The organism is Streptomyces sp. HPF1205, from assembly GCF_020400825.1.
In the GTDB taxonomy this organism is placed as follows: Bacteria; Actinomycetota; Actinomycetes; order Streptomycetales; family Streptomycetaceae; genus Actinacidiphila.
Window position 1 is genome coordinate 1 of the sequence record NZ_JAINVH010000022.1, and the last position, 57,671, is coordinate 57,671.

Annotated in this window: 44 protein-coding genes and 4 pseudogenes (1 of these 48 running past the window's edge); 21 read left to right on the forward strand and 27 right to left on the reverse strand. The window is 71.6% G+C overall.

Going from position 1 to position 57,671, the window contains the following annotated elements; all coding sequences use genetic code 11:
* From K7G61_RS23470 to K7G61_RS23480, 3 genes and pseudogenes are all read left to right on the forward strand, one after another.
* Window positions 1–2,465 (forward strand): SDR family NAD(P)-dependent oxidoreductase (locus tag K7G61_RS23470; RefSeq protein ID WP_225848933.1); only part of this gene is annotated, 2,465 nt, incomplete at its 5' end.
* An 87-nt stretch (window positions 2,466–2,552) separates the two neighbouring features.
* Window positions 2,553–8,207, forward strand: a pseudogene (locus K7G61_RS23475) (type I polyketide synthase); the annotation flags it as partial.
* Window positions 8,204–9,727 carry an FAD-dependent monooxygenase gene (locus K7G61_RS23480; protein WP_225848935.1) on the forward strand — a complete coding sequence of 508 codons (1,524 nt, stop codon included), beginning with the start codon at window positions 8,204–8,206 and terminating at the stop codon, window positions 9,725–9,727. The pseudogene K7G61_RS23475 and the gene K7G61_RS23480, both read left to right, overlap by 4 nt.
* Before the next feature lie 126 nt (window positions 9,728–9,853).
* Here K7G61_RS23480 and K7G61_RS23485 read toward each other — a convergent pair whose 3' ends face one another.
* Window positions 9,854–10,696 carry an aldo/keto reductase gene (locus K7G61_RS23485; protein ID WP_225848936.1) on the reverse strand — a complete coding sequence of 281 codons (843 nt, stop codon included), beginning with the start codon at window positions 10,694–10,696 and terminating at the stop codon, window positions 9,854–9,856.
* A 176-nt stretch (window positions 10,697–10,872) separates the two neighbouring features.
* Between K7G61_RS23485 and K7G61_RS23490 the strand changes: the two genes are divergently transcribed.
* On the forward strand, window positions 10,873–11,613 hold the full coding sequence (locus tag K7G61_RS23490; RefSeq protein WP_225848937.1) for a TetR/AcrR family transcriptional regulator: 741 nt from the start codon (window positions 10,873–10,875) through the stop codon (window positions 11,611–11,613).
* A gap of 71 nt (window positions 11,614–11,684) precedes the next feature.
* Here K7G61_RS23490 and K7G61_RS23495 read toward each other — a convergent pair whose 3' ends face one another.
* Together K7G61_RS23495 and K7G61_RS23500 are read right to left on the reverse strand one after the other, a co-directional pair.
* Window positions 11,685–13,406, reverse strand: a complete 1,722-nt coding sequence (locus tag K7G61_RS23495; protein ID WP_225848938.1) for an acyl-CoA dehydrogenase family protein — start codon at window positions 13,404–13,406, stop codon at window positions 11,685–11,687.
* Window positions 13,403–14,695 carry a cytochrome P450 gene (locus tag K7G61_RS23500; RefSeq protein WP_225848939.1) on the reverse strand — a complete coding sequence of 431 codons (1,293 nt, stop codon included), beginning with the start codon at window positions 14,693–14,695 and terminating at the stop codon, window positions 13,403–13,405. The genes K7G61_RS23495 and K7G61_RS23500 overlap by 4 nt, the downstream gene beginning before the upstream one ends.
* A 255-nt stretch (window positions 14,696–14,950) precedes the next feature.
* Between K7G61_RS23500 and K7G61_RS23505 the strand changes: the two genes are divergently transcribed.
* Together K7G61_RS23505 and K7G61_RS23510 are read left to right on the forward strand one after the other, a co-directional pair.
* Entirely contained in the window at window positions 14,951–16,228 is a 1,278-nt protein-coding gene (locus K7G61_RS23505; protein WP_225848940.1) for a cytochrome P450, read from the forward strand.
* Window positions 16,229–16,576: 348 nt separating this feature from the next.
* Window positions 16,577–17,977, forward strand: a complete 1,401-nt coding sequence (locus K7G61_RS23510; protein ID WP_263984760.1) for an MFS transporter — start codon at window positions 16,577–16,579, stop codon at window positions 17,975–17,977.
* Between the two features lie 3 nt (window positions 17,978–17,980).
* On the opposite strand, the gene K7G61_RS23515 is transcribed toward K7G61_RS23510, so the two are convergent.
* The 3 genes from K7G61_RS23515 to K7G61_RS23530 form a co-directional block, all read right to left on the reverse strand.
* On the reverse strand, window positions 17,981–21,025 hold the full coding sequence (locus K7G61_RS23515) for a LuxR family transcriptional regulator (RefSeq protein ID WP_225848942.1): 3,045 nt from the start codon (window positions 21,023–21,025) through the stop codon (window positions 17,981–17,983).
* Window positions 21,026–22,182: 1,157 nt separating this feature from the next.
* Window positions 22,183–22,638, reverse strand: coding sequence for a VOC family protein (locus K7G61_RS23520; RefSeq protein ID WP_225848943.1), 456 nt, complete (start codon window positions 22,636–22,638; stop codon window positions 22,183–22,185).
* Between the two features lie 1,477 nt (window positions 22,639–24,115).
* A complete protein-coding gene (locus K7G61_RS23530; RefSeq protein WP_225848944.1) occupies window positions 24,116–25,186 on the reverse strand; it encodes a ferritin-like protein in 1,071 nt (356 codons plus the stop codon).
* A gap of 442 nt (window positions 25,187–25,628) precedes the next feature.
* On the opposite strand from K7G61_RS23530, the gene K7G61_RS23535 reads away from it, so the two are divergent.
* On the forward strand, window positions 25,629–26,030 hold the full coding sequence (locus K7G61_RS23535) for an OsmC family protein (protein ID WP_225848945.1): 402 nt from the start codon (window positions 25,629–25,631) through the stop codon (window positions 26,028–26,030).
* Window positions 26,031–26,200: 170 nt separating this feature from the next.
* On the opposite strand, the gene K7G61_RS23540 is transcribed toward K7G61_RS23535, so the two are convergent.
* On the reverse strand, window positions 26,201–26,539 hold the full coding sequence (locus K7G61_RS23540) for a hypothetical protein (RefSeq protein WP_225848946.1): 339 nt from the start codon (window positions 26,537–26,539) through the stop codon (window positions 26,201–26,203).
* A 113-nt stretch (window positions 26,540–26,652) separates the two neighbouring features.
* On the opposite strand from K7G61_RS23540, the pseudogene K7G61_RS37345 reads away from it, so the two are divergent.
* Window positions 26,653–26,807 (forward strand): annotated as a pseudogene (locus K7G61_RS37345) (RNA polymerase subunit sigma-24); the annotation flags it as partial.
* 30 nt (window positions 26,808–26,837) lie between these two features.
* Here K7G61_RS37345 and K7G61_RS23545 read toward each other — a convergent pair.
* Both K7G61_RS23545 and fdxA read right to left on the reverse strand, forming a co-directional pair.
* Complete coding sequence (locus tag K7G61_RS23545; protein ID WP_225848947.1) at window positions 26,838–27,578, reverse strand: SDR family NAD(P)-dependent oxidoreductase; 741 nt, start codon at window positions 27,576–27,578, stop codon at window positions 26,838–26,840.
* Window positions 27,579–27,806: 228 nt separating this feature from the next.
* Window positions 27,807–28,103 (reverse strand): annotated as a pseudogene (fdxA, locus tag K7G61_RS23550) (ferredoxin); the annotation flags it as partial.
* Window positions 28,104–28,192: 89 nt separating this feature from the next.
* Here fdxA and K7G61_RS37025 point away from each other — a divergent pair.
* The gene (locus K7G61_RS37025) at window positions 28,193–28,843 is read left to right on the forward strand and encodes an antibiotic biosynthesis monooxygenase family protein (RefSeq protein WP_225848949.1); all 651 of its coding nucleotides are present in this window, start codon (window positions 28,193–28,195) and stop codon (window positions 28,841–28,843) included.
* Between the two features lie 65 nt (window positions 28,844–28,908).
* A complete protein-coding gene (locus K7G61_RS23560; protein WP_225848950.1) occupies window positions 28,909–29,124 on the forward strand; it encodes a hypothetical protein in 216 nt (71 codons plus the stop codon).
* Window positions 29,125–29,246: 122 nt separating this feature from the next.
* Here the strand turns inward: K7G61_RS23560 and K7G61_RS23565 are convergent.
* Both K7G61_RS23565 and K7G61_RS23570 read right to left on the reverse strand, forming a co-directional pair.
* A pseudogene (locus K7G61_RS23565) lies at window positions 29,247–29,711 on the reverse strand (alpha/beta fold hydrolase); the annotation flags it as partial.
* A 144-nt stretch (window positions 29,712–29,855) separates the two neighbouring features.
* Window positions 29,856–31,334, reverse strand: coding sequence for a cytochrome bc complex cytochrome b subunit (locus K7G61_RS23570; protein ID WP_225849029.1), 1,479 nt, complete (start codon window positions 31,332–31,334; stop codon window positions 29,856–29,858).
* A 235-nt stretch (window positions 31,335–31,569) separates the two neighbouring features.
* Between K7G61_RS23570 and K7G61_RS23575 the strand changes: the two genes are divergently transcribed.
* Together K7G61_RS23575 and K7G61_RS23580 are read left to right on the forward strand one after the other, a co-directional pair.
* Window positions 31,570–31,734, forward strand: coding sequence for a hypothetical protein (locus tag K7G61_RS23575; protein WP_225848951.1), 165 nt, complete (start codon window positions 31,570–31,572; stop codon window positions 31,732–31,734).
* A gap of 76 nt (window positions 31,735–31,810) precedes the next feature.
* Window positions 31,811–32,308, forward strand: a complete 498-nt coding sequence (locus K7G61_RS23580) for a hypothetical protein (RefSeq protein WP_225848952.1) — start codon at window positions 31,811–31,813, stop codon at window positions 32,306–32,308.
* A gap of 66 nt (window positions 32,309–32,374) precedes the next feature.
* Here K7G61_RS23580 and K7G61_RS23585 read toward each other — a convergent pair whose 3' ends face one another.
* Both K7G61_RS23585 and K7G61_RS23590 read right to left on the reverse strand, forming a co-directional pair.
* Complete coding sequence (locus tag K7G61_RS23585; protein ID WP_225848953.1) at window positions 32,375–32,527, reverse strand: hypothetical protein; 153 nt, start codon at window positions 32,525–32,527, stop codon at window positions 32,375–32,377.
* Between the two features lie 52 nt (window positions 32,528–32,579).
* A complete protein-coding gene (locus K7G61_RS23590; protein WP_225848954.1) occupies window positions 32,580–33,368 on the reverse strand; it encodes a DUF427 domain-containing protein in 789 nt (262 codons plus the stop codon).
* Between K7G61_RS23590 and K7G61_RS23595 the strand changes: the two genes are divergently transcribed.
* Entirely contained in the window at window positions 33,367–33,579 is a 213-nt protein-coding gene (locus K7G61_RS23595; protein WP_225848955.1) for a hypothetical protein, read from the forward strand. The genes K7G61_RS23590 and K7G61_RS23595 overlap by 2 nt on opposite strands.
* 100 nt (window positions 33,580–33,679) lie before the next feature.
* On the opposite strand, the gene K7G61_RS23600 is transcribed toward K7G61_RS23595, so the two are convergent.
* From K7G61_RS23600 to K7G61_RS23610, 3 genes are all read right to left on the reverse strand, one after another.
* Window positions 33,680–34,147, reverse strand: coding sequence for a cupin domain-containing protein (locus K7G61_RS23600; protein ID WP_225848956.1), 468 nt, complete (start codon window positions 34,145–34,147; stop codon window positions 33,680–33,682).
* A 229-nt stretch (window positions 34,148–34,376) separates the two neighbouring features.
* Window positions 34,377–35,018, reverse strand: coding sequence for a DUF5134 domain-containing protein (locus tag K7G61_RS23605; protein WP_308190685.1), 642 nt, complete (start codon window positions 35,016–35,018; stop codon window positions 34,377–34,379).
* 417 nt (window positions 35,019–35,435) lie between these two features.
* Window positions 35,436–35,702 carry a WhiB family transcriptional regulator gene (locus K7G61_RS23610; protein ID WP_225848957.1) on the reverse strand — a complete coding sequence of 89 codons (267 nt, stop codon included), beginning with the start codon at window positions 35,700–35,702 and terminating at the stop codon, window positions 35,436–35,438.
* A 352-nt stretch (window positions 35,703–36,054) separates the two neighbouring features.
* Here K7G61_RS23610 and K7G61_RS23615 point away from each other — a divergent pair, with 352 nt between their 5' ends.
* Both K7G61_RS23615 and K7G61_RS23620 read left to right on the forward strand, forming a co-directional pair.
* Complete coding sequence (locus tag K7G61_RS23615; RefSeq protein WP_225849031.1) at window positions 36,055–36,645, forward strand: TetR/AcrR family transcriptional regulator; 591 nt, start codon at window positions 36,055–36,057, stop codon at window positions 36,643–36,645.
* 135 nt (window positions 36,646–36,780) lie between these two features.
* On the forward strand, window positions 36,781–37,539 hold the full coding sequence (locus K7G61_RS23620) for an SDR family NAD(P)-dependent oxidoreductase (RefSeq protein ID WP_225848958.1): 759 nt from the start codon (window positions 36,781–36,783) through the stop codon (window positions 37,537–37,539).
* A gap of 165 nt (window positions 37,540–37,704) precedes the next feature.
* On the opposite strand, the gene K7G61_RS23625 is transcribed toward K7G61_RS23620, so the two are convergent.
* Both K7G61_RS23625 and K7G61_RS23630 read right to left on the reverse strand, forming a co-directional pair.
* A complete protein-coding gene (locus tag K7G61_RS23625; protein WP_225848959.1) occupies window positions 37,705–39,240 on the reverse strand; it encodes a hypothetical protein in 1,536 nt (511 codons plus the stop codon).
* 244 nt (window positions 39,241–39,484) lie between these two features.
* Window positions 39,485–40,681 carry an epoxide hydrolase family protein gene (locus K7G61_RS23630; RefSeq protein ID WP_225848960.1) on the reverse strand — a complete coding sequence of 399 codons (1,197 nt, stop codon included), beginning with the start codon at window positions 40,679–40,681 and terminating at the stop codon, window positions 39,485–39,487.
* Between the two features lie 64 nt (window positions 40,682–40,745).
* Between K7G61_RS23630 and K7G61_RS23635 the strand changes: the two genes are divergently transcribed.
* Window positions 40,746–41,375 (forward strand): TetR/AcrR family transcriptional regulator, encoded by a 630-nt coding sequence (locus tag K7G61_RS23635; protein WP_225848961.1) that lies wholly within the window; start codon window positions 40,746–40,748, stop codon window positions 41,373–41,375.
* A gap of 119 nt (window positions 41,376–41,494) precedes the next feature.
* On the opposite strand, the gene K7G61_RS23640 is transcribed toward K7G61_RS23635, so the two are convergent.
* Entirely contained in the window at window positions 41,495–42,286 is a 792-nt protein-coding gene (locus K7G61_RS23640; RefSeq protein WP_225848962.1) for a helix-turn-helix domain-containing protein, read from the reverse strand.
* 183 nt (window positions 42,287–42,469) lie between these two features.
* Here K7G61_RS23640 and K7G61_RS23645 point away from each other — a divergent pair, with 183 nt between their 5' ends.
* Complete coding sequence (locus K7G61_RS23645) at window positions 42,470–42,910, forward strand: nuclear transport factor 2 family protein (protein ID WP_225848963.1); 441 nt, start codon at window positions 42,470–42,472, stop codon at window positions 42,908–42,910.
* Between the two features lie 194 nt (window positions 42,911–43,104).
* Here K7G61_RS23645 and K7G61_RS23650 read toward each other — a convergent pair whose 3' ends face one another.
* Window positions 43,105–43,821 carry an SDR family oxidoreductase gene (locus tag K7G61_RS23650; protein ID WP_225849032.1) on the reverse strand — a complete coding sequence of 239 codons (717 nt, stop codon included), beginning with the start codon at window positions 43,819–43,821 and terminating at the stop codon, window positions 43,105–43,107.
* A 560-nt stretch (window positions 43,822–44,381) separates the two neighbouring features.
* Here K7G61_RS23650 and K7G61_RS37350 point away from each other — a divergent pair.
* The 3 genes from K7G61_RS37350 (at window position 44,382) to K7G61_RS23675 (ending at window position 48,125) form a co-directional block, all read left to right on the forward strand.
* Complete coding sequence (locus K7G61_RS37350; RefSeq protein ID WP_374204213.1) at window positions 44,382–46,142, forward strand: glycosyl hydrolase; 1,761 nt, start codon at window positions 44,382–44,384, stop codon at window positions 46,140–46,142.
* A gap of 119 nt (window positions 46,143–46,261) precedes the next feature.
* Window positions 46,262–47,548: a cellulase family glycosylhydrolase gene (locus tag K7G61_RS23670; RefSeq protein WP_225848964.1), complete on the forward strand. Its 1,287-nt coding sequence runs from the start codon at window positions 46,262–46,264 to the stop codon at window positions 47,546–47,548.
* A gap of 262 nt (window positions 47,549–47,810) precedes the next feature.
* Window positions 47,811–48,125 (forward strand): DUF1232 domain-containing protein, encoded by a 315-nt coding sequence (locus tag K7G61_RS23675; protein ID WP_225848965.1) that lies wholly within the window; start codon window positions 47,811–47,813, stop codon window positions 48,123–48,125.
* Window positions 48,126–48,257: 132 nt separating this feature from the next.
* Here the strand turns inward: K7G61_RS23675 and K7G61_RS23680 are convergent, their stop codons facing one another.
* Window positions 48,258–48,956: a DUF4230 domain-containing protein gene (locus K7G61_RS23680; RefSeq protein ID WP_225848966.1), complete on the reverse strand. Its 699-nt coding sequence runs from the start codon at window positions 48,954–48,956 to the stop codon at window positions 48,258–48,260.
* A gap of 246 nt (window positions 48,957–49,202) precedes the next feature.
* On the opposite strand from K7G61_RS23680, the gene K7G61_RS23685 reads away from it, so the two are divergent.
* Window positions 49,203–50,495 (forward strand): YihY/virulence factor BrkB family protein, encoded by a 1,293-nt coding sequence (locus K7G61_RS23685; protein ID WP_225848967.1) that lies wholly within the window; start codon window positions 49,203–49,205, stop codon window positions 50,493–50,495.
* A 115-nt stretch (window positions 50,496–50,610) separates the two neighbouring features.
* Here K7G61_RS23685 and K7G61_RS23690 read toward each other — a convergent pair whose 3' ends face one another.
* From K7G61_RS23690 to K7G61_RS23715, 6 genes are all read right to left on the reverse strand, one after another.
* Complete coding sequence (locus tag K7G61_RS23690) at window positions 50,611–50,793, reverse strand: DUF4236 domain-containing protein (RefSeq protein WP_225848968.1); 183 nt, start codon at window positions 50,791–50,793, stop codon at window positions 50,611–50,613.
* Between the two features lie 277 nt (window positions 50,794–51,070).
* Window positions 51,071–53,083, reverse strand: a complete 2,013-nt coding sequence (locus K7G61_RS23695) for a beta-galactosidase (RefSeq protein ID WP_225848969.1) — start codon at window positions 53,081–53,083, stop codon at window positions 51,071–51,073.
* The gene (locus K7G61_RS23700) at window positions 53,080–53,934 is read right to left on the reverse strand and encodes a carbohydrate ABC transporter permease (RefSeq protein WP_225848970.1); all 855 of its coding nucleotides are present in this window, start codon (window positions 53,932–53,934) and stop codon (window positions 53,080–53,082) included. Before K7G61_RS23700 ends, K7G61_RS23695 begins: the two co-directional genes overlap by 4 nt.
* Entirely contained in the window at window positions 53,931–54,896 is a 966-nt protein-coding gene (locus K7G61_RS23705) for a carbohydrate ABC transporter permease (RefSeq protein ID WP_225848971.1), read from the reverse strand. The genes K7G61_RS23700 and K7G61_RS23705 overlap by 4 nt, the downstream gene beginning before the upstream one ends.
* A 73-nt stretch (window positions 54,897–54,969) precedes the next feature.
* Window positions 54,970–56,280, reverse strand: coding sequence for an ABC transporter substrate-binding protein (locus K7G61_RS23710; protein WP_225848972.1), 1,311 nt, complete (start codon window positions 56,278–56,280; stop codon window positions 54,970–54,972).
* Window positions 56,281–56,566: 286 nt separating this feature from the next.
* On the reverse strand, window positions 56,567–57,671 hold the 3' portion of the coding sequence (locus K7G61_RS23715) for an ROK family transcriptional regulator (protein WP_225848973.1). 56 nt of this gene lie beyond the right edge of the window; only the last 1,105 of its 1,161 coding nucleotides appear in the window; its start codon lies beyond the right edge, outside the window — the gene reads right to left on this strand; its stop codon occupies window positions 56,567–56,569.

Consider the following 57,671-nt stretch of genomic DNA (forward strand, 5'->3'; position numbering starts at 1 on the left):
CGCAGGACTGCCTCGCCGAGCTCTCCCCGGACACGGACCGGGCCGGGAGCGATTCCGGCGCCGTCGTTCCCCTGCTCCTCGCCACCCAGCGCCGCGACCGCCCCCAGGTGGCCACCCTCACCGCCGCCGTCGCCGAGGCCCATGTCCACGGGGCCGTACGTCCCGACTGGCCCGCGATCCTGGGCGGCGGAGCTGCGGTGGACCTGCCCACGTATCCCTTCCAGCGCCGGCACTTCTGGCTCGGCGGCCCCTCCGCGCCCGCCGGCACGGCGAGCGGGGACACCGCGTCCGACGAGGCCTTCTGGTCGGCGGTGGGAGACGGGGACGCGGCGCGGCTGGCGAGCCTGCTCGACGTGCCGCCGGACGGGCCGGTGGCGGAGCTGCTGCCCGCCCTGAGCACCTGGCGCGCGCAGAGCGCGCGGCGCGCGGTCGCGGACGGCCTGCGGTACCGGGCCGTTTGGTGGCCCGCCGAGCAGGCCGCGGACGCGGCGCCGGGCGGCACCTGGGTGGTCGTGGTGCCGGCCGCGCTCACCGCCGACACGCGCGTCGCCGCGTTGGAGGGCGCGCTGGCCGATCGAGGCGTCGATGTGGTGCGTACGGTGGTGGACCCGGCGGCGGCCGGGCGATCCGAGCTGGCGGAGCGGCTGACCGATGCCCTCGGCGGCTCGCCCGCCGCCGGCGTGCTGTCCCTGCTCGCCCTCGACACCGCGCCCCGCGCCGACCAGCCCGTCGTGCCGTACGCCACCACCGCCACCCTCGTCCTGCTGCAGGCGCTCGCCGACCTCGCGCCGACCGGCCCGGACGGTGCCCCGGCCCGGGTGTGGCTGCTCACGCAGGGCGCGGTGTCGACCGGCGGCGCCGATCGGCTGGACGCTCCCGAGCAGGCGCAGGTGTGGGCGCTGGGCCGTACCGCCGCGCTGGAGCACCCCCGGCTGTGGGGCGGCCTGATCGATCTGCCCGCGGACCTGACCGGGACGGCACTGCGTCGCGTGACGGCGGCCCTCGCGGGACCGGAGCAGGAGGACCAGCTCGCCGTCCGGCCGGCCGGCACCTTCGTACGGCGCCTGGTGCGTGCCGCGCCCGTCCGCCCCGGCAGCGGCCGCTGGACGCCGCACGGCACCGTCCTCATCACCGACGGCACCTGGGGCGCGGGCGCCCGCGTGGCGCGTCGGCTCGCCGCCGAAGGCGCGGTTCACCTGCTGCTCACCCACGAGCCGGGTCCCGCCCCCGCGGGGAGCGAGTCGGCTCTGGCGGAGCTGGCGGAGCTGAACGCGCACGTCACCGTGGCCCCGTGCGACCTGACGGATCGGGCAGCGGTGGCCGCGCTGCTCGCGAAGGTACCGGCCGAACGGCCGCTGACCGCCGTGTTCCACACCGCCGGCGAGCCGCGGACCGCTCCGCTCGCCGCTGCCGAGCCGGCCGCGTTCGCCGCCGACGTCGCCGCCAAGGCGGCCGGGGCCGTCCACCTCCACGACCTCGCGGGCGACGGCCTGGAGGCGTTCGTGCTGTTCTCCTCCGTCGCCGGACTGTGGGGCAGCGTCGGCCAGGGCGCCTACAGCGCGGCCGGCGCCCACCTCGACGCGCTGGCCGAACACCGGCGGGACCTGGGCCGTACGGCGACGGCCGTCGCCTGGGGCGTGTGGTCCGGCACGGCCGCCACCGCCGCCGAATCCGCCGACCCGTCCGCCGAACAGGCCCGGCGCGAACGGCTGCGCGACATCGGCCTCGCCGAGACCGATCCCGGCCTGGCACTGGACATACTGGCCGGTGTCCTCGGCCGGCCCGACGGCGAAGCCGCCTTCGCGGTCGCCGCGGTGGACTGGAGCAGGTTCGCCCCGGCCTTCACCGCCACCCGGCCCAGCCCCTTCCTGGGCGGCGTGCCCGAGGTGGAGGCCGCCCTGGCCGCGGCGGCGCGGGGGGCCGACGACGCAGAGGGCGACGGACCGTCCGCGACGCTCGCGCAGTCCCTGGCCGGGCTGACCGATGCCGAGCGGGAACGCCTGCTGACCGACCTGGTGCGCGGCGAGATCGCCGCCGTCCTCGGCCACAGCGGTCCGGAGGCCGTACCGGCCGGGCGGGCCCTGAAGGACCTCGGCCTGGACTCGCTCGCCGCCGTGTCGCTGCGCAACCGGCTGGGTGCCGCCACAGGGCTGCGGCTGTCCGCCACCGTCGTCTTCGACCACCCCAGCCCCGCCGCGCTCGCCGCCCATCTGCGGGCCTCGCTGGACCCCGCACCGGACGGCACCGCCCTGGACGAGGAGTTCGACCGGCTGCAGACCCTCCTGACGGGCCTCGCCGGCGACCCGGCTGCCCGCGAACAGGCCGGCGCACGGCTGCAGTCCCTGCTCGCCGGCCTCGGCGCACCCGCCCCCGGCACCGGGACCGCGAAGGTCGCCGCCCGGCTCGACGAGGCCAGCGACGAGGACATGTTCGCCTTCATCGACAGCGAACTCGGCACCCTGTGAGCCTTCCGGCCCGGCGGCGGCCCCGGCACGGCGGGACGGCCACGTGACCTCATGTACCCGACATCAGCGAGGAATGTCATGAACGCCACGTCCGACGAGCAGAAGCTGCGGGATTACCTCAAGCGGGTGACCGTGCAGTTCACCGAGTCCCGACGGCGCCTGAAGGAGACGGAGGACGCCCTGCGCGAACCGATCGCCATCGTGGGTATGGGCTGCCGCTTCCCCGGCGGCGTGCGCTCCCCCGAAGATCTGTGGCAGGTGGTCGCCTCCGGCACCGACGCCGTCTCCGGCTTCCCCACCGACCGGGGCTGGGACCTGGACGACCTGTACGACCCCGACCCCGACCGCGCCGGACACAGCGTCACCGTGCAGGGAGGTTTCCTTCACGAGGCCGCCGACTTCGACGCGGGGTTCTTCGGCATCTCCCCGCGTGAGGCGCTCGCCATGGACCCGCAGCAGCGGCTGTTCCTCGAAGTCTGCTGGGAGGCGATGGAACGGGCCGGCATCGACCCGGGCACGCTGCGCGGCAGCGCGACCGGCGTCTACGCCGGCTGCGTCACCGACGACTACCAGCTCCTGCTGCAGTCCGCGCCCGACGAGATCGAGCAGTACCGCATGACCGGCGCCGCCCGGAGCGTGCTGTCGGGGCGGGTGGCGTACTCCTTCGGTTTCGAGGGCCCGGCCGTCACCGTCGACACCGCCTGCTCCTCCTCCCTGGTCGCCATCGACCTGGCCGTCCAGGCACTGCGCCGCGGCGAATGCGCCCTGGCCCTGGCAGGCGGCGTCACCGTGCTGACGACGCCCACGGAATTCATCAACTTCAGCCGGCAGCGCGGCTTCTCGCCGGACGGCCGCTGCCGCTCCTTCGCCGCCTCCGCGGACGGGACGGGGTGGGCCGAAGGCGTCGGCATCCTCGCCCTCGAACGGCTCTCCGACGCCCGCGAACACAACCACCCCGTCCTCGGCCTCATCCGCGGCACCGCCGTCAACCAGGACGGCGCCTCCAACGGACTCACCGCACCCAACGGCCCCTCCCAGCAACGCGTCATCCAGCGCGCCCTGCACAACGCCGGGCTCACCCCCGCCGACATCGACGCCGTCGAAGCCCACGGCACCGGCACCCGCCTCGGCGACCCCATCGAAGCCCAGGCCCTCATCAACACCTACGGGCACGCACACACCCCCGCCCAGCCCCTCTGGCTCGGCTCCATCAAATCCAACATCGGCCACACCCTTGCAGCGGCAGGCGTGGCGGGCGTCATCAAGATGGTGATGGCCATGCGCCACGGCGTCCTGCCCCGCACCCTGCACGTCGACCGGCCGACACCCTTCGTCGACTGGGACGGCGGGCTGGTGGAACTCCTCACCGAGCAGCGTGACTGGCCCGACACCGGCCGTCCGCGCCGCTCCGCCGTCTCCGCGTTCGGCATGAGCGGCACCAACGCCCACGTCGTCCTCGAACAGGTGCCGGCCGACAGCCTCGCCGATACCGGAGCCCCGGCCGGCTCCGCCCCGCCGCCCGCCGTCCTGCCCCTGCTGCTCTCCGGCGGCGAGCCAGCCGCCTTGCGGGCCCAGGCGGGGCGGCTGGCCGCCCACCTCCAGTCCCGGCCCGAGGCGGAGCTGGCGGACGTCGCACACGCGCTGGCGACCACCCGCGCGGGGCTCGACCACCGGGCCGTGGTCCTGGCGGCCGACCGTGCCGGGGCCCTCGGATCGCTGACCGGGCTCGCGACGGGCGCCGGCGACCCCCGGGTGGTCACCGGAGCGGTCAGGGAACGCGGCCGGACGGTGTTCGTCTTTCCCGGTCAGGGCTCGCAGTGGCCCGGCATGGCGGTCGGACTCCTGGACGACGAGCCGGCGTTCGCCCGTGGCCTGCGGGCCGCCGCGGAAGCCGTAGGCACGTGGACCGGCTGGGACGTGGAGGACGTGCTGCGGGAACGCGACGGCGCCCCCTCGCTGGAACGCATCGAGGTCGTGCAGCCGGTGCTGTTCTCCGTGATGGTGGCACTCGCCGAACTGTGGCGGACCCACGGCGTGGAGCCCGACGCGGTCGTCGGCCACTCCCAGGGCGAGATCGCCGCGGCCTGCGTGTCCGGCGCCCTCACGCTGGAGGACGCCGCGCAGCTGGTGGTGCTGCGCTCGCAGCTCTTCGCCGACGAACTCGTGGGCCGCGGACAGGTCGCCTCCGTGGGCCTGTCCCCCGCCGAGGCCGAGGCGTGGCTGCGCCCGTTCGGCGGCACGCTGTCCGTCGCCGGATTCAACAGCCCGCATCTGATCACCGTGGCCGGGGAACCCGCCGCGCTGACCGAGCTGGTCGCCGCTCTGACCGCCGAGGGGATCCGCGCCCGTGTCGTGGCCTCCACCGTCGCCTCCCACAGCCCCCAGGTCGAACCGCTGCGCGGCCGCCTCGCCGAACTCCTCTCGTTCGTGGCGCCCCGGGCGGGCCGGGTGCCGCTGTACTCCACGGTGACCGGCCAGGTGCTGAACGGTTCCGAACTGACCGCCGACTACTGGTACGAGAACTGCCGCCGCCCGGTGACCTTCGAACCCGTCGTCCGTACTCTGCTCGCCGACGGCTTCGACGTCTTCGTGGAGGTCAGTGCCCACCCCGTGCTGACGCTCGGCGTCGAGGAGACCGCGGAAGACGTCGGTGCCGAGCCGGTCGTGACGGGCACGCTGCGCCGCAAGCAGGGCGGCCGGGAACGGTTCCTCGCGTCGATGGCCGAGCTCCATGTCCGGGGCCGGTCCGTGGACTGGCGGCCCGCGCTGCCCGAACGGGCCCGCCGGACGGATCTGCCCACGTACGCGTTCCAGCACCGCCGTTACTGGGTCGAGCCCGCGTCCGCCCGCTCCGCCACCGCGCCCGAGGCCGTCGAGGCCGCCTTCTGGCAGACCGTCGAGCGCGAGGACCTCGACTCGCTCGCGGCCACGCTGGCGGTCCCGCCCGACGCCCTCGCCGGCGTGCTGCCCGCGCTCGCCGCCTGGCGGCGCGGCAGCCGGCCCGGGGCGGCGCCGGACACATGGCGCTACAAGGCGCTCTGGCAGGGTGTCGGCGACCCGCCGCCCACACCTCTCACCGGCAACTGGCTGGTCATGGTGCCCGTGGGTTCCGCCGAAGCGTCCACGGACGCCGTCCTCGCCGCGCTGCGGCAGGCCGGTGCCCGCACCGTGACGGTCCCCGCCGAGCCCGGCGTGGACCGGGAGGTCCTGACGAGGCGGTTACGGGCGGCGGCGGGTGACGGGCCGGTGGCGGGCATCCTGTCGCTACTGGCGCTGGACACCGCGCCGGTCGAGGGCCATCAGGAGCTTCCCGCCGGACTCGCCATGACGCTGCTGCTGCTCCAGGCGGTGTCCGACGCCGGCCTGGACCGCGCGGTGTGGTCGGTGACCGGCGGCGCGGTCGGCGTCGGCGCCGCCGACCCGGTCACCGAGCCCGCACAGGCCCACGTCTGGGGACTGGGCGAGATCGCCGCGCTCGAAGTCCCCCACCTGTGGGCCGGGCTGGTCGACCTGCCGCCGGCCCCGAGCGGGCACGACCTGGCCCGCCTGGCCGCGATCCTGGCCGCGCCCGGCGACGAGGCCCGGTTCGCGGTCCGCGGATACGGCCTCTTCGCCCGGCGCCTCGTCCGTGCCCCGCGCCCGCCGCGCGCCGTGCCGGGCGGATGGACGCCGCACGGCACCGTCCTCATCACCGACGGCACCCACGGCCCCGGCGCCGTCCTGGCCCGCCGGCTCGCCGCCGCCGGGGCCCGCCACCTGCTGCTCACCCACGGCGCGGACCGCCCGGACGCCGCCGTGGGTGAGCTCGCCACCGAACTGCGCGCGCTCGGCGCCGAGGTGACGGCCGTGCCGTGCGATGTCGCCGACCGCGCCGCACTCGCCCGGCTCCTGGCCGGCGTGCCCGACGACGCGCCGCTCGGCGCGGTCTTCCACACCGCCGGCCCGCTCGCCGAAGAGGCACTGGGCACGCTCACCCCGGACCGCCTGGCCGCCGTACTGCGCACCAGGACGCTGGGCGCCCGCCACCTCGACGAACTCACCCGCCCGCACGACCTGTCGGCCTTCGTGCTCTTCTCGTCCGCCACCGCGTCCCTCGCCGCCGGACTGGGCCTGGCCGGGTACGCCGCCGCCAACGCCTACCTCGAAGCCCTGGCGGACCACCGCCGTGCCGCCGGCCTGCCCGCGACCGCCCTGGCCTGGGGGGTGTGGCGCGAACCGCCCGCCGGCTCCGGGCAGGCGCAGGAGGAGCGCTACGACCGGCTCGCCCGACGCGGCCTGCCGCCGCTGGACCCCGACCGCGCCCTCGCCGCCCTCCAGCAGGCCCTGGACGACGACACGCCCGCTCTCCTCGTCGCCGACGTCGACTGGCCCGCCTACCGGCGGGTGGTCGCCGCCGGCCGCCCCGACCCGCTGCTTTCCCGCATCCCCGAGGCAGCCGCGGCGGCCGACGGCGACGCCGTCGGCCCCGACCGCTCCTCGGCTCTGCTCGCGGCTCTCGCCGGCGCGGACTCGCCCGCCGAGCGCCGAACCCTCCTTCTCGGCGCCGTCCGCGGCGAAATCGCCGACCTCCTCGGTTATCCCGACCCCGAGGTCCTCGGCCCCGACTCCGACTTCCTGGGACTCGGCATGGACTCCGTCGCGGCCGTCTCCTTGCGCAACCGCCTCGCCAAGCTCCTGCACCGCAAACTTCCCGCCCGGACCACCCTGGACCACCGCACACCGCACGCCCTGGCCGCGTTCCTGGCAGCCGAGTTGTCAGGGCAGCCCCGGCGGTCCGGGGCCGAGGCCGGCGACGACCTCGTGAACCGCTGGATCGCCGCTCTCGCCGAGGGGGAGCACGTGCCGGAACTCCTGGGCGTCCCGGCCGGGGCCGCCCCGGCGGCAGCGGACCGGGCCTCAGCCCGCTCCGGCTCCGAACATGCCGACTTGGTGGGCGAGTTGACGGCCGCTGCCGCCCGGCGCCCGGTCTTCGACGAATCCGGGCCCGGCCACGTCCCCGCTCCCGTGGTGCTCGCCACCGGGCCCGCGACGCCCGCCCTGATCTGCCTGCCCACCGTCCTGGCCACCTCGGGGCCGCACCAGTTCGCCCGGTTCGCCGCCGCGTTCGCGAAGGATCGACCGGTCACGGCCCTGACCCTGCCCGGATTCGGGGCCGGGGAGCCGCTGCCGGCCACCCTCGGCGCCGGGGCCGCCGCACTCGCCGAGGCGGTACGGTCCCGGGCGGGGAACACGCCGTTCGTGCTGGTCGGCTATTCCTCGGGCGGTCTGCTCGCGCACGCGGTGGCCGCCTGCCTGGAAGCCGGGGGACTCTTCCCGGAGGCGCTGGTACTGCTCGACACGTATCTGCCCGGCAGCGAGGAACTCGCGGCACTGGCGCCGGCCATCGGCAGGGGCATGGTGCGGCGGCTGGAGGAGTACTCGCCGCTGGGGGCCGAGCGGGTGACCGCCATGACCGGCTACCTCGGGCTGCTGGACGGTCTGCGGCCGCAGGAGCTGAAGGCACCGGTGCTGCTGGTCCGGCCCGAACGGCCGGTGGCCGGCGCGGAGGCCGTCACGCACTGGCGGTCGGCCTGGCCGGGGCGGCACGACGCGGTGGAGGTGCCCGGCGACCACTTCTCCCTGATCGAGGGCGACGCGGCCACCACCGCACGGGCCGTGCGGGACTGGCTCGCCGGCCACGCCGACTCCGCTGCCGGCGCCGCACCGGCCACCTCCGTGACCGCGAAGGAGCGTTCGGCATGAAACGCGTCCCCGTCCTGGTCGTGGGCGCGGGCCCGGTCGGCCTCGCCCTCGCCTGCGCGCTGTGGCAGCGCGGCGTCCGCGCCCGGATCGTCGAAGCCGAAGCGGACCGGCAGTCCGGCTCCCGCGCCGTCCAGCTCCACCCGCCGACCCTGCAGCTCTTCCGCGAACTGGGCGTGCTGGACGAGGCCGAACGGCTGGGACTGCGGATCCGCTCGACCAGCTACCACCTGGCCGGCGGCCGCACGGTGCGGGTGGTGCTCGGGCCCCGCAACGAACCGCTGATGCTCCCGCAGGAGCACACCGCGCGCTTGCTGGAGGGGGCGCTGGAACTGGCCGGCGGCCGGGTGGAGCGCGGTCTGCGGGTCACCGACGTCACCCAGGACGCCGAGGGTGTCAGCGTCGAGACGCGGGGCCCGGACGGCACGGAACTGATCGAGGCCGACTGGCTCGTCGCCACCGACGGCGTGCGCAGCACCGTACGGGACCGGCTCGGGGTGGACTTCGCCGGCAGCGACGTCACGACCGGTTTCGTCCTCGCCGAGGGCCGGATCGGCGGGGACTTCGAACGCAACGCGGTGCACTACTTCCTGGGCCAGACCGGTTCGGTGGTCTTCGCGTCCATGCCCGGCGGACGGACCCGGATCTCCGCGCCCGTCCCGGAGGGCTTCCCGATCGACGCCGAGGGTGTGCAGCGGCTGCTGGACACCCGGGGCCCGGGCGGACTGCACGTCACCGGACTGGACATGATCAGCAGCTTCACCAGCCAGGAGCGCATCGCCGTCACCCTGCGCAAGGGGCGCTGCTTCCTCGCCGGGGACGCCGCCCACACCCATTCCCCGCTCGGCGGCCAGGGCCTGAACCTCGGCCTGCAGGACGCCCACAACCTCGCCTGGAAGCTCGCCGGGGTGGTCACCGGCACCCTCGCCCCGGCGATCCTGGACACCTACGGGCCCGAGCGGCACCAGGCCGCCGAGCAGATCGTCCGTAACACCCACCTGTTCCTCACGGTGTTCCGGCTGGGTCCGGCCGCGTCCCGGATACGCGATACCGTGTGGGCCGGTCTGGAGGCCGCGGGGGTGCTGCGCCAGTGGTTCGTTCCCCTGCTGGCGGGCTGGCGGGTCCGCTACCCCGATCTGCTGGGTGAGCGGGGCCGGCCGGACCCGCGCCGGTCCGCCCTGCGGGCGGCACGGCGGCTGCCCGCTCCCGGCGGTCGCGCCCCCGCCTGGGTGCCCGAACCGCCGGCCGGGATCCCGCAGTTCCGGCTGGTGGCGCGGGGCCCGGCCGGGGACGGCCCGGTCCGGGCCGTGCATGCCGCGGCCGCCGCGGCTCCCGTACCCGTGGTGCCCACGTACCTGCCCGGGCGGGCTCCTGGTTTCCTGCTCCTGCGCCCGGACGGCTATGTCCTGGCCGCCGGCACCACCGCGGCGGAACTCGCCGCCGCCGGGCGGCTGCTGGGCCGGATCGCCGCGGCCGCTCCTGTCCGGCCGAAGCGCCCGGCCGTGACGGCGGAGGCCGACTGACGACCTGGCCGTCCCGGCCCCGCGGCGGGCGCCGGGACCGGCAGTGCGTGAACCCCGCGCCTCTGGCGGCCCCGCCGTCCGCCCGCACGTTCCGGGCGAACGGCGGGGCGCCGGGCGGTCAGCCGGTCAGACGGCGGCCGAGACGCTCGCGAACTCCTCGTCGGTGAGCCGGATCTGGGCGGCGCCCATGTTCTCCTCCAGGTGCGCCACCGAGGAGGTGCCGGGGATCGGCAGCATCGCCGGAGAGCGGTGCAGCAGCCAGGCCAGCGCGAGTTGCGCGGGAGTGGCGGCGTGGCCGTCGAGCACCGCGGCCAGGGAGCTGTCGGGGGCGGCGAGGGCGCCCGAGCCGATGGGGAACCACGGGATGAAGGCCAGCCCGTGCTCTTCGGCGTACCCCAGGACGTCCTCGTACTTGCGGTCGCCGAGGTTGTACATGTTCTGCACCGACACGATCTCGGCGACGGCCCGGGCCTGGTCCAGCTCCTCGATGCCGACCTCGGACAGCCCGATGTGCCGGATCTTGCCCTCCTTCTGCAGCGCGGCCAGCTCCCCCACCTGGTCCGCCAGCGGTACCGCCGGGTCGACCCGGTGCAGTTGGAGCAGGTCGATGGTCTCCAGGCCGAGGTGCCGCAGGTTCAGTTCCACCTGCTGACGCAGGTACTCCGGCCGTCCGAGCGGGCGCCAGTCCTGCGGGCCGGGCCGGCTCATGCCCACCTTGGTCGCGATGACCAGGCCCTCCGGGTAGGGGTGCAGGGCCTCACGGATGATCAGATCGGCGGTGAAGGGGCCGTAGGCGTCGGCGGTGTCGATGAAGTTGACGCCCAGCTCGACCGCGCGGCGCACCACCCGTATCGCCTCCGCCCGGTCGGTCGGCTCACCCCAGATGCCAGGGCCGGTCAGCCGCATGGCGCCGAAGCCGAGCCGGTTCACGGTGAGGTCGCCGCCGATCTGCAGCAGGTCAGTAGGCATCGTTGGCCTTTCGAGGTGAAGAGAGTGAGGACTGGTGAGGACCGATGAGGACTGATGTCCTGGGCCGCCGTCTGCTAGCCTTAACAGCGTTTACTAACTGCATGCATATTGTCAACCGAGCGCCGTTTGGAATCCGGCGGAGGGCGCTGTCATTCAACGCTGCTAGGGTGGTCAGCATGGGACAAGTGATTCAAAGCCGGAGGATGCGACTGCGCGAGGCGACAATCGCCGAGATCAAGTCCACCGCGCTGCAGCACATGGCCTCCAGCGGCACTGCGGCGGTCTCGCTGCGCGCCATTGCCCGCGACATGGGCATGACCGCCGCTGCCATTTACAGCTATTTCGACACGCGCGACAACCTCATCAGCGTTCTGATCGCCGACGTCTACAGCACCCTCGCCGACACGCTGGAGACCGCGATCGACGGATGCCCCGCGGACTCCCCGCAGGCGCAGCTGATCGCCTTCGGGTCGGCGTACCGCACCTGGGCGATCAACAACCCGGAGGAGTTCCGGCTGGTCTACGGCGACCCCGCGCCCGACTACCGGCCCCCGGAAGGCGGCGCGGCGGCCGAGGCCGAGCACCGCTCCTGCGCGGTCCTCACCGGCATCATCGCCGCCGCCTGGCCCACGGCCCGGTACCTGTGCACCGAGGACACCCACTCCTGGGCCGACTTCGACCCGCAGTTCGCCGGGCTGATCCAGCAGTCCTTCCCCGGCCTTCCGCCGGCCGCGGTGGCCCTCTCGCTGCGGGTATGGGGGCGGCTGCACGGCCTGGTGACCCTGGAGGTGTACGGTCACCTGCGCCCGCAGGTGAGCGATCCGGCCAAGCTCTACCGGACCGAGCTGACCGACCTCGCGCACTCCCTCGGCCGCACCGCGGCGGACGACTCGCACCACAGCGCGGCCACCGCCTGACCGGCTCCGCCCGTGCCGGGTCCTCTGGTCCCGGTTCCGGTGCGGGCCGGCCGGCGGCGGCCGCGGCCCGTTCAGCCCTCCGGTGTTCCGTCCGCTCCCAGCGTTGCCAGCCACCGCGTGCTGACGCCCGCGTAGTCCGGCTCGGCGCCCTCCGTCCCCGCGGACAGCCGGCGCCAGTAGTCGGCCAGGCGGTGCCCCGCCCCGGCGGCGTAGATCTCGGCCAGCCGCCCGCCGTCGCCGGGGGCGCCCGCGGCGGCCTCGTGGCCGGCCCGGGACAGCACCGCGCTCACCGCGAAGAGTTCCGCGGCGATCCGGCCCAGCAGGATGAGGGTGCGCTCCCGCCGGAACAAGGTCGCCGGGTCCGGGTGACGGTCCACCAGTTCCCGGCAGCAGCCGTAGAAGCGCTCCACCTGCTCGCCCACCTGCTCCAGTGCCGCGCGGAGCGCCGGGGACAGGCCCGGCAGCACGTCGGCGTCCGGCCCGGGCCCGGCCGCGCCGCCCGTGGCCGCCGCCGCGCCGGCGGATCGGCCCGCCTCCGCGTAGAACCCGGTCAGCAGGCGCCGGCCGGCCTGCGCGTCGAGCATGAAGTCCACGTTTCCCGCGATGCGCAGGCCTCGCGCGTCCCGGAGCCGACGCTCCACCGGTACGGGGGGCGCGCCCCGCCGCACCTTGCTCGGCAGCGTCTCGACGCCCTCCGCGCCGTACAGCGACACCGTCCTGTCGACGATCCGCCAGCAGGCGCGGACCAGCAGGTTCTTGGCCGCCAGCCGCTCGAACCAGCGGTCCGTCGGTCCCGAGCCGATCAGACTCCAGCGGATCACCGCTTCCATCGCGTACACCTCGGCGAGGGTGTCGGCGAGCTGACGCCGGATCTCCTCGTAACTGCCGAGCGCACGGCCGTCGACCGTCCGCCGGGCCACGAACTCGCCCGACCAGCGGCGGCACAGTTTGGCGATGGCCATGGCGGGCGCGGCGGTGAAGTAGAGCTGGCCGGTGAGCAGCGCGGAGGCCATGAGATCGGGGAACCGCGGCTCCTCCGGCTCACCGCGCACCACGTGGGCGGCGGGCACCTCGACACCGTCCAGGCTCAGCGCGCCGTTGGGCAGCCCGCGGCTGCCGGTGAACTCCACGTGCGAGGTGACCTCGAAACCGGCGGCCGAGGTGTCCACGAAGCACACGCACAGCCGCCGGCCCTTTTCGGTGTGCTCGGTGGCCGCGACCGCCAGCAGGTCGGCGAGCGGGCCGTGCCCGGTGAAGACCTTCCGACCGCGCAGGACGTACGTCAGGCCGTCCGCCGAACGCGTCGCGGTGGTCCCGGGCCACACGTTGTTCTGCCCGGCCGGTTCGGTGAAGCCGAAGCCGGAGATCGCGCCGGCGGCCAGCCGCTCCCCGACATGTTCCCGCAGCGGGCCCGGCGGCAGCGCCGGGTAGAGCGCGGGCGCGCCGACCCCGGCCTGGATGGCGAGCATCTGCCCGGCCGGCATGCACAGCGCCGCGGCGTGCTCGATGGCGCTGAAGGCGTTGTACGGTGACAGCGCCAGGCCGCCCAGTTCGGCCGGCATGCACAGCCCCAGGTAGCCGCTGCCGCGCAGGTCGTCGGCGAAGCGGCTGGGAAGTTCGCCGGTCAGGTCCACCCGGTCGGGATCCAGCCGGGCCCGCAGGAACTTCTCCAGTTCGGACGCCACCACGTCGCCGGCCGCCTGGTCGGCCGGGCCCTGCCGGGGGAACGGCGTGAACAGGCCGCGGGCCAGGTCGCCCGAGCCCAGTGCGGAGAGGAACGTCGGGGCCGTCACCTGCCCACCGCCGGGACCAGTTCCACCGGGACGTCCAGCAGCACGGTGTGTTTGTGGTTCGGCGCCCAGAGGGCGGGACCGGCCGGGCGGATCTCGGCCACCCGGTCCAGCAGCGCCTCCAGCGCCAGCCGGATCTCCAGCCGCCCGAAGGCGTCACCCAGGCAGTAGTGCACTCCGTGGCCGAACGACAGGTGCGGATTGGGGTCGCGGCCGATGTCGAAGCGCTCGGGGTCGGCGAAGACGGCCTCGTCCCGGTTGGCCGAGGGCCACCACAAGGTCACCTTCTCCCCGGCGCGCATCCGATGCCCGTGCAGGTCCACGTCCCGCGTCAGGGTGCGGCGGTTGTACGGATTGGCGGGCAGCCAGCGCAGCACCTCCTCCACGGCGGACGGCAGCAGCGAGCGGTCCGCGCGCAGCCGCTGCCACTGCTCGGGATGGTGGGCGAAGCCGAGCAGGCCGCCCGCTATGGTGTTGCGCGGCTGCTCGAAACCGCTGACCAGCATCACGCTGGTGTTGGCTTCCCGTTCCTCCGCCGTCAGCGGCGCCTGGCCGCCGGCCGGCAGCTCCCCGACCGCCAGTACGGTGCCCACGTCGTCGCCCGGGTGCCGCGGCTTGTCGGCCATGAACTCGCCGAAGTAGCGGCGCATCCGGCCGTACATCGCCCGCGACTGTTCATCCACCAGGCCGGTACTGCGGTGCGTGAACCCGAGTACCCCGTGCACCCACCGCGTCAACTGCGGCCAGTCCTGCCGCGGTATGCCGAGCAGCAGCGCCACCGAGCGCAGCGCGAACGGCTCGGTGAACTCGTCCACGGCGTTCACGGCGCCTGCTCGCCCGCGCTCGACCAGCGCATCGGCCAGCACGCCGGCGGTCGCCCGCAGTTCCGGCTCCAGCGCCGTGACCGCCCGGGTGACGGCCGGGGCGAGCAGCCGCCGGAACACCTCGTGCCGCGGGTCGTCCATCATGGCCAGGACCGTGCCGGCCAGACCGCCGCCGAACGGCAGGTCCTCCAGGTGGCTGCCGCCGCCGGCCCGCCCGCCGCCGCCCTGCGAGGAGAACGACGGGTCGACCGAGGCGGCGGCGATGTCGGCGTGCCGGGTGAGCACCCAGAAACCCTCACCGTCCGCCAGCTTGCCGGCCGGGTGGTAGAACGCCGGCGCCTCCCGCCGCAGTCTGGCGAACAGCGCGTACGGTATCCCCTCGGCGAACCGGGACTGGTCGGTGAGGTCGAACCCGCCCAGCACGCTGGGCAGCCCGGTGTCCTCTTCGGCTTCGATCTCGGTGCTCATGCGCGACCTCGCATCGGAATCGGTAGTGGGCACACGGTCCGGACAATGCGGCACAGAGAAATACCTGCGGTCGGCACGAATCCGATACGCGGGCCGCCAGCCAGGAACGTACCCACCGCCGGCAGCGGCGCCAACCCCAGAACGGCAACCCGGACCACCCCCTAAACCGCACACCGGGGAGGGGTTGGCGATAGGGGGTGGGTCTGGGTAATTTCCGCGAACAGCAGGAGGCCTTCAACTCCAGGGATGTGAAGTATGACCGAGGCGCCGACCGCAAAAGTCCCCGACGTGCTCAGCTACAATCCGGAAGTCGCCAGGAAATCCCTGCCGTTCGACCCGTTCGACCCGGATTTCCACGCGGACCCGTTCCCGTTCTACCGGAGGATACGCGCCGAGTCGGGACCAGCCTTTCGTACCGAGGGCGGCATCGTCACCGTCCTGGGGTTCGAGGAGGCATCGGCAGTGATGAAGGATTCCCGCTTCGGATGGGGAGTCAATCCGATGATCGCCGACCAGTTCGTGGAGAACCCGGTGAGCGGCGAGTCCGGTCGCATTCTGATGTTCATGGACCCGCCGGACCACACCCGCATACGCGGTCTGGTCTCCAAGGCGTTCACGCCGAAGATGATCACCGACCTGCGCCCGGTGGCGGCCAGGTACGCCGAGGAGTTACTGGCCAAGGCGCTCGCGGAGAATCCGGACGGCCGGATCGACCTGCAGGAGACACTCTCGCGCCCGCTGCCCGCACGGGTGCTCAGCGAGATGATGGACATCCCCGAGCGGTATCACCCGCTGTTCTTCGCCAACACCATGGAAAGCGGCCGGGGGCTCGACCCCGGCTTCACCCTCACCGACGTGCAGAAGGCCGCCCGGAACGCGGCCCGCGACGTGTTCATCGACGCCGGTCTGGAGATGGCCGCCGCCCGCCGGGTCACTCCCGGTGACGACCTGGTCAGTGAGCTGGTGCGCGCCGAGGACGCCGGGGAGCGGCTCACCGAGTGGGAACTGGCGATGCTCCTCATGAACCTGCTCGCCGCGGGGTTCGGCGCCAGCGCCGCGCTGATCGGCAACGAGGTCTACCACCTGCTGCGCCACCCCGAGCAGTTGGCGTGGCTGCGCGAGCACCCCGAGCGGGTGCCGGCCGCGGTCGAGGAACTGCTGCGGTACGACAGCACGCTGGCGATGGTCAGCCGCACCGCGCTGGAGGACGCCGATGTGGCCGGCCACCCGGTGCGGGCCGGTGAGTACGTCCTGGTGCTGATGGCCGCCGCCAACCGCGACCCCGACGCGTTCACCGACCCCGACCGGCTGGACATCACCCGTCCGCTGACCCGCAACCTCGGCTTCGGCCACGGCATCCACTTCTGCGTGGCGGCCCCGGTGGCCCGGCTGATCGCCCAGGAGGCGCTGACCGCGCTGATCAAGTACGAGGTCCGGCTGGACGAGCGGGCACCCGTCGAACGCTGGCCGGGCATCTCGCTGCGGGTCATCGGCAAGTTGCCGGTCGTCCTCGGCCCCGTGGTGAGGGGCTGACCACCGGCCCGCGCACTTCCCGCCCCTCGGCCCGGCCCCCACCCCCTCCCGGCATCCGGGGCCCCGGCCCCTGCCGGCCGACCCGGCCGAGGGCGTTCCCCCAGCTCCCGGGCGCCATCCGGCGCCCGGGAGCTGTCGTTTCCGGCGCACCTCACGCCCCGCTTGACACCCGACACGGTCCGCTACTACAGTTTGCAAGCCTAAACGGTGTTTAGTTTTCTCCTGTCGCATACTAACTTGTCGGCAGTGACCTGTCTCGTCCCCGTAGAATCGAAAGGGTCAAATCCAGTGGAAGGTTCCGTTGGCGACTCGAACCAGAGAGCCGGTCTCAGGCTTGCGTTACTGGCGTTGGCCCAGTTCATCATCGCCGTCGACTACAACATCGTGTACGTCGCACTGCCCGACATCGGGGACGCGCTGCACTTCTCGTCGCAGACCCTGCAGTGGGTGGTCAGCTCCTACGCCGTCTCGTTCGGTGGTTTCCTGCTGCTCGGCGGCCGGGCCGCCGACCGCCTCGGCCCGCGCCGGGTGTTCGTCACGGCACTGATCCTCTTCGGGGCCGCGGCTCTGGTCGGCGGCCTGTCCGACTCCACCGGGCTTCTCGTCGCGGCCCGCGCGGTGCAGGGCCTGGGCGGCGCGCTGCTGTTCCCCTCGACGCTCACCCTGATCGTGACCAGCTTCGAGGAAGGGCCCCCCCGCAACCGGGCGCTCGCGGTATGGGGTGCGACCGGCAGCGGCGGCCTCGCCGCCGGAGCGCTGCTCGGCGGTGTGCTCACCCAGGCCCTGGGCTGGCAGTGGGTCTTCTACTTCATGGTCCCGCTGGTCGTGATCGCCCTGCTCGGCGTGCCCGCGCTGCTCGCGCCCGACGCGCCGCGCACCGGACCGCGGCGGAGTTTCGACATCCCCGGCGCACTTGTCGTCACACTGGGCGCCACACTCGTCGTCTTCGGCCTGGTCAGCGGCCCCGACTACGGCTGGACCGCGCCGCGTGTGCTGGGCACCCTGATCGTCGGCGTCCTGCTGATCGGCTCCTTCTTCCTCATCGAGGCCAACACCAGCGCGCCCCTGGCGCCCCTGCGGCTGTTCCGCAACCGGAGCCTGTCCACCTCGATGATCGTCGCCTTCCTGCACATGTGCGCGCTCAGCGGCGGCTACTACCTGTTCACCACCTACATCCAGAACATCCTCGGCTACGACGCCCTTCAGGCCGGCCTGGCCTTCCTGCCTCTCGGCGTGCTGGCCATGATCGCCGGCGGCCGGGTCGCCGCGGCGATGCTCAACAAGAACGGGCTGCGCACCACCCTCTCGCTGGGCATGCTCGTCTACGCCGTCGGCATGGCCGCGATGGCGCTCGGCATGTCCACCAACGGCACGTACTGGGCGGTACTGCCCGGGGTGTGTGTCTACGGCTTCGGCGGCGGCCTGGCCTTCACCGCGATCTTCGTCTCCGCCGGATCCGGTGTCGCCCCGGCCGAGCAGGGCGTCGCGTCGGCACTCGCCTCGACGTCGCAGCAGATCGGCGCCGCGGTCGGCCTCGCCGCCATCCTGGTCATCGCCAACCACGGCATCCACCTGGGCGGGGGAGCGACCCCGTCCCAGCACGCCGTGGTGCACGGCCTGCGAACGGCAGGCTGGGTCGCGGCGGCTGCCGCCGCCGTGGGCGCCATCGGGGCGCTCAACCTCCGCAAACCTCCCGCCCCGGCCCCGGCAATGGCCGAGGCGGGACGTGAGGTGTCGACCTCCGGCTGAGCCTCAGGCCCGCCGAATCGGCACCAGCAATCGGGACTCGCGACCGGCCTCCCCGTACCGGACGCGGGTCCCGATTGGTCCGTATTCCGCCTCCTGCAGCGCGCCCGCGCCTGCTTCCGCGGTCGTCGCCGTCTCCCTTCCCACGGACGGGCCCTGGCGCGCCACCGTACCGCCGCCCTGCAGAACCAGCGCCAGGTCGCTGCGCCGCTTGATCCCCAGCTTGCGGTACACCCTGGTCAGATGCTGCTCGACGGTGCTCACCGTCACGAAGAGCTTCGCCGCGATCTGCCGGTTGCTGTGGCCCCGGGCGGCCAGCGTCACCACGCGCATCTCCGCGTCGCTGAGCCTGCCCACCAAGTGCTCGTCGCCGGCCTCGGTCGGCGCGGCCGCCTGCCCTCCGCCGTTGTCCGCCGTCTCCGGCACGATCCGGCCGGGCAACGTCACCCCCTGCTCGTCACCCAGTTGCCGGGCCCGGCGCAGCGCGGCGCGTCCCTTGCCGTGCTGGCCGAGGTCCAGCTGGTGGCGGCCCAGATCGTTGAGCGCGAGGGCGAGTTCCACCGGATTGCCGCAGTGCCGCGCCGCCTCGACCGCGTCGGCCAGCAGCGAACCGCGCTCGCCCACCGCGGACGCGGCCGCCAGTGTTCTCAGCGTGGCGGCGCGCACCAGGTACTCCCCCGGCCCGACCAGGGCAAGCTGCTCCGTGAGCAGTTCCCGGGCCCGGTCGGCCTCGCCGAGGACCAGAAGTGCCCGAGCGGCCTCGGTCCGCCACGGCACCAGTGCCGGGACGTCCATGTCCCAGCGCGCGGCCAGCTCCCCCGCCGCGACCAGGTCGTCCAGCGCCGCCGCGGGCCGGCCCTGCGCGAGCAGCAGACGGCCCCTGGCGTACAGGAAGCGCAGGCCCAGCGGGGTCTGGAACATGGGAGCCGGGGGCGTGGTGCGCAGGTGGGCCGGGTCCCCGCAGGGTCTGCCCAGCAGAGCTTCCGCCTCCATCAGCACGCTGAGGGGCAGGCCGATCAGCACTCCCCAGCTCGTCCCGGGCATCGCGGCCAGCGCGGACTGCGCGCGCTCGGCCGCGCCCCGGGCGTCACCGCGCTGCAGCGCCAGCCGCGCCGCCAACGCCTCGAACAGCGCCTGCCAGGTCGGCGCCGCCTGTTTCCGGGCCGACCCGGCCAGCGCGGCGAGCCACCGCTCGGCGGCATCCGATGCGCCGTTGAGCATCAGGACGACCACCGCGGCGGACAGCATCGGGAAGGAGCTGTCATCGAGCCGGCAGCTGCCCAGGACCTGCTCGGCGAGGTGCACGGACTGCGGGTTCGGGCCGCGGCGCAGTACCGAGACCACCGCCGCGACCACCTCGCCGCAGCAGGCCGGGACGACGTGCACGGCGCCGCCGTCCTGCTCACGGGCCCCGGCCCGCGGCGCGACGAGTCCGTCCCCTTCGTCCGCCTCGGCGCCAAGATCCCCGAGCTCGGGGTACAGCGGGGCCAGCATGGCGCGGAAGAACCGCAGGAGGACGACCGCCTGGGAGTCGTAGGCGCGGTGGGCCTGCGACTCGAGCATGTCGAGCGTGCTGAGAGCCACCTGCGGCTGGCCGAACCACATCAGCGACTCCAGCGGCGCGGTGACGTCGCGCCCGCTGAGCAGTCCGGTTCCGGCGAGGTCGAGCAGGGCCGGCACCCGGCGTGCGGCGGCCCGCGGGTCGGCCCGCCACTCGGCGCGGAAGAGCATCGCGGTAGTGGCCGCGTGGTGCTCCTCGCTGCGTTCGTACTGGTGGGCCAGCGCCAGGCAGTTGAGGGCGAGCGTGATGTCGCCGCTGTGCAACGACTCGTCAGCCGCTTCCAGCAGGACGGTGGCGGCGCAGTCGTTGTCGATGTTGCTGGCCGCGATCAGCTGGTGGGCCACCGCGATGGCCGGAGCGCCGTTCTTGAACAGTACGGTGCCCGCCCGGGTGTGCAGAGCCGCGCGGTCCTCGGCGGTCATGCCCTGCAGGACCGCGGCACGGGCCCGCGGATGCCGCCACCGGCCGTCATGGTGGAGGAGGCCGGTTTCGGTCAGGTTGCGTAACGCCAGCGTCAGCGACCTCGGGTCGAGCTCGGATAACCGGATCAGCATCGGGGCGAACGGATCGTCCAGAACGGCCGCTTCGCGCGCCGCGACCCGCACGCTGGGGTGGCAGCGGTAAAGGCAGTCCAGCACGGCCTGCTCGAACTGCGGACCGACGTGCAGCGTGCGCGGCGCGGCGCCCGGCTCCTGGCCAAGGGTGTCCTCGATGAGCCGGCGCACCAGCAACGGGTTGCCGCCGGTGATCCGCAGGCAGTCGGCGCTCATGGCCGACGGAGCGGTCCGGCCCAGGTGCTCGTCCAGCAGTGCCGCCACTCCGTGCCGGGACAGCGGCCGCAGCCGTATACGGCGGGTCAGCGGCTCCCGCGGCAGCTCCGCCTCCAGCATCGCCCCGGACGGCCAGGGCTGCGGGCACTCGTTGAGCACCACCAGCAGCCGTGCCGTGTGCAGCCGCCGCACCGCCGCGGACAGGCACTGCAGTGAGGCGGCGTCGGCGTACTGCAGGTCCTCGACACTCAGCAGCAGCGGTCCGCCGACGTACTCGACGAGATCGTCCACGGCCAGGCCCATCCGGTGGAAGGTCAAAGGCGGGATGGCCTCCGGGGCGGCCCCGCCCACGGCCGCGTCCCCGGCCTCGGGGAGCGCCTGGGCGGACAGGTCGGCCACCCGGGAGCGCAGTTCCGCGGGCAGGTCCGCGCTCCGGAAGAACTGGCCGAGCACCCCGAACGGCACCGACTGCACGGCACGCGAAGCAGTGGCGGACAGGTGGACGGCCCCGAACAAGCTCGTGTACTCGGCGAACGCGCTGAGCAAGGCCGATTTCCCGTGACCGGAGGCTCCGGTGACCACGGCCATGCGGCCTCTGCCCTTCATCGCGTCGTGGAAGAGTTCACACAGCAGGGACAACTCCTCCTCGCGCTCATGGAGATCGTGTTCCGCGAGGACACCACGACGGTCGAGGACCGTCGATTCAGGGGTTTCCAGCATGCCCTTCGACTCCACTCTGTTATGGATATCACAATGCGTGACGCACACATTTCCGGAATTGCAAATGCCGCCAAGATGCCGGTTGCTCACCGATAAGGTGTTACATATCCACTGACGGACAGCCGCAACCCCGCCGGAGTGGTTAATTCCGTATGTCAATGCCAGCAATCGGAATTAGAGATTCCACTTGTCCTACAGGAGCGGTTGGTTGCCCCGTTTTCGCCGGTCCACCTGATACGATCACTGCCGGTCCGGCTTTCGCTGGTCCTCCGGAAACCATTATGCCATGCCATGGATCAGCGCCCGGACCGCGACCGCGGTGGCCATCCCGCACTCCGGGCGATCTTCTTACTTTCGTGCCGCACATGATCGCAGTCGTCCGAGCCGGCGCCTGAAGCGCTTTCCCCGCGCGAGGAGATCCTCGCCACGCGGGGCGGGTTTACGGTGGATCACTGACCGGAAAAGGCGGTGCACAATTGCCGGACGGACCGCGCCCGCCGGATCGCCCGGGGAACGCGCCTGTCGGACTCAGGGCTTGATCGTGTTGCCCGGCCCTGGAGTTGTCGGACCCGGTGAGGAGTATCCGGGCGAGCCGGCGCGGGGAGATGTGGCTGCGGTCGGTGCGGTGCGTGACCCAGCGGACGATGCGCCACCAGAGGAAGGTGTGGAGAGTGTGCAAGGCGTGTTTTGGCGTTTTGGCGACCGCGCGTTCCGCTCGCCGAACTCGGTCGTGATCCCGGCCTTGCGGAAAGCCCTCACCAGTGTCGGCACGCCCTTGTCCTTCGCCCGCGTCCGAACGCGGTCCATCCTAGGCCGCGTTGTCGATGCGGTCGAAGCACGCCTCGATGTCCGCGTCCGGCCGCAGCCACGGCGAGACGTCCACCGCCGGGGCCAGACAACGCACGTGATCACACCAAGGCCGCGCCGTTGCCTCAAAGGACAACACAGAGGTGACGGGTCGCCCGCCCGGCCCGGAGAGCGGCTCGTCCCCTGGCCGTCACGCGATGGAACCGGTGGAGATCGCCGCCCTGCCCGTGCGTGACGGCCGACGGGACACGAGCACGGCAGGGACGTCCGGCCTTTCCAGGCCGCGTCGGCCGGCGGTTCGGGCAGATGTGCGTGCGGCGTCGCCTCTCACGAACGGGCGGTTCCGGTGTTCAACTGGACTCTGCACGGAGCCCCGCTTGGAGCCCTGCGAGCAAACCGGTGGACTGACCCACCTCGATGAGGTAACCATCAGGATCGCGAAGATAACAACGCAACTCGGATCCTCGGTCGACGGGCTCGGTGAGGAAGTCGGCTCCTTTCGCGACAGCGTGCGAGTGGAAAGCGGCCATGTCAGCCACTCGAACATTGAGAAAGCTGGAAACGCGGTCGCCACGCGGCGGGGCCTCCAGCGTCACCCCCGGCTTGTCGGGGGTGGGCCCGCCTCCCGGATTCATGATGACCCAGCTGTTGGCGATCTTGATCACCGCCGGGTTCTCCTCCCTCACGACCTCGCCACCGAAGACGTCGGCGTAGAAGCGCCGGGACACAACGATGTCGCGCACCGTCAGAAAATGTGTGATGAGGAGGCCGTGATGCGGTGCGGGCAGCTTCCCGTGATGTGTCATCCTGCGTCATATCCCTTCGCGAGTCGGAGCTGTCGTAGGCCGGGTCGTGTACTTCCTGATCCACTGCGCTCACGTGGATGCGGTGCTCACACCCGGACACAGCTGATTGACCGAACAGGTAGCCGATCTGTGACACCGGCGGTAGCCCAAGGCGCCTGTCCGGGCACCGGTCCCGCTGCGGTGTCGGCCTTCCTCCACGGCGTGGCCGGGATCTTCCTCATGCACGTGGCCGAAGCGCACGGGCACGGCGTCCGGTGCATGAGCGGCCGATGGCCTGCCCCGGTGTGACTCGTCCGCAGGACGAGGGCCGCACCGCCTGCCGTCCGGACCGGTCACTGCGCACCAGGGCTTCGGAATTTCCTCCTCTCACGCAGCGTATCGGGTGGGCCGGTGAGCCGGAGCAGTCGACCGGTGGGACGGCAAGTGATGAAGACGGTCCCCGGGGACCAGAAGCCGCACGAGGCCGTCCAGGTCTCCGGTACTTGCTGGGGACGGTCCGGGGCGGCTGCGTGGTCGGCGCCGCGAGTGCGACGCGCTCGAAGGTCTGGTCTCGGACGTGGAGGCCGGACGCAGCGCCGTACTCGTTCTGCGCCGGTGATGCCGGAATCGGGAAGTCCGCTCTACTGGATCACCTGGCGGCGCGCGCCGCAGGACACCGCATCGCCCGCGTGGCGGTAGCCGAGTCGGAGATGGAGTTCCCGTTCGCGGGGCTGTAGCAGCTGCGCGCCCCGTTCCTCGCGCGCGCCGGTTCCCTTCCGCCTCCGCAGAGGGAAGCGCTCTCCACGGCATTCGGGCTGAACACCGGACCGCCTCCGGACAGGTTCCTGGTCGATCCTGTCGTACTCGGGCTGCTGACCGACGCAGCCGCCGAGCGGCCGCTGATCTGTCTCGTGGACGACGCGCAGTGGTTCGACCGCGTCTCCGCGCAGACGCTTGCGTTCGTCGCGCGCCGCATGCTCGCCGAACCGCTGGCGCTCGTCTTCGCCTCTCGTGAGCAGCGGGGACGCGACGAGTTGGCCGGTCTGCCCGAGCCGGCGCCCGACGGCCTCGGTGACACCGACGCCCGCGGCTTACGGACGCGGCGGCCAGGGCAGGGCTGCCCGGCCCGCCAGGGACCTCGACGCCGCGGCACTGCTCATCGCGGAGATCGACCGGCTCCAGGAGGCGGTCGGCAGCAGCTCTGCGCCGTACGGCACGGTCACACTCACCGCCGTGCGGGGACGCGTACGCGAAGCCGTCCCGCTGATCGAGCGCGGCATGGAGGATGTCCCGAACCGCGGTGAGGGCATCGGCATGGCCATCGCCCAACGGGCCCGAGCGGTTCTTCACAACGGTCCGGGCAGGTACGGGGAGGCATTCGACGCGGCCCCTACGGCGAGCGCGCATCCGCAGGACCTGGTCGCGACCCACCGGGGACTGGCCGAACGTCGAGCGGTGCCGCGGCGTGCGATACCGCCGCTGCGACACCGCGGCTGGATCACCGGCGCAGGTCCGGCTCAACGTACTCGAAAGTCGGTCCGGCGGTCGTGCCGTCGCCTTCCGGCATCTCCATCAGGGCCTGGGCCTGCGACTTCAACGCGTACATCGTGCCGGTCGCGGCCGCAAGCCTGTCCGGGCTGCCGTTGAACGTCTCCTCCAGCAGCTGGAGCAGCCCGCAGTAGGTGCGGTTGAACTCCTCCTGCGCGGATCGGATCGAGCTCCCCTCCGGGTGGTCCGACACCAGCGGGTTGGGGCGCATCGGACGGACGCCGGACAGGTCGAGCGTGACCGGCTCCCCCGTGGGGCCGGACTGCGGTGTGTCACCGCGCAGGTAGCGCCGGCCCAGCGTGAGTTCCCGGAACCGGTAGTAGTGCGAGACCTCGTCGCGCTCGGGGTGGAAGATGTCCCGGTCGCCGTCCCACACCTCGCCCCGCGCTGTACCCTCGCCTTGCTCGACGATCTCCTCCAGTGCCGCCAGGGCAGAGCCGAGATCGGTGACCGGAGCCAGCTGCCCGCCCGTGTGCCGGAAGGGGCCGCCGGTGACCTGGCGCGCCGGGTCTCCGCAGAAGACCGCGGCTTCGCCGAGTTCGGCGCACAGGTGGTGCAGTCCGTCCTCGATGGCGTCGTAGAACTGACCGATCGTCTCGTAATCGTCGCTTTCGGCCGATGCGCCGGGCGGGGCCGGCTGCTCGAGGCGAAGGAACATCTCCAGCGCCTCGGGCCCGAACGGTAGGAGGGACAGGCGCAGGGAGCGGTTGCCGTGGGGCAGGGTGCGGGGGTGCTGTTGCAGCAACTCGGTTGTGTCGAGACGCGGTCGGCCGCCGACCGCATTCAGGAGGTTCGCCGCCAGGGCCAGATGAATCATCTCTTCCACGAAGACGCCACCGACTGCCTCGACGGCGTCCGGGTTCCGCTGAGGATCGAGCGAGTAGAGCGCGCAGAGATAGGGCGGCAGCGTGGCGTGTTCGAGTTCCAGCGCCCACTGGAGGTGCTGTCGCAGGCTTTCGAGCGTCGCTATCCGTACCGTCGAGGGTGCCTCGGTGGCCTCAAGCTGTTCCTGGTGATTCACAAGTGTTCCCACTTTCGGTGTTCGGACATGGCCCTATGCCCCGTCGGTGTCGGGGCGGCCGCCGTGGTGTCTGAGGTCTCGACCCGCGGCAGTGCTGCCGCGGGTCGACGAGCGCAGGGCGGGCGCGGGGAGGTACGGGGCCAGCCGGGCCCGAGCGTCTGTCAGTGATGACCAGGCAGCCGTCGGATCTGTGACAACAGAAGTGAGCCTCTTCCCTCGGCGGGCTGTCCGGCGTCGGGCAATCCGTGTACTTCGTTGTGAAGCTGCTGCAGGAGGAGCAGGTGCGCATGTCGCCGGTCCCCCACTCCATCGTGCGTGCCGCGCCGTTCTTCGAGGCGGTCGCGGAACACCTGAGCACCGTGTGACAGCCCCCGCGGCCACCTGTCACAGGAAGCGGAGCCGTCCTGTCTCAGTGGTGAAGCGCATACCGGAGGAGAAGATCATGACCTCACGCACAGTAGCCGTGAGCGAGGGCCGGGGTCTCGCTCGGTCCATCGCGGTCGGCACACACATACTGACCGCGGACGAACCCCGGCCCATCAGCGGCGATACCGGTCCGACACCCGGTGAGCTGCTCCTGGCGGCCCTCGGGGCGTGCACGTCCATGGCGGTACGCGCGTCCGCGGACCGGCACGACTGGCCGCTCGATCAGGTCGACGTCACCGTGCAGTTCGACGCGCACGGACGGATCACCAAGGAGGTCCGCCTCACGGGCGAGCTGGACCCCGACCACATCAAGGGCCTGGTCTCGGTGGCCGAGCGCTGCCCCGTCCACCGGTTGCTGGCTGAGCAGACCCCGATCGTGACCGTGCCCACCGTCGTCACGCCTCGACCTGCTGAGTGACGACGAGGCGAGCGCGGTACTGCGTTCCCTCGCTCCTGCCTACTTCTTCGACTGCTGGGGGCGGGAGGAGGAGTTCGGTCCCGCACGCGGCCCGCTGCGCAGTGGTCACCTTCCTGTCCGCGACAAGCGATCACACCGTGTGAGTCTGTGAACCGACCCGTGCCGCCGGGTCACCCGTGTGTGAGGATCACCGTGACGGACACGGTCACGGCCACGGTGACCAGGGCCATCGCAACCAGTACGCCTCGAAGCCGGCGCGTGAAGCGCAGGCGGTGATCCTCTTCCGCCGCGCTGACCCTGTCCGCGATGTGCTCTGTCACCATGCAGGCGACGTAGATCTGTTCCTCGAGGTACCAGCGCTCGATGTCCGCCTTCTGATCGGCGGTCAGCCCGGGCTCGCGACCGGTGAAATCGCCCACGCGGCGACGTGCCGCCCGCAGATGGGCCTGTCGGTACAGGAAGCTCTCGATGTCGGTCAGGCCCCGGGAGGCCTCCTGGTGTATGTCCACGGTGTCTCGCTCCATCGGGATGACGGGGAACGGGTCTTCCCGGTCTTGGTGATATCGGTTCAAGGGACCGGGGAACGCCACACGGAGATCGCCGCCGTCCTCGCCTCGGTGCGGCCAACGTCCGGACGCTTGTGAGCCTGGCCCGGAAGCACCTGGCGGCCGAGCGGCGCGAGCGGGTCACCCCTGCCGAGCACCGGCGGCTGATGGAGGGTCCCTCTCAGCCGCCCGCACGGGCGATGTCACGGCGCTCGAAGACCTCCTCGTGGCGTCGCCGGCCGGCTGAGCGCGCGGCGCCGGCTCAGCGGGTCTGGTCGGTCGGCCTGATCAGTATCTCGTTGACGGCGACGTGCGCAGGCTGGGTGACCGCGTAGACGACGGCGGCGGCCACGTCCTCCGGCTGGAGGGTGCGCATGGCCGCGGCCATCTCCCTGGCCTTCGCCCGCATGGCCGGGTCAGTGCTGTGGGTGGTCAGCTCGGTCGACACGAAGCCGGGTTCGATGACGACGACCCGCACACCGTGCTCCGTGACCTCCTGGCGCAGCGCCTCGGAGAAGGCCGTGACACCGAACTTGGTGGCCGCGTAGACACCGGCGCCGGCCGAGGCGGAACGCCCCGAGGTCGAGGAGACCTGCACCACCGCGCCTTTGGTGTCGAGCAGGTGGGGCAGGGCAGCGTGGACCGCGTACATGGAGCCGAGCAGATTGATCGCGACCATGTGCGTCCAGTCGGAGATGTCCGCGGTCAGGATCGCGCCGTTGAGCATGACGCCCGCGTTGTTCACCAGGACGTCCAAGCGGCCGAAACGCGTGACGGTCGCCGCGACCGCGTCCCTTACGGACTGCGGGTCCGCGACGTTCAGTTCCAGGGCCAGAACATCGCCCCCCGGGGCTTCGTCGGCCAGCGATCTCAGCCGGTCGGTGCGGCGTGCCCCGGCTGCCACCGACGCCCCGGCCCGTGCCAGCGCCAGCGCCGTGGCCCTGCCGATGCCCGAGGACGCCCCGGTGACCAGGACGGCCTTGCCTTCCAGTGTGCTGCTCACGTTCTGCCTCTTTCGCTTTGGTGCGAGGGTCATCGGATACGCGGAAGGCGCCTGCGATCAGCACACATCACTGCCCGCGCGGTACAGCGGTCTCACTGGTCTCAAGGCCAGTGCCGACCGGCGACGCCGTCAGGATTCGGGTGCGCCGAGGGCAGCGGGGAACCAGAGGTCGACGACGTCCGCCTCGTCCCTGCGGGCGGTGAAGGCGGCGATTCCCTTCTTGTCCGCGTGCTGCGGTGGTAGTCCCGCCACCACCGGGTGGTCGCCGCGCGCCGTACCGTCGTCGGAAGGTTGCTGGAAGAACTCGGCGTTGACGGCCAGATAGTACGACCAGTGCTGCGGAAGCTCAGCCTCGGGGAAGATCGCGTCGACCGGGCACACCGGCTCGCACGCGTGGCAGTCAACGCATGCCACGGGGTCGATGTAGAGGGTCCGCTCGCCTTCGTGGATGCAGTCCTCCGGGCATTCCACCAGGCATGCCTTGTCCTTGACGTCGACACATGGCTGCGCGATGACGTATGTCATTCTTCCTCCCTTTCCCCTTCTCGGCAGAGCTCCGCGGGCCGCCGGTGCGATGTACTGGCCGACTGTTAGACCGGGCGGCTCCCGATGTTGTGACGCGTGCCCTGGAGGGACGCGGCGGCATCGTCACCGACGCGCGCCTGCGTATCTCGGCGCCCGTCGTCGACGCGGCGAGCGGCGTCGCAGGCGCCTGCCACCCTTCACCACGGGGGGCGTGCGTCGAACAGTGTGCAATGCCCCGCGGCCGACCGGTCGCGGCCGCGCGCAAGCATGGTGTGGCCAGGACGCCGTCCTCACGCACCCCGCCGGGCGGCGACACGCCCCGGGGCGATCACGCGAGTAAGTGCGACGGCGGTCACAAACTCGCCGCGTGCCCGGTCACAGTGGGCATGAATCACTCGCTGGAATCGAAGACCGCTGTCGACGGACCGGTCATCGTCATCAAGACCTACACCGTGCCGACGGCCGAAGCCGACTACTTCACCGAGGCGTACCAGGAAAACGCCCGGATCATGTCGACCCAGTCCGGCTTCCTCCGCTCCCGTCTGCACCGTCCCCTGGCAGACGCCCCGGAGACGCGTTTCGTCCACGTCGCGGAGTGGACGTCGGGCACCGCGCTCGACAAAGCCATGGGAAACCCCGAGTGGCATGCCTCGCTGCAACGCCTGTTCGACGACCCGGGCCTGCACATCACCTCGGAGCCTGCCGGCTACCGAGTCGTTGTCGAACTCCGTCCTTCCTGACAAGAGTGGCTGCCGCCGGCAGCGTCGGGCCAGTGCGGGCCTACCCATGCTCGCAGGAACAGACCTTGCCCACTGAGTCCGCAGACACGGGCGCTGCCGACCGCCGCACGTTCTTCAAGCGCGCGTCGGCAGCCGCCGCGGTTCCGACGACCGGCACGCTGCTCGGCGGCTTCCCGGGTACCGCTGCCGCAGCCGGCTCGTCCCGCCTTCCGGACTATGCGCCGGGCCCGCCCGCCTCGGTCGGGCCCGCGCTCAACGCCGGCGGCTGCTTCGTCGGGTGATCACCTCGCCCTCGCGGCGGGCACGTCGGAGAGCGGGCTGCGGCGATCCACCCGCGCGGTCGAGCCGGTGTTGAAGGGGCGGGATGCGCGATGAGGCGCCCCGCCCCTTCGGCGGTTCCAGATCAGTCGGCGGTTCCCATCGACGCCTGCTCGATGACCTCGGCGACGTCACCCGGATGGGAGACGCTCACCGCGTGCGAGGAGCGGACCTCCACCGTGTGGGCGTGGGCGCGCTCGGCCATGAAGCGCTGGGCCTGCGGCGGGATGTTGCGGTCCTGCGTAGCCACCAGGGCCCATGACGGGATGGTCTTCCAGGCGGGCTCACCGGCGCCGTCGTGCAGAGCGGCGTTGGTGACCGGCCGCTGGGAGACGGCCATCAGGTCGGAGACGTCCCGGGGTACGTCGGCGGCGAACTGGTCGTGGAACTCGGCCGGGACGATGGTCAGATCGGCGTCTTTCGAACCGTCCGGCAGCGTGACCGGAACGGCGTGCAGGGTGTCCCCAAGCGTGCTGCCGGGGAACTTCGACGACAGATCGAACGCGCTCTCGCCCTTGTCGGGCAGGAAGCCCGCGACGTATACGAGCGCAGAGCCGAATGGCCCTCATGTTTTATGACCGAGTATCACCAGAAAGTGTGACAACAAGAAGCTTTGAGGGTCTTCTGCGGCGAGGCCGGGCGGCCTGCGCGCCACGGACGGGCCGGCCGGCCCGGGCCCGTGCCGGCGCGGGGGTCATGGCAGTGGTTCGGGTGGCTTGGGCGGCTTCCGTGCGGTGAGGATCTGCCGCCGTCGCCGGTCGAGTGGCTCGTGGATCTCGGTGTAGCCGCCGTTGGGTAGCCGTACGATGATGCCGGTCTCGCGCCCGTGCAGGACCATGTCGCGGTCACGCTGCTGCAGGCCCAGCGCGAGCCGTCGCGTCACGGTGTGGACCACGGCCGGCACGGTGAAGAGGCCGATGCGAACCGCCCAGGTCACCGCGTTGACGGAGACGTGGAAATGCGTGGCGATGATGTCGTTGGCGCCCCCTGTGAGCGTCAGCAGGTACACGCTCAGCCATGCGGTGCCCAGCGCGGTGCGCACCGGGTGGTCGCGCGGTCTGTCCAGCAGGTGGTGCTCGCGGCGGTCGCCGGTGACCCGGGTCTCGATGAAGGGATAGGCGCCCAGCGCGAGGAAGAGGCCGACCGCGGCCAGCAGCGGCACGAGCACGTCCAGGACCAGCGTGTGGCCCCCCACGGTGACCTCCCAGCCGGGCATGACGCGGAGCAACCCGTCGAGGGCGCCCATGTACCAGTCCGGCTGCGATCCGGACGAGACCTGGTCGGGGCGGTAAGGGCCGTACTCCCAGATGGGGTTGATCTGCGCCACCGCCGCCATGGTGAAGATCACCCCGGCGACGATGAAGAGGTAGCCCGCCGACTTCACGGCGTACACCCGCAGCGGCAGGCCGACGACGTTGCGTTCGGTGCGTCCGGGAGCGGCCCACTGGGTGTGCCGGTGCCGCAGGCGCAGAGCCAGGTGGGCGGCGAGCAGTGCGGTGATCACGGCGGGGAGCAGCAGGACGTGGAGGGTGGCGAAGCGGGCCTCCAGGTCGTGGCCGGGGAATGCGCCGCCGAAGAGGAGGTACGACAGGTACGTGCCGACGACGGGGACCGCCAGCAAGGTGCCCTCGACGACCGCCAGGCCGGTGCCGGACAGCAGGTCGCCCGGCAGGTCGTAGCCCGTCAGGCCCTCCACCATGCCTACGACCAGCACGAGGAAGTCCAGCACCCAGGTCAGCTCGCGCGGCCGGCGGAAGGCCCCGGTGAAGAACACGCGCATCAGGTGCGCGAGGACGGCGGCGAGGAAGATCAGCGCCGCCCAGTGGTGGGCCTGGCGCATCAGCAGACCGCCGCGTACCTCGAACGAGATGTGCATCGTCGAGTCGAACGCCCCGGACACCCTCTGCCCGTCCAGCGGCGCGTAACTGCCGTGGTACACCGTCGGTTGCGCCGAGGGGTGGAAGAAGAAGGACAGGTAGACGCCGGTGACGACGAGGACGAGGAAGCTGTAGAGGGCGATCTCCCACAGCATGAAGGACCAGTGGTCCGGGACCGCCCTGCGCAGAGCGGCCCTCGACAGCCCGCCCGTTCCCGTGCGCGTCCGCGCCCATCGCGCGAGCCGCTCCCCCGCCGGCTCCCGCCATGCCCGGACCGGCTCGCTCTCCTCGCCCATCGCCTCACTCATTCCTGGATCGCCCTCCGCACGCCGCGACCGAACGGGTCACACAGGGAAGACCGGGCAGGAACACATGGTGTGACAATTAGTGATGCGTCGCACAGTTTTTCATGATCGACGCGCTGCCCGGACGCACGGAAATCGACCGTCACGACTCTCCCGGCTGTCTGGTCATTCAGGTAGGGGGGCCTGCCCCCAGCCGCCGACCGGACCGACCCCAGGGAAGAGCCACATGTTCCTCCACCCCGACCAGTGTTCCGATCCCGCCGCCGGTGCCCTGCTGGAAGCCGAAGCCGCCCTGCTGGAAGCCCGGCTGCGGATGCTTCGGGAGGCGCTCGGCAGTGTCGACGCACGCATCGCCGCGGTTGCCGAGGAACTGCGCCGACGGAACCGTTAGGTCGCCCTCCCACGACACCGACAGCCGTTGCATTCCGAAGGAACGGTGGCAACAATGGTGCAGTCGAGAGGAACACATGGTCTCTGCTGCCAATCGGCCACCGAACACGGCGCATGACATCGAGGTCACAGCCGGGGACCTCCAGGAGGAGCTGGCCCGCCTGGAGATCCAGAAGCAGGCCCTGGAGCGGGAGTTGTCCGCGGTTGTCGCCCATCTGAGTTCCGTCCAACGCGTCCTGGGTACGCTCCAGGCCGTGCTCCCCTCCCAGGAGCCGAAGTCGGCGCCTGTCGCACCGCCGGTACCGGCAGCTCCCGGCGAGAAGCCGTCCCTCAAGGCTGCGGACAGCGCCTCGGCCGGGGACGACGAGCAGAGGACGTACGGCAGGCTCACCGAGCAGATCCTGGAGTTCTTCGCCGGGACGGGCGGCGCCGACGTACGCGCGCGGGACGTGGCCGCGGCACTCGGCCGGGACACGGACAACGGCAGCATCAACGCGGTCCGCAGCACCCTGGACCGGCTCGTCGGCACCTCCCGGATCCGGCGCAGCGGGCGCGGGCTCTACCGCGCCGGGTAGCCCTGTGCCGCGTGCCCGTACCGGGTGGATCGCACCGTGTGATCCCGGCCGCCCGCGCAGGCCCGTTCACGGGGTGGGGGCGTCCGCCGGCAGTTCTTCGTGGCGGGGCTCCCCGTGGGTGACGAAGGCTTCGCGGGGCCGTTGCACCAAGACCAGCGAGGCGTGCCGTTCGGCATCCGCGTACCGCTCGGGGCGCGAGTGGCCGCGAGGCGCTGCCACCGATCTTCCTGACAGCCCTGGCACCGCCTCGCGGCCGATGCGGATGCTCCGGCTAGTCAGTGGCGACCCGGGTGGGGTCGGTGGGCCTCGGCAGCAGGAAACCGTCGATGTACAGATCGACCCTCTCGTTGTAGAAAGCGGTCAGCCCGGCGATGCGGTTGGCGTGGATGGTCGGGAAGTCGTACATCCAGGCGATGTCCTCGTGGGAAGCGGTGTCACCGTCGAACGACCAGTAGCTGCTCGTCGTCCCCTTGTACGGGCATCGGGTCACCGTGTCCGAGTGCCGCAGCCGCGTCCAGTCGATGTTCGTGCGGTTGAGGTAGTAGCGGGTCGGCAGGCCGGTCTCGAACAGCTTCACGCAATCGGCAGCCTCCGCCAGCACGACACCGTCCAACTCGACTCGGACGCTGCTGCTCGAACGCAGGGCGTCCACACGGGAGTAGGGGCTCCGAGGATGGACGAAGACCGGCTCGTCCTCCTCGAACCAGTAGTCCAGTGCCTCCCACTCGAAGCGCACGGTGCCGCGCAGTGGTCCCGGGGCGCCCTCGCCCCAGACCCACGCAGCCCCCGCACGGACCTCCGGACCGACCTGCAGGGTGTGACGGTGCGCGGGACCGGCACCGAGTTGCTCACTGTGCTCGTCGTCGTGGAGCACGCCGTCCACCAGGTCCTCGACCGGAATGCTGAACTGGGGATAGGCCTGCCATTCCCACACGTACAGCGCGCGGCGCGTGTCGAAGACCACGCGCCCGCCGACCATTCCCCGGATACGGCGGGGAACGGGCTCGACGTGCCCGATCGGGACGATGAGGCTGGGGTGCAGGACGCTTTCGGTTGCCATGGTGATCACCTTTGTGTTCGCTGATGGTGGCTCGCCGGGCCTGGTGGCCGCCTGCGGCGCAGAGGGGCGCGAGGCCGCCGGCGCGTCGGTCGCCTGCGGCACACCGCGGCAGACCGCCGCGCCTTCCCGTCTGCCGCATGGGCGGACACACGGCATGTTGACGAAGCCGCCGTTGGTTTCCCGGTTCGCCGGTCACCAGACCGCCGAATGACACCGGTCCGGGACCGGTGAGCGCCGGTCCGGGACCGGTGAGCGCCGGTGTGGCACCGCCCGCCGCCCTCGGTCGGCGGACGGTGCCATAACCGCGAGGGTCAGGCGCTGGGCCGCGGGGCACGCAGGTGTGCCCGCCTCCGCAGTTCCTCCTCGTCGACGAGTTCGAGCATGGGCTTGCCGGGGGCGCACATCATCGTGACGACGAACTCGGTCCTCTCGTCGGAGAGGGCGTTGCCGTCCTGGTAATGGATGGCATCGCCGCCGGGCTCCCAAAAGGTGCCACCGGCCTCGACGATGCGCTCGGGCTCGCCCTCGAGTTCGAAGCGCACCGCGCCCTTGATGACATAGCCGAACGCCGGGCCGGAGTGGCGGTGCGGTGGGGTGCCGGGGTCACCGGGCTCCCACTCGACGTGGATGGTCATCGCCGAGGCGCCCTCCGGAACAGTGATCGGGGAGGCGTCCTGAAGCATCCTCGCCGCCCGGGTCCAACTCGGCCCGTCCCCGGCGACGGTACCGTGACCGTGCCCCACGTGGCCGTCGTGGGCGTGCTGTGAATTCTCCGACACTGAGTCGCACCTTCCGTGATCCCACCGTGTTCCGGCACCGTCTTCGGCTGCCACGGTGGTCATGTGGCCGGTCGTGAAGACCGCTCGACCCTCCTGACCGGACGTCCGGCGGATCTGTGACACGTGCGACGCCCGGCTGCCCTCCGGCATCCGCAGTCGGCGGTGTCGCGCGGTGTCGCCGGAACGGGACCCGTGCGGTAGGGCCGCCGTCGGAGCCTGTGACACCCGGTCAGTGAGGCATGAGCAGCATCACGGCCGTTCCCAGCGCCATGGCCCCGTCACGCAGGTGGCCGTACGGATCGTGCGTCGCGGCTCGGCGCCGCGCGGTGTCCGCGGCGGGCGTGGGATGGGGCATCGGGTTCAACCACCTTACGCCGCAGGCAAGGAGGTACGCGGTCAGCAGACCGGTGACCACGTCGGCCGTCGCCGGGACGCTCGCAGCGTGATCAACAGTTGCAAAGTGGTGCGCACCCGGCCCGCTTCCGGCCGGGGTCTCGTGGGATGGGACCGCCCACATGTGGGGAGTCCACAGCATCCAGGCCATCGCCGCCATACCGGCCGCAGGTGGCAGTCGGTCGGCCATCGCCGCTGACTCCCCGGTGCGGCGGTGGACCGCGGTCAGGGGGAACCAAAGAGCGCCTGCCATGAGGAGGACCGTCGTGGTCGGGCCCGAGAGCGATCGGCCCAGGCCCCAAGGCATCGCTGCCATGACAACGGCCGTGGCGAAGTGCAGGAGGTGGTCCACCCGGTCACGCCGCCCCATCCCCGGCGTCCGGGCACCGTGCAGCAATGCGTGCAACGCCGCTGACGCGAAGAGCACCGTCAGCATGCAGCGCACGACGTCGACGGGAGTATGCACAGGGCAGGTCATGTGGTGGGCAGCGCGGCCACGCCATCGTCGGATTCGCGGAACGCGTCCGTAGGCGTCTCGTCCGACATCGTGCGCACCTTCCCCGGTCCATCACCGCTCACGGACCTGACCGACCGGCTCCCGGACTACCACCACTGGGAGGACAGATGTGACGGCTTCTTGCGCGGTGCGGCCCCGCCTGCGAGCGGGTATCGATCCTGCCCGGCGGGCGCCACGGCGGCGCCCACCGCCGCCCTCCGCACCCTGGGTAGCCGTCCACGCGCCCCGGGGCCGCTGCCGGGACGCCCTCCGTCGAAGGCGAACTCCTCGAATAGCTACCCGCCGGCCCTGCGAAGCGCCGGGGGCACGGGGACGCTTCGTGGAGGGGAACAGCACGCGCGCACCCGTACCGCAAGGACGACGAGATGCTGCCGGCACTCAGGCGGCGTTGTCCGTCGCCTCCGACTCGCGCGCCGCACTCCGCCGCATCGCGCGGCGCTCCCCTTCGGTTGTGCCACCCCAGATCCCCTCCACCGGCCCGACATCGATGGCCCACGCCAAACACTGCCTCGTCACAGGGCAATGGCTGCAGACGACCTTCGCCTCGTCCGTCTGCAGCACTGCCATACCGCTGTTGACGCCGCCTATCGGGAAGAAGAGATCAGGGTCTTCGCGTAGGCAGAGACCGCGTACGCGCCAGTCCATAGGACACCTCCTGCGTGCGGCACGGATACCGCTTCGCCGTGTGGGGAAGCGAGAAGAAGGCGGTGGGTGGGTGCATGACCCGCGCTTCACCCTGAAAGACCGCGCGGTCGGCGGATGTGTGACACCGAACCGCGGTGGCCGCTTCGGAACGGACCCGGCCGCCCACTGCCCTGGACTCCGGCAGGAAATCCCCCCAAAGGCCGTTACTCTTTTCGCCACCGCCTATCGCGTTCTGGGCAGTGCTGTCGAGGCCGAGGACGTCGTCCAGGACGGCGATGCCCACGGCGGCGGACACTTTGCGGAACCGTCGCCAGTATTGGACCGATCGATCTCATTGGGTTACGGTGGTGGCGTGGCCAGGACCAAGGCATTCGATCCGGACGCCGCGCTGCGGTCGGCCCTCGATCTGTTCTGGCGGCGCGGCTACGAAGCGACGTCGGTGGCGGACCTCGTGGAGCACCTCGGGATCGGTCGCGCCAGCCTCTACGCGACCTTCGGGGGCAAGCGCGAGCTGTACCTGAAGGCGCTGGACCGGTACGTCGAGACGCGCGACCCGCTCATCCTCGAGGAACTGTCGCAGCCGGGTCCCGTGATGCCCGCGGTGCGGGCGATGGTACGCCGTTTCGCGGCGGAGGCTTCGGCGCCGGAAGTACGGCTGGCCGGCTGCTTCGTCACCAACACGGCCGCGGAACTGGGTCCGCACGATCCCGCGGCGGCCCGCCGCGTGGAGAACAGCTGGGAATACGTCGAGACGATGCTGTACTCCGCCTTCGTGCGGGCCCGGGCCCAGGGCGAGCTTCCCGAGGATCGCGATCCGCGTGCGCTGGCCCGCATGCTCCTCGTCATGCTGCAAGGGGTGCGCGTCGTCGGCAAGGTGTCGGACGATCCCGCGCGGGTGCGGGACGCCGCGGAGCAGGCTCTGGCCCTGTTGCCCCGGATCTGATTCATCGGAGCGAGCAGTCGTCACATCGCGCGACTCGTCCTGATCGGGGCGGTAATACTGAACTGATCGGTCTAGTATTCGGCGCATGCGCCGTCCCTGACGATGCTGTCTTTCTCACCAGAAGGAACCAACGCCATGAACCGCTTCACCGACAAGACCGTTCTCGTCACCGGCGCCGGGTCCGGCCTGGGCCGTGCGATCGCACTCGCCTTCGCCGCCGAGGGCGCGTCCGTGGTCGCCGCGGGCCGCACCGCGGTCACTTTGGACGAGACCGTCGCTCTCGTCGAAGGCGCCGGCGGCAAGGCTGCCGCCGTCACGGCCGACGTGACCGACTCCCGGCAGCTCGACAACCTCGTACGCGAGAGCGTTGCCCGCTTCGGCGGCCTGGACATCGCGGTCAACAACGCCGGCGTGTTCCGCGGCGGTGTACCCGCCGGCGAGGTCGAGGAGGAAGACTGGGACGTGGTGCTGCGGACCAATGTCACCGGAGTGTGGCTGGCCATGAAGCACGAGATGGCCTACATGAGGGGTCACGGCGGCGGGGTCATCGTCAACGTGTCCGCCAACCTGGGCGCGCACCGCCGGATCCGCGGTGCGGCGCCGTACATCACGTCCAAGGCGGCGGTGTCCGCGCTCACCCGCGCCGCCGCGCTCGACCACATCCACGAGAACATCCGCATCAACGCCGTCAGCCCCGGTGCCTCCGACGCACCGATGTCCCTGCGTCCCGGCGAGACCCCGGCCGACCGCGCGGAGCGGGTGAAGAGCGAGAACCCGCTCGGACGGGTCGCGAAGGCCGAGGAGGTCGCGGCCGCGGTGCTCTACCTCGCCTCCCCCCTCGCCGGTTCGGTCGTCGGCGCGGACCTGGTCATCGACAGCGGAGCCTCCGCCTGATCACAACCGCTACGGCTGCTCGGTCTTCGCCGTCTCCGCCCCGATCCGAAGCGTCCGCTGGGCCGGGTCGACGTCGTCGGTCCGCAGCGAGCGCAGCTCCTCGCGCCGCACGCGCGCTCGTGGGCCAGGGCGAGCAGCACCCGGTTCCGCCGCGCGGCGGTCGGCTCAGAAAGGGACGGTCCACTGGACGCAGTTGAACCAGTAGGCCGTGCACCCGGGCGTTCCGGTGGTACTGCCGGTCGCACTGCCGGCGGTGGTCGTGCCACCGACCGCACTACCGCCGGTCGTCGTGCCACCGACCGCACTACCGCCGGTCGTCGTATCACCGGTCGTTGTGCCACCGACCGCCGTGCCGCCGCTGGACGCGGACCCGCCAGTGGACGCGGACCCGCCGGTGGACGACGAGCTGCCGGTGGACGACGAGTTGCCGCCAACGGTGCCGGCCGTCGCGCTTCCGGTCGAGGCGCCGCCGGAGACCCCGCCGCCGGAGGTGGTGCCGGCTCCGGAAGGGCCACCCCAGCTGAAGACACGGCCCTGGTTGTCGATGCGCATCGCCTTGGCGCTGACGACGCCGTCGGGCAAGGGGAGGTCGATGCGCCGACCGGCGCGCCACAGGCACGGGACGAACTCGCCGGTGGCCGCCGGCAGGTAGTAGCCGCAGATGTCTCCGAGGTCGTTGATGGCAAGGGCCTCCGCGAGCGTGGTGTCGCCCGGGACCGGCAGCACCGTCACGGTGTCCCCCGACCACAGGACCGGCACGTCGGGTCCGGAGTCGTCGTAGCCCGCAGCGACCACGTCCCCACGCATGTTGACCGCCTGCGTGCCCTGTACCCGCACCCCGCCGGAGATGTCGCCGGGCGGCAGCGGCGAGAGCTGGGAGGTGCCGGCCTGCCAGCGGAAGGCGCGGCGGCCGGAGGGCGAGCCGGTTGTGGGGGTCGCGGTGCCGGCGACCTGCCCGCGGTCGTTGAGCGACGTCGGCAGGACGTCCATCCCGCCGCCGCCGATGTCCGTCAGCCAGGTGGCCCGGCCCGCCTGCCAGAAGAAGGACAGTCTTGTGCAGGGGTTGTCGGGGTTCACGACCGTCGCGACGACGGCTCCCCGGTTGTTCAGCGCGATCGCGCGGATGTCCTGCCAGGGGCCGTCGCCCGGCGGCAGGACCGGGGTGGCCCGCCCCCGGTCGTAGAGGAACATCCGGTCGTACGTCCACCCTTCGGATTCGCTGGGCCAGGTCGAGCGGGCCTGGACCAGGACCCGGCCCGAGCTGTTCATGGCGGCGGCCCGGGTGTGCAGGGAACCCATCCGTATCGGCTGCGGGACGCCGTCGGTCCACACCAGGGCGGTGCGGCGGTCGGCGTCGTCGTACGTCCCGGCGTACTGGCCCAGGTCGCTGATGCCCACGAGCTCCAGCGGCCGCAGGCCGCCCGGCGCGAGCGGGGCCGAGACCTGACCGCCCGACCACAGGACCGGCTCGAAGGGGAACGTGCCGAACAGGCCGGCGCCGACGATCTGGCCGAACCGGTTGACGCCGGTGATCCAGGTGACCGCGCCGCACCCGCTCGACGAGCGCAACGGTGTGGTCGTGATGCCCCCCGGGCCCGGGCGGGCCGCCGCCGACACCCGGGAGGCCCCGAAGCCGATCACCGCGGCGCCCGCGAGCGCTCCGCCCAGTATCGCCCGGCGGCTCGTACCCTCGTGTGGCATACGGCAACTCCCCCGTCGTCTCGACTGCCCCGGTGGGCAGAGTGACACGCACGTGCCGCGGGGCACAGGCACCATCGCGCCACATCGACCGGGGGCAGTCGGCCGCCGCGTGCCGTAGCCGCGTGCCCTGGCCGTGAACGGCGGCACGACGGGCGAGCGCGGATCAGCCAGGACCCTTCCGGCCCAGGCCGTACAGGCAGAACTGCAGGAGGCTCGCTTTCGTCTTCGACTTCGCGCGTCGGCGTCAGGAACGAAGGGTGCGCAGGCCGGCGCGGATTTCGCCGACCAGGATCTCGGGCTGTTCCAAGGCCGCGAAGTGCCCGCCCTTGTCGGCCTCGCCGTAGTGGATCAGGTTACTGTAGGTGTCTTCGATCCAGCTTCGCGGCAGGCGTGGGATGTCCTTCGGGAAGACGGTCACCGCGACCGGAAGCGTCAGCTTCGGACCGGCGAGAGTGGCCGATTTGTTCTCCCAGTAGATGCGGGCGGACGAAGCTGCGCTGTTGGTGAACCAGTAGAGGGATATCGCGTCGAGCATGTCGTCCATACCGAGGACGTCCTCGGCGAGCCCGTGGTTGTCGGTCTTGGACTGGAACTTCTCGTAGATCCAGGCCGCCTGACCCGCGGGAGAGTCCGCCAGGGCGAATCCCACGGTTTCCGGCTTCGTGCGCTGAAGGTGGTTCGACCCACCGAGCTCGCCGGTGTAGAGCGCGAGGGTCTCCACGGCGTGGCGCTGTTCGGGCGACAAGGTGTCGGGTATCCGTGCGGGGAAGGCGTACTGGGTGTTCAGATGAATCCCGAGCAGCCCCTCGGGTCGCATGGCCCCGAGGGCGGTGGTGACGACCGCGCCCCAGTCGCCGCCTTGCGCGGCCCACCTGGTGTAGCCGAGGCGCTTCATCAGCTCCGCCCAGGCGCTTGCGATGCGCGCTACGGTCCACCCGGTCTGCGTGGGCTTCTGGGAGAACCCGAAACCGGGGAGCGACGGGACGACGACGTCGAACGAATCGGCGGCGTCGCCTCCGAACGAGACCGGATCGGTCAGCGGGCCGATCAGCTTCAGGAACTCGACGATCGAGCCCGGCCATCCGTGCGTGAGTATCAGCGGCATCGCGTCGGGATTCCTGGACCTGACATGGATGAAGTGGATGTCCAGCCCGTCGATCTCGGCCAGGAATTGGGGGAAGCGATTGAGCCGGGACTCCAAGCGCCGCCAGTCGTAGTCGCGCTCCCAGTAGTCGATCAGGGATCTGGCGTTCTCCACGCGAACCCCTTGCGACCAGTCGCCCACCGTTTCCGGATCCGGCCATCGGGTTCCGGCCAGTCGCCGCTTCACGTCGTCGATCTGCGAATCCGGGATCGCGACGGTGAACGGGCGGACGAGAGCAGCGGTCGGGGGTGTCGGTGCGGTCATCGTCTTGTTCTCCTGGCCTTCGACGCACAGCACAACTCTTCGTTGCACACCAGTGTGCAACGTACTGCATTGCACATCGGTGTGCAACACTGGTGTCGTGCCCACCGAATCCGCCCGTGCGCGCTCGACGAGCGAGACACGTGATCGCATCCTCGATGTCGCCCTCGATGTACTGGGAGACGACCCCGAAGCCGCAATGGGCGACATCGCCTCCGCCGCCGGCGTCGTCCGTCGCACGGTCTACGGCCATTTCCCCTCGCGCCTGGACCTCGTTCGGACACTCACGGAACGGGCCGTCGCCGAGGTGACAGCCGTGCTCACCGAAGTCAACGCCTCCGACGCGGAGGCGGACGCGACGTGGGCCGAATTCGTCGCCCGCCTCTGGCCGGTGGCGCACCGGTACCGAGTGCTGTTGGCGCTGCGCCGCGGGGAGTACGGCGAGGCGATCCACGGCCTCCTCGGGCCGGTCGACGAGCTCCTCGCCGGCCTCGTGAAACGGGGCCAGGACAACGACGTGTTCGCGCAGCACCTGCCGGCGGGCATCCTGAGCCAGCTCGCCTACGGCGCCGTGTTCGCCATCGCGGACAGCGCCATCGCGGACAGCGCCATCGCGGACAGCGACCGGTCGAACGGAACCGTCGGCGCCCGGGCAGCGACGATCACGAGCCTGCTGATGCTGGGAGTTCCCGAGGCGCGCGCGATCGCCCTCGTGGGCGACCGGCCCTGACCGCCGGAAAACGACCGACGGCGTGCTCTCCGCACCGCGATCAGCGGCGTGATCACGGCCCCCTCCGGCCCGGTCGCCTCCGTCCGGCACGGCTTGCGCTCACCCACCGCTGCGCGGGGCTACGCGGTCGCTGCCCGCATGAGGCCCGCCGTCCGGGCGTCCGCCGGGAAGAACGTCTCGACGGCGATCTCGTCGAGCGTCACGTCGCGCGGCGAACCGAAGACCGTGGTGGTGTACAGCAGCGCGAGTTCGCCGTGCTCGGACGACAGCCGGAGCGGGATCACCAGGTCGTCGGCCGGCTCGTCCGGGGACGGCGGATCGGCGCCCGTCCGCCGGACGGGATAGCCCTCCAGTTCCGCGAGCAGCTCGGCAAGGCCGGCGGCCGACGTCCGCGCCAACTGGCGCCGCACCCGCCGCAGTACCAGGGCCCGCCACTGCGCGAGGTTGCGGATGCGCGGGGCGAGGCCGTCGGGATGGAGAGTCGCCCTCAGTACGTTGAGCGGCGGCCGCGTCAGCTCGGCGGACACACCGTCGAGGAACACCCCCATCGCGCGGTTGGCGGCCAGCAGCTCCCAGCGCACGTTGACCGCGAGCGCCGGGTTCGGCTCGTGGCCGGTCAGCACGGCCTCCACCACCTCGCGCGCCGCGCCCAGATCCGCGAAGGGGCGCTCGGCGTGCACCGGGGCGAACCCCGCCGCAAGGTAGAGCACGTTGCGTTCCCGCAGCGGCACGTCCAGTTCGTCGCACAGCCGGCGGATCATGTCCCGGCTCGGGTTGGCGCGGCCGGTCTCGATGTAGCTCAGGTGCCGGGTCGACAGTTGCGCGGCGAGCGACACGTCGAGCTGCGAGCGCCGGCACCGCTCACGCCAGCGCCGCAGCAGCACCCCGACCGGCTCAGTGGTGGTCGTCATGGCCCTCAGGCTGCCCGAAGGCGCGCACGGCGGCAATGACCTCCGAGGTCATCGACAGTCCGCACCGGCGGGCCGCACAGTCGTGAGCCGGGAGGCGGCATCCGGTGACGCGGGGGGACCACGGGACGCCGTCTCCCACCCCGTACGTCCCGCATGACGCGAGCCGACGAAAGGACACCGGCCATGACCGACACGACAGCTCAGCCCGCCACCGGAGAGGCAGCAGCCGCCGGGCACGCGGAACAGCTCGACAGGTACATCAGCTTCTGGAACGCCGACACCGAGACCGAGCAGCACCGGCTCGCGGCAGCGGTCTTCGCCGACGACGTCGAGTACCGCGCGCTGATCGGTGTGCTCACCGGGCCCCAGGCGCTGATCGACTTCCGGAACCGGTTCACCGGCCACATGGGCGACGTGGCGCTCCGCCTGCGCGAGCAGCCCCAGGTCCACCACGACCGCGCCAGGCTGCGGTGGGAGATCCTCATCGACAACGGCGTGGGCGACAGCACGTCCTTCGCCACCGGAACCGATGTGATCCAGCTCGACGAGGACGGCCGGATCGGCTCCATCACCGTGTTCCTCGACCGCGCGCCCGATGGCTTCACCCCCGAAACGCACCATTAGCCGCTCGTCCCACTTGGGGACGGTCGATCCGGGCCGGCGCCCGGTGGCGCGCGCTGTCATCGTCCCGCTGCGGTGCAGTGGGGTGCGGTGCGGTGCGGGTGCCCGGCCGTGGACGCGGGATCCGCGCGTCGGGGCCGCCGTCCAAGGGGGCCTGCCCGGGCCGCCGCCCGGACCGCTTCTCTCGCGGACGCGGCTCAGCCGGGGATGAGCTGCTGACCGCCGTCGATGTCGTACGTCCCGCCGGTGAGTGCCTCGTTGCACATGATGTGCACCGCCAGCGAGGCGACGTCGCCCGGCCCCACCACCCGTCCGATGGGCAGCGTCGCGCGCAGTTCCGCGCGCCTGGCCTCGAGTCGATCGCCCAGGAGCGAGGCCGACAGGGGCGTGTCGACGAATCCGGCGGCGATGAGGTTCACGCGGACCGGCGCCATCTCCAGCGCCAGGTTCGCGATGAGGGCCGGCAGGGCCGCGGTCATGGCGGACATGACGGACAGTCCGACGCCGGGCCGCCGCCCGCCCGTGCCGCCGATGTAGATCAGGGTGCCTGCGGGGCGGACCTTGTCACGGCTGCAGAGGGCGATGCCGAGGGTGAGGGCCATGCGCTCGTCGAAGCCGCGGCGGGCGGCGGCGAGGTCCATGCCGTCCAGGGGCATGTACGTGGGGGTGCCCGCGGTGCTCATGACGTGGTCGACCGGACCGGGCAGGTCCTGGAAGAACTCCTGGAGGCGGTCGGGGTCGGTGGCGTCGAACGACGCCGTGCCTGCGGCGCCGACCTCGGCGGCCGCCTCCCGCAGGCGGTCGGGGTCGCGGCCGACCAGGATGACGTCGCCACCGCGCGCACGGACCTGACGCGCGGTCTCCCGCCCCATCCCGGCACTGCCGCCGATCACCACTACGGTCTGGCCCGCCATGTCGGACGGGTGCGTGGCACTGTGGTCGCTCGCCGATGCGTTCACGGGCCGCCATCGCCTCCGGGGATCTCGCCGTCACCTGCGCCGCATCCATTGGACACCTCGCACGCCCGCGCACCCGCGTCGCCACGCGGACGGCCGCCCGTCATAACCCAAGCGAGTGCCCCGGCACGCCCTCATCCATCGGGAGAGTGGCGCGGAAGCCGTGCTCATCGGCACACCACCCCGCCACCGGCGTCGTCCGGGGCGAAGGCGCCCCGGTTGAGGCCACGGGTTACGGTCGCGTCCCTTGACATATTAACCGCTTCACCATCAGTCTCTTCACGAACGCTTCCATGTGCTCTCCCACGGAGCACGCGCAGTTGTGTGCCTGTTCGCAGGCTTCGTAGCAGTCCTGGACGTTGTTGGTGAACCGCTCCTGGGGATACCCGCGCCGCAGGCTCTACTGAAGCGCTTCACCTGCATGCCGTTGCGGCGATGCCCTGCCATCCGGTCTCGCCGCGAGGTGGTCTCGCGAGTCGGGTACCGCGTCATGAGTCGTACGCGACAGGAGGCAGTGCATGAGGATGCGGAGAAGAAGGCTGAGAGCGTGGTTCGCGGGAGTGGCGGCGGCCGCGGTCGTGCCGGCGGCGTGCGCGCTGACCGGGGTGCCGGGGGCGGACGCGGCCACGGCGTCGACCTGCGACGTGCAGTACCAGGTGACCAATGACTGGGGTGGCGGCGCCACGGTGAACGTCGTGGTGACCAACGACACCGCGAGCGCCGTGAACGGCTGGACGGTGGCCTGGAGTTTCCCCGGCGGCCAGACCGTCACTGACATGTGGAACGCCACCAGGACCCAAAGTGGTGCCGCCTTGACGGCCACCAACGTCGATTACGACGCGGTCATTCCGGCCGGCGGAGGCAGCGTCACCTTCGGTTTCAACGTCGGCTACAGCGGATCGGATCCGGCTCCGACCGCCTTCACCCTCAACGGCACACCGTGCGGCGGAAGCACGCCGACGCCCACACCGACCGGCACCACCCCGACACCCACCCCGACGCCGACGGTTACCGGCGGCGCCCCAGCGGGCAATCTTGCGCTGCACCGGCCGGTGACGGCCTCGTCGAGCGAGGGCACTGGGCTCACCGCGGACATGGCCGTTGACGGTGACGCGGGCACCCGCTGGTCCAGCTCGTACTCCGATCCCCAATGGATCCAGGTGGACCTGGGTGCGGTCTACCCGGTCAGCCAAGTGGTCCTGCGCTGGGAGACGGCTTACGCTCGTGCGTACCGGATCCAGACCTCGGCCGACGGCACCACGTGGAGCGACGTTTACACCACGACCACCGGGGCCGGCGGCATCGAGACGCTGAACGTGACCGGCAGCGGCCGCTACGTACGCATGTACGGCACGGCGCGCGGTACGAGCTGGGGCTACTCGCTGTACGAGTTCGAGGTGTACGCGGTGCCGCCCAAAGGGTCGGACTGCGGTCAGGTGCCGGCCGACCCGAACGCCGATTCCAAGGCCCGCAACCTGCTGTGCTACCTCAAGACGCACGCCTACGTCAGCGGGCAGACCGACGCCGCCGACTCCGACAAGGTCCAGGCGCTCACCGGCCGTTACCCGGCGATCACCGCGTTCGACTTCATGGAGTACACCAACGGCCAGATCCAGACCCAGAGCGTCATCGACTGGTACAACGCCCACCACGGCATCGTGGCCTTCCAGTGGCACTGGTACTGCCCCCACGGCGGCAACTACGCGGCGCCGTGCGACTTCCAGCCCGACCTGTCCAACCCGTCATCCAAGCTCTACCAGGACATCGACCTGATCGTGGCGCAGCTCAAGAAGCTGGGTGACGCCGGCATCCCGGTCCTGTTCCGTCCCCTGCACGAGAGCAACAACGACTACATGTGGTGGACGAAGAAGGGACCGGACGCCTACAAGCAGCTGTGGCGCCTGATCCACCAGCGCGCGCAACTGGCCGGCGTGCACAACGTGCTGTGGGTCTTCAACGGCATGGCCAGTGGTCAGAGCACGGCGCTGTCCGCCTGGTACCCCGGAGACTCCTATGCCGACCTGGTGACCTCCGACTACTTCCAGAGCCCGAGCGACTACGGCATCTGCGCCTCCGTCGGCACCGGCAAGACCGCCGCGGTCGCCGAGACCTTCAGCCCGCTCGACGCGGCATCGGATCCGGCCTGGTCGTACTTCGTCGTATGGGCCTCCCGGGACTGGGCGGGCAGCGGCAAGGACGTCCAGGGCCTGTGGAAGACCGCCATGGCCAACCCCAAGACCATTTCCGTCGACCAGCTCCCCGACATGACGAAGTGGTGAGTCCGCCCACCCGTTCCTGATCACCCGCTCGGCGGCCGGTGGTGCGGGCCGGCCGGGCCGGGCGGGGCACCCTCACAGGCCGGCCCGCACCTTCCCCCCCACGTACGGGAGTTCACAACATGCCAAGACCAACGTCGTCAGCCGTACGCTCAGCCGTCGCCGTCGTCCTCACGGGCCTGATCGCGTTGCTGGTCCAGATCGCCGGACCGGTCGGCGCCGCCCGCGCCGCGACCGCCGGCCTCCATGTCAGCAACGGACGCGTCGTCGAAGGCGACGGCGCCGACTTCGTCATGCGCGGAGTCAGCCACGCCTACGTGTGGTACCCGAACCAGACCACCGCCATCGGCGACATCGCCGCCAAGGGGGCCAACACCGTCCGCGTGGTCCTCGGCGGTGGCAACCGCTGGACCAGGACGGACGCCTCCCAGGTCGCCTCCCTCATCGCCCAGTGCAAGCAGAGCCACGTCATCTGCGTGCTGGAGGACCACGACACCACCGGATACGGCGAGGACGGCGCAGCCGCCTCCCTCGACCAGGCGGTGGCCTATTGGAAGAGCGTCAAAAGCGCCCTCGACGGCCAGGAAGCCTATGTGGTCATCAATATCGGCAACGAGCCTTGGGGCAACAACAACTACGGCCAGTGGACCGCCGCCACCGAGAGCGCCGTCTCCCAGATGCGTGCGGCGGGATTCCACCAGGCCCTCATGGTCGACGGCCCCAACTGGGGCCAGGACTGGTCCGGCACCATGAAGAACAACGCCGCGTCGGTGTTCGCCTCCGACCCCGACCGCAACACCATCTTCTCCGTCCACATGTACGGCGTCTACAACACCGCCGACAAGGTCACCAACTACCTCAACGCGTATGTCAACGCCCACCTGCCCGTGGTCGTCGGGGAGTTCGGCTACCAGCACACCGACGGCGACGTCGACGAGGACACCATCATGGCCACCGCCCAGTCCCGCGGGCTGGGATACCTCGGCTGGTCGTGGAGCGGCAACAGCTCCGACGTCGCCTACCTCGACATGGCCGGCGGCTTCGACCCCGGCTCCCTCACCTGGTGGGGCAACCGCATCTTCTACGGCGCCAACGGCATCGCGTCCACCGCCAGGACCGCGACCGTCTACGGCGGCAGCGGCGGCTCGAACCCCGGCACGGCGCCCAACGGCTACCCCTACTGCCTCAACGGCAGCGCGACGGACCCGGACGGGGACGGCTGGGGCTGGGAGAACAACCAGTCCTGCGTCGTGCGCGGCGGCCCCGCCGACGGCGCGGCCGACCCGGGCACCGCGCCCAACGGCTACCCCTACTGCCTCAACGGCAGCGCGACGGACCCGGACGGGGACGGCTGGGGCTGGGAGAACAACCGCTCCTGCGTCGTGCGCGGCGGCCCCGCGGACCATTGAGCAGCGCACCCGGGATCGCCGCGGGGAGCCGCGGCCTCCACCCGGTGGACACCGGACGGAGCGGTCCGGCCCCCCGTCACCTCGTCGGCCACGAGAACGGGGGCACGGAGTCAGCCGGTGATCTCGCCGATCCGCCGACCCCGGTCCTCAGCGGCTTCGACCCCGCGGAAGTGCGCGCACGTGCACCGCTGCTGACGGGGCATTCGACCGTAGGGGCGGTGGAAGCGGTACGCCGTGAGACGGCGGTGAAGGAGGAGGCACGGTGACTCGTGGGGACGTGATGTGGCTGCTGGCCGCCGTCGCGGTGGTGGCCGTGGTCTCGGCTGTGATCGTCCTGCGACTCCTGCGGCGTCTGCTGCGCGCGAGGCGGCTGCTCGAAGCGGCCGGGGTGCGGCCGTCCACCAAGCTGCTGGTGTGGGGCTCGATCGCCTACACGGTCTGGCCGGTGGACCTCCTGCCCGACCCCGTCTACCTGGACGACATCGGCTTCCTGCTGCTGGCTCTGCGGGCCGTGCACCGCGCCGGCGCCCGGATCCGCATCTCGCGCGGCGAGGCCGGGGGCAAGGCGGGCCGGTAGGCGGGAAGCGGTGGAGGGCGGGCACCGGTGCCCGGTGCCCGCCTCGCCGCCGGCCGGTCTCCCGGGTCGTCCGGTCCGGCTCAGGGGCCGGTGCCGGCCCGTGCCCGCCCGGCGGGACACGGGCCGGCAGCACTAGCGAGAGGCGGGCGCGGACGGGGAGGAGGACGCCCGGCCGGGCGGGCCGAAGGTGACGTCGACCCGGGTGAAGCCGAGCGAGGCCAGCATGCCCTGCAGCATCGAGCGGGTGTTGGTCTCGGCGCGGGCCGTCAGCTCGGTCCGCCGGGCCGCGTCCTCGATCTTCTGCGAGGCCAGGATGCCCAGTTGCTGCATGTTGCCGGTGTCGCTGCCGAAGAAGTCGCCGACCCGGTCGAACAGGCCGCGCTCCTGGGAGACGACGTAGGAGCGCTTCGGGTCCAGGGAAGGCCGCTCCAGTGCCGCGTGCGGCAGCCTGATGGTGGCGGTTTTGCGGTCGTCGGACACCTGCACGGCGTCCTCGCCCACCGAGCCGAGGTCGACGTACGCGTCGACGCTGCCCGCCCCCACGTAGAGGGTCCGTTTGCCGTGCACGACGTCCGGCAGGTACTTGGCGTCCTTCTGCAGGTCGACGACCACCTCGAAGTTGCCGCTTGCCCCCTCGTAACGGTGCATGTCCTGGATCGACTTGAGCAGCACCGGCCCACTGCGGTCCTTGGTCCGCTCGGCGAACGGGTCGGGCAGCCCCGGCAGCAGATGGATGCGGCCGAACACCAGGACCAGTACCAGCAGTCCCGCTAAGGCGACCGCGATGCGCGCCCACCAGGGCGTCCGTCTCACTTCGATTTGCGCGCTCATGACAGACCTCCTCGCTGCCTCGTCTGCCCAGCGGACGCCCGCGCATGACGTCCGTGCGTGACGTCCGCGCCGGACGTCCGCGCGTGACCTCCGTGATGACGTCCGTGCGTGACCTCCGGGGGTCCCGTGCGGGCCGAATACCCCGATCTGGCAAACGATGCGCCGTACGAGGGCTGAATCCGGCGGCGGGCGGGCACAAGCCCGGCGGCGGCAGAGCGTCCCGCGGCAGGGCTGGAGGGAATGAAGGTGGCGACTGACGGGCTGTCCGGCGGGCGGGGGAAGTACGGCCGGAAGAGGGGCGGCAGGTACGGCACGCGCGGCCGCACGGCGGCGGACACCGCGGGGGACGCGGCAGCCGGGGTGGCACGGGACCCGGCGGGGGGTACGGCGGGCAGCCCGGCCCGGGGCCGGCCGCAAGGCGCCGCGACGGGTGCGGCCGCAGAGCAGGCAAAGGAGGGCGGCCCGGCCGGCGGGCGCAAGGACCGCGCCGGCGACCGGCCGCCCGCCGCCGGCCGGGACGCACAGGCCGGCGGCGGGCGCGGGCGGGGCCTCACCGCCGGGTTCCGCCGCGTCCGCACACTGGTACGGGCGATCGCCGCGGCCTGGGACAAGGACGCGACCGAACGGGCCGCCGCACTGACCTACTACGCGGTCCTGGCCCTGTTCCCCTCCCTGCTGCTGACGCTGTCCGTGGTCGGGCTGACGGGCAGCCCCGACGGCAGCGGGGTGCCCGGCGGGCTGGAGGTCCTGATGCCGCGGCAGTCCCGCCCCCTGGTGGCGGACACGCTGCGGCAGATGGCCCAGGACGTCTCGGCGACCACGTCGCTCGCCGCGCTCAGCGGGGTCGGCGCGGCCTGGGCCGCCTGCAGTTACGCGGCGGTCTTCCGGCGGGCCCTGCACCACATCCACGGTGTGGAGGACCACCGGCCCGCGTGGCGTACGGCGCCGCGCGTCGTGCTCACCGCCCTCATGCTGCTGGTCCTCCTGGTGGCCAGCACGGTCTGCGTGGTCGTCAGCGGGCAGCTCGCCCACCGGGTCGGCGACCTGCTGCACCTGGGCGGCGCGGTGGTGTCGGCCTGGCGGTCGCTGCGCTGGCCCGTGCTGCTGGTCGTGGCCGCGGTGTCCGTGCTGATCCTGTTCCGCTCCGGGCCGCGCGGGACCCGCGGCCTGCGGGCGGTGGCGCCCGGCGGCGCCGTCGCGGTCGGGCTGTGGCTCCTCACCTCGGCCGGGTTCGCGGCCTACAGCGCCCGGATGGGAACGTACAACCGGCTCTACGGGCCGCTGTCCGGGGCGGTGGCCTTCCTGGTGTGGCTGTGGCTCACCAACCTGGCGCTCATCATCGGCGCGCACTACAACGCCGAGCGCTTCCGCCTGCTGGCAGCCGGGGAGCCGGCAGGCGGCGGGGAGGAGTCGCAGCCGGGGGCGGATACCGGACCGGACCGGCGTGCGTCGCGCCGCAGGGCGCCGGTCTCCCCTCCCGCGTCGGCCGCCGCGTCCGCGGGGCGGCGTACGCGCTCGCGGCGGCGGTCCGGCGGATAGGACGCCGACGGGGCCGACCCGCCATCGGCCCGCTCCCGCCGCGGGGGCCGGTGGCCCGGGGGCCGCACACCCCGCCCATGCCGCGCGGGGTGTGCGGCCCCGCCGCTGCCGCCGGCTACCGGCCGGTGTGCCGGTAGCCGAAGGGCCCGGGCAGGTCCGCGGACGTGGTGCGGCGGCCAGTGGTCGACCAGGTCCGGTGTGCTCCCTTGCGTCCGAGGGTGAGGGACAGGGACTTGCGGTTCACGTTGATCCGCACACCGGGCAGGATGCGGAAGGACTTACGGAACGTCACGGGCATGATGCCTCCCAGGGTCTGTTGGGTAGGCGTGTGCCCCCGTCCCGGCCCCGTATCCGTGAGCCGGGCACGCGGGCCGCCGCGGCGAACGGCACGGGGGCCAGGGAAAGCCGGCGGAACGTGGTCGTCGGCGTCCCGCCCGCGCCCGGCGTCCCGCCCGCGCCCGGCGCCCCAGCCCCGCACCCGGTTTCGAGAACGGTTCCGACCGGGCAGGGCCGCGAGCGGCGACCCCCCGGGCGGTGGCGGCTGTGCTGCCGGACAGCCTCGGGTAAGTCCGGGTTCAGCCCGCGGTACCCGATCGCACGACCCGCACCTCGCCGGCCGGCACGCGCAGTTCGCCGCCGACCGCTTCGTCGGTGAGCATCTCACGGCCCAGGGCCGCGACGACCGCCGTGTCGTCGGCGTGGTTGATGAAGAAGGTGAAGGTCTCCTCCTCGTTGCGCCGTACGAGCACCTCGACGCCCCTCGGCACGTCCGCGACGCCGGCGGGATCCACCAGCGAACGTGCCAGTGCGAGCAGCGCGTCACTGTCGAGGCCGGCCGACACGTAGACCGCCCGGCCCCCGGCCCCCAGGGAACGCGAGGTGATCGCCGGACGCCCGCCGAGGTGGCCCCCGGCGTACCGGGCGATCACCTCGGCATCGTGGACGCGGACGAGTTCGGTCCACTCCGTGCCGGACCACCCGTTGTCGAGGGTGAACGTCTCGCCCTCCTGCAATGGCCGGAACTCCTCGCACGACGCGCCCAGCAGCTCACGAAAGGCCCCGGGATACCCGCCGAGCCGCACCTGATCGTGCTCGTCGACGACTCCCGAGAGGAAGCCCACCGCGACCGTGCCGCCCGCCTCGGCGAAAGCGCTCACGCGTGCCGCCGTGTCGTCGTCGGTCAAGAAGAGTGCCGGCACGACGAGTACCTCGTACCCCGTGTAGTCGGACCAGGGCGGGAGGACCTCGATGCTCTGGTTCAGCCGCCAGAACGCGTGATGCCAGTCCCGGACGATGCGCCCGTAGGCGAGGTGGTTGTTCGGTTTGACTCCCTTGGACATCGCCCAGCCCGCCTCGTCGTCGAAGACGATGCCGATACGGGCCCGGGGAGCGCGTGAGCCCATGACCGGCGCCAGGCGGCGCAGGTACCGGCCCAGCGTGCACACGTCGCGGTAGAGCTCGCTGTCCTCGCCGGCGTGGGGAACCATTGCCGAGTGGAACTGCTCCGCGCCGGCCCGGGAGGCGCGCCATTGGAAGAACAGGACGCCGTCGGCGCCGTGCCCGACGTGGCTCAGGCTGTTGCGGATCAGCTCGCCCGGCGTCTTGGCGCGGTTGCGCGGCTGCCAGGAGACGGCGCTGGTCGAGTGCTCCATGAGCAGCCATGGACGGCGCTGCGTCGTCATCGCCCGCATGCGGTCTCCGGAGAAGGCGACGTCCTGCTCGGGAACCGGGTCGGACGAACGTGTGTAGTGGTCGTTGGCCACGATGTCCATGTGCGGCGCCCACCGCGGATAGTCCACGACATCGGGTTCGGCGCCCACCATGAAGTTCGTCGTGACGGGGAGTTCGGGTGTGACACTCTTGAGTACGTCACGTTCGGCGAGGTAGTGGGCCAGCAGTTCGTCCGAGGAGAAGCGGTCGAAGTCCAGGACGAGGGACGGATTCTTCATGTCGTTGCCGCGCGGCGGGATGATGTGGGCGAAGTCGCGGTAGGTGTGGCCCCAGAAGGCCGTTCCCCATGCCTTGTTCAAGGCGTCGAGAGTCCCGTACTTGCGTCGGAGCCAGTCCCGGAAGGCCGCTGCCGACGTGTCGCAGTGACAGCGACCGTTGCCGCCTCCCAATTCGTTGCTGACGTGCCACATCACGACGTGGTCACGGTGACCGTAGCGGTCGGCGAGCGCGCGGACGATGCGCAGCGCGTAGGTGCGGAACACCGGGCTGCTCGGGCACCAGCCGAGCCGGGCGCCGGGCCAGTGCGGTTGCATGTCGTGGTCGAGGGGGCGGATCCCGGGGTGTGCGGCCAGCAGCCAGCCCGGAGGTGCGGCCGTCGGGGTGGCGAGGTCGATGGCGATGCCGGCCTCTCCCAGGAGGTCGACGATCTCGTCCAGCCAGTCCCAGTGGAACTCTCCGTCCGCGACTTCCACCAGGCCCCAGGAGAAGATGCCGAGTGATACGAGGTTCACGCCGGCCTGGGACATCAGGCGGACGTCCTCCCGCCACACGTCCTTGTCCCACTGCTCGGGGTTGTAGTCGGCACCGTAGCTCAGCCCGCGTGTGGGCCAGGCCTTGTCGGCGTGGGACCAGGTCATCCTTTGACTCCTCCGGCGATGAGGTCGAGGCGCCAGAACCGTTGCAGGAACAGCACCAGGGCGATGAGGGGAATGATCGCGAGCGCGGCGCCCACGATGGCGAGCGTGTAGAGGGAGGGCGAGCCGGCGCCGCGCTCCAGCAGGGAGTTCAACCCGACCGTGAGGGGGAAGGTCCGGGTGTCGGAGAGCATGATGTACGGCAGCAGGAAGTTGTTCCAGATTCCCACGAACTGCAGCAGGAACACCGTCACCATGCCCGGCCCCATGAGAGGGAGCACGACGCTGCGGAAGATCCGCCACTCGCTCGCTCCGTCGATCCGCGCGGCTTCGAGCATCTGCGTCGGTATGGCGCTCGCGGCGTACACACGGCACAGGTAGATGCCGAAGGGGCTGAGGATGCTCGGCAGCAGCACCGACCACCGTGTGCCGGCCAGATGCAGGTCCGACAGCAGCAGGTATTGCGGTACCGCGAGGGTGATCCCGGGGATGAGCAGCCCTGCGAGGATCGCGGCGAAGAAGATTCGGCCGCCGCGGAACGGGAACTTCGCCAGTGCGTAGCCTGCGGAGGCCGACACGAGCGTCGACAGCACGCCGCCCACGCCCGCGTACACCAGTGAGTTCCACGCCCACAGGCCGTAGGCACCGTCGTCGAAGGACCACAGGTCGCGGAGGTTGCGGATCAGGCCGGTTCCGGGAGCGAAGGTGAACGAGTCGAACAGCTCGCCCGGTGCCTTGGTGGCGGCTACGAACACCCAGGCCACCGGCAGGAGGGTGTAGAAGGCGCCTGCCAGGATGATGAGCGTGGGGACGATCCTGGTCCGTTCGCGGGGTGAGTGGTCGCTGGTGCTCATCGCGCCCTCCATCGCGTCGCGACGCGGACCAGTACGAGGACGCCGACCGACACGAGCGCGGTGCCGAGGGCGAGGACGATCGATGCCGCCGCCGCGTCATGGAGGTCGTCGAGTGCGAACGCGTCCTGGTAGATCGACATGAGCGGAGCCCACGTGCTGGAGATGCTGTTGGTCAGCGGCTTGAGCATGATGGGTTCGCCGTAGAGCTGGAGGGATCCGAGCAGTGCGAAGACCGCGGTCAGGATGAGCGCCGGTCCGACCAGCGGCACCTTGATACGCAGGGCTATCTGGGTCTCGTTCGCCCCGTCCAGGCGGGCCGCCTCGATCAGCTCGTGGGGGATGCCGCGCAACGCGGTGTAGATGACGAGCATGTTGAATCCCGTCCCGCCCCAGACGGAGATGTTGGCGAGCGAGCCGTAGATGCCGCTGGGGCCGAGGAAGGGAATGTCCCCCCACCCGAGGGATCGGGTGACGTGCGAGAAGGGGCTGGTCCCCGCCAGGTACATGAACCCCCACATCAGTGCGGCCACGACGCCCGGCACGGCGTAGGGAATGAAGATCGCGGTACGTGCGAAACGCCGCAGCTTCACCCCAGGCGTGTCCAGCAGCAAGGCGAACAGCAGCGCCAGACCGAGCGTCAGCGGCACGGCGATGACGCCGTAGAGCGCCAGGTGCCTGAGCCCGGCGATCAACCGGCTGTCGTGGAGCACCGAGACGTAGTTGTCGAACCGGACGAACACCGTGGACGGGGCGCCGAGGGGGCCGCCGCCGGTCCGCCGCCGGGCGTAGAAGCTGGAGTAGAGGGCGTACCCCAGCGGGATGACGGTGAAGACGGTGTACAGCAGCATCGCGGGTGCGCTGAACAGGTACGGTGCGCCATTGCGGCGGCGGCGACGCTTTGGCGGCGCGACCGCCACCGTCACCGGCCCTGTTGCCTTGTCGGCAGCGGTCGGCCCGGTCACGCTGATCTCCTCTGCGACGCCCGGCGCTCGGCGCTCGGCTTCGGTCCGCGGCTGCGCGGTCCCGCCGGAGTGCTCATGAACCCTCGCTCACCTTGAAGCCCTGCTTCTTCAGGTCGGCCACGACGGCCTTCTGTGTGACGGTCAGGACGTCCGCCCACGGGGTGCCGTTGTGGACGGCCGCGTTCATCGCGTCGGTGAACGCGGACGCCGCGACGTCCGTGTTCGGGCCCCAGGTGACAGGGCGGGTGTGCTTGGCGATCTCGGCGACGACCTTGTAGTAGTCCGTCTGCTGCGGCATGAGGGCCGGGGGCTTTTGCAGGGTGGCGGCTTTTTGTCCCGACAGTGCCGCGGGATAGCCGTTCTGCACGTTGAGGATCATCCGCGCACCCTGGTCGCCGGCGTCGAGCCACTTCGCGAACTCCGCGGCCTCCTTGGGGTGCTTGGACTTGGCGGTGACGACGACCGAGGACCCGCCCTGGAACGAGACGGTCGGGTCGTCCGGGTTCCAGCGGGGCAGCGGCGCGAGGGCCCACTTGCCGGCGGTCTTCGGTGCCACACCGTAGATGACACCGGGAGCCCACGCCGCGGAGGGCCAGGACAGCATCGTGCCGTTGTTCAGTTCCTGGTTGTACGTGGGCGTGAGGATGGGATCGGCCGCGATGAGCTTGTCCTGATACATCTGCTGGAAGAACGTCATCACCTTGCGGGAGTTCGGGCCGTCGATGTCGACGGTCCACGTGTCCCCGTGGATCGACCACCAGTCGTCGCCGGCCTGCGCGGCCACCGCGGCGTACCAGCCCCATCCGTCGGTGCTCAGGGAAGCCATCGTGAGCTTCGGGTTCCGGGCCTTGATCGTCGCGGCCGCCTTGCGGTAGTCCGCCCATGTCACGGGCGTCTTGATGCCGTACTTGTCGAAGATGTCCTTCCGGTAGAGCAGCGCCATGGGACCGATGTCCTGCGGCAGTCCGTAGGTGCGGCCGCCGAAGGTCGTCTGCGCCCAGGAACCGGGCGAGTAGTCGGTCCGCACGTCGGAAACGTAGTCGGTGATGTCCAGCGGCGCGCCGGCGACGATCATGCGGGGCAGCGACGTGTTCTCCACGAGCGCCAGGTCGGGCGCGTTTCCGGCGCGGATGGCGGCCAGCAGCTTGGCGGACGACTGCTCGCCACCGCCGGCGTCGGTGTGGACCACCTTGATGTTCGGGTGTGTGCGGTTGAACTCGGCGACCTCCTTCGCGCTTCCGGGCGCCCACGCCCAGTACTGCAAGGTGACCTTTTCACCGCTGGAGGTCGAGGTGCCTCCGCCCGAGCAGGAGGAAACGAGGAGTGCCGTGGCGGCTGCGGCGGCCAGTGCCGCCAGGATCGTGCGGGTCTTTCTGGTGTGCATGACTCTCCCTTGGCTCGCGGCAGGCTCTCGGCCTGTCGCGGCGACGAGCATCACTCACACCTCCCGAGTTTGTCAATGGAGGTGACAAACTCGGGGCTCGGCGTAGCCTCTCGCATGCTCGGGAGCCTCTTCCGCCCCTCGGTCCGGGCCGTCGGCGGCCGTGAGGGCGCGGGCAGGCATACGTGTGAAGCCGCCGGGACGGTTCCCGGTCATGGGAACCGTCCCAGCGGCTTCGGCCGGCGGTCAGGCCTGCGGCCCCGTCCGCGGGGCGCGATGGGACACCGTCTCAGCGGTCGTATTCGGCGAGCCTGCGGTAGAGGGCCAGGCTGGCCGCCGCGCGCGCCCAGTCGAGGAAGTCGAACACGGTGACCTCGATGGCCGGCCGGTCCGGCACGGTGTAGACGGTGCGCATCCCCTCCTCGAATTCCCCGGTACGCGAATCGAGGATCGACGGGCTGTCACCCGTCAGGATCACCTTGTCCGGGTCGAGCAGGTTCAGGATGTGTCCGGCGGCCACACCGATCCCGTGGGCGGCACGCGCCAGTCGCCCGCGCGCCACCCGGTCGCCGCCCGCGGCGAGTTCGATGACCTCGCCGAGTGTGCGCACGCCGGCGACATCGTTCACGATCGAGGTCGTGGAGCTCTCCGCCCACAGGCAACCGACATGGCCGCGGGGGCACCAGGCGCCGTCGGAGGCGACCTGTACGTGGGCGAACCTGCCCGCCCTGCGGTGGGCGCCGAGGATGACCTTGCGGTCGGCGACCAGCCCGAACCCGATGTCGCGCCCGATCGAGATGAGCGCCATGCTGTCCTGCCCCTCGGCGAGGCGGGGCCATTGCTCGAACATGGTGAGCGCCACGACGTCGTCCTCCGCCCACACCGGGACACCGAACTCCGTCTCCCATGCCGAGCGGGCCGCCTCGGGCGCGACGGCGTGGAGGCCGACGCCGTCCGCCGCCCCGTCGATCCGCTCCGTGTTGCCGCACACGGCCAGCGCGGCCACCCGCAACCCGCTCGCCGCCGCCTCGTGCAGCCAGTCGCGGCACAGCGCGCCGACAACGCGTGTGTCCAGGTCGTCGACGTGCCGGCGCCGCTCCCAGACCACCTCGTTGTTCAGGTCGATGCCCGCCGCGACGAGTTCGTTCGCACGAACGTGCACGCCGATGAAGTGGAAAAGGCCGGTCCTGGCGTACAGCACGTCCGCGGGCCGCCCCGTGCTGGCCCGCTGCTCCCTGCCGCCTTCGACGATGAGACCCGCGGCCTCCAGATCGCGTGCGATCGTCGTCATCCGGGTGCGGGACAGTCCGAGCTTCTTCGCGACCTCGCTCTTGGAGAGTCCCCCGTTCCACAGGATGCGGTTGTACGCGGCCTGCGTCGTCGGGTGCAGCTTC

Excerpts from the sequence above, each read along its gene's own strand:
- K7G61_RS23480 (WP_225848935.1), top strand. The coding sequence starts at position 8,204 with ATGAAACGCGTCCCCGTCCTGGTCGTGGGCGCGGGCCCGGTCGGCCTC.
- K7G61_RS23485 (WP_225848936.1), bottom strand. The coding sequence starts at position 10,696 with ATGCCTACTGACCTGCTGCAGATCGGCGGCGACCTCACCGTGAACCGG.
- K7G61_RS23490 (WP_225848937.1), top strand. The coding sequence starts at position 10,873 with ATGGGACAAGTGATTCAAAGCCGGAGGATGCGACTGCGCGAGGCGACA.
- K7G61_RS23500 (WP_225848939.1), bottom strand. The coding sequence starts at position 14,695 with ATGAGCACCGAGATCGAAGCCGAAGAGGACACCGGGCTGCCCAGCGTG.
- K7G61_RS23505 (WP_225848940.1), top strand. The coding sequence starts at position 14,951 with ATGACCGAGGCGCCGACCGCAAAAGTCCCCGACGTGCTCAGCTACAAT.
- K7G61_RS23515 (WP_225848942.1), bottom strand. The coding sequence starts at position 21,025 with ATGCTGGAAACCCCTGAATCGACGGTCCTCGACCGTCGTGGTGTCCTC.
- K7G61_RS23520 (WP_225848943.1), bottom strand. The coding sequence starts at position 22,638 with ATGACACATCACGGGAAGCTGCCCGCACCGCATCACGGCCTCCTCATC.
- K7G61_RS23535 (WP_225848945.1), top strand. The coding sequence starts at position 25,629 with ATGACCTCACGCACAGTAGCCGTGAGCGAGGGCCGGGGTCTCGCTCGG.
- K7G61_RS23570 (WP_225849029.1), bottom strand. The coding sequence starts at position 31,334 with ATGGGCGAGGAGAGCGAGCCGGTCCGGGCATGGCGGGAGCCGGCGGGG.
- K7G61_RS23575 (WP_225848951.1), top strand. The coding sequence starts at position 31,570 with ATGTTCCTCCACCCCGACCAGTGTTCCGATCCCGCCGCCGGTGCCCTG.
- K7G61_RS23580 (WP_225848952.1), top strand. The coding sequence starts at position 31,811 with ATGGTCTCTGCTGCCAATCGGCCACCGAACACGGCGCATGACATCGAG.
- K7G61_RS23595 (WP_225848955.1), top strand. The coding sequence starts at position 33,367 with ATGGTGATCACCTTTGTGTTCGCTGATGGTGGCTCGCCGGGCCTGGTG.
- K7G61_RS23590 (WP_225848954.1), bottom strand. The coding sequence starts at position 33,368 with ATGGCAACCGAAAGCGTCCTGCACCCCAGCCTCATCGTCCCGATCGGG.
- K7G61_RS23605 (WP_308190685.1), bottom strand. The coding sequence starts at position 35,018 with ATGACCTGCCCTGTGCATACTCCCGTCGACGTCGTGCGCTGCATGCTG.
- K7G61_RS23610 (WP_225848957.1), bottom strand. The coding sequence starts at position 35,702 with ATGGACTGGCGCGTACGCGGTCTCTGCCTACGCGAAGACCCTGATCTC.
- K7G61_RS23620 (WP_225848958.1), top strand. The coding sequence starts at position 36,781 with ATGAACCGCTTCACCGACAAGACCGTTCTCGTCACCGGCGCCGGGTCC.
- K7G61_RS23625 (WP_225848959.1), bottom strand. The coding sequence starts at position 39,240 with ATGCCACACGAGGGTACGAGCCGCCGGGCGATACTGGGCGGAGCGCTC.
- K7G61_RS23640 (WP_225848962.1), bottom strand. The coding sequence starts at position 42,286 with ATGACGACCACCACTGAGCCGGTCGGGGTGCTGCTGCGGCGCTGGCGT.
- K7G61_RS23645 (WP_225848963.1), top strand. The coding sequence starts at position 42,470 with ATGACCGACACGACAGCTCAGCCCGCCACCGGAGAGGCAGCAGCCGCC.
- K7G61_RS23650 (WP_225849032.1), bottom strand. The coding sequence starts at position 43,821 with ATGGCGGGCCAGACCGTAGTGGTGATCGGCGGCAGTGCCGGGATGGGG.
- K7G61_RS37350 (WP_374204213.1), top strand. The coding sequence starts at position 44,382 with ATGAGGATGCGGAGAAGAAGGCTGAGAGCGTGGTTCGCGGGAGTGGCG.
- K7G61_RS23670 (WP_225848964.1), top strand. The coding sequence starts at position 46,262 with ATGCCAAGACCAACGTCGTCAGCCGTACGCTCAGCCGTCGCCGTCGTC.
- K7G61_RS23680 (WP_225848966.1), bottom strand. The coding sequence starts at position 48,956 with ATGAGCGCGCAAATCGAAGTGAGACGGACGCCCTGGTGGGCGCGCATC.
- K7G61_RS23690 (WP_225848968.1), bottom strand. The coding sequence starts at position 50,793 with ATGCCCGTGACGTTCCGTAAGTCCTTCCGCATCCTGCCCGGTGTGCGG.
- K7G61_RS23695 (WP_225848969.1), bottom strand. The coding sequence starts at position 53,083 with ATGACCTGGTCCCACGCCGACAAGGCCTGGCCCACACGCGGGCTGAGC.
- K7G61_RS23700 (WP_225848970.1), bottom strand. The coding sequence starts at position 53,934 with ATGAGCACCAGCGACCACTCACCCCGCGAACGGACCAGGATCGTCCCC.
- K7G61_RS23710 (WP_225848972.1), bottom strand. The coding sequence starts at position 56,280 with ATGCACACCAGAAAGACCCGCACGATCCTGGCGGCACTGGCCGCCGCA.